Genomic DNA, 57,671 nt, shown 5'->3' on the forward strand with positions numbered 1-57,671 from the left:
CGGCCGGCAGCGATCCGGGATACGTGCAGTACGCCGCCGCGAACATGACCGGCTCCAACCGGCTGCTGCTCGGCCTGGGCTGGCCGGTGGTGGTGCTGGTCGGGCTCTGGGGGCTCAAGCGCGTGCACCAGCGACGTGGGCACGTGCTGCCGCTGGACGCGGGTAACCGGCTGGAGATCGGATTCCTGCTACTGGCCGGGATCTTCGCCTTCGTCATGCCGATCACCGGGCAGATCCACGTCTGGATGGGCGGCGTGCTGTTCTTCTGGTTCGGCTACTACGCCTACCGGCTCAGCCGCGGCGCCGTCGAGGAACCGAAGCTGCGCGGGGCGTCCGCCGCGATCGGCACGCTGCCGCAGACCGCGCGTCGGCGCACCCTGATCGGGCTCTTCGTGTTCGCTGCCGCCGTGGTGCTGATCGCCGCCGAGCCGTTCGCCCACAGCCTGGTCGAGGGCGGGAAAGACCTCGGGGTGGACGAGTTTCTGCTGGTGCAGTGGGTGGCCCCGCTCGCCTCGGAGGCCCCCGAGTTCATCATCGCCATCATGTTCGCGGCCCGTGGCAACGCCACCGCCGCGATCGGCACCCTGATCTCGGCGAAGGTCAATCAGTGGACGCTGCTGGTGGGCTCGCTGCCGATGGCCTACTGGGCGGGCGGCGGCTCCCCGGCGCTGCCGCTGGACGGCCGGCAGGTGGAAGAGGTGCTGCTGACCGCCACGCAGACCATGCTCGGCATCGCGCTGATTCTCGGACTGCACTTCCACCGATGGTCGGCCTGGATCCTGCTCGGGCTCTTCCTGGTGCAGTTCCCGGTGACCGGTACCCACGGGCGGATCGTGCTCAGCATCGTCTACGCGGTGGTCGCGCTCGCGGCCCTGGCGTGGAACTACCGGCACCTGGTGCCCACCCTGCGCGCACCCTTTGCCCGGGAGCTGATCCCCGAGTCGGAGTACGCCGGGCACCAGCCCTGATCATTTCCCGTAACCGGCGGCCTGGAGCCGGAACAGCTCCGCGTAGCGCCCGCCGAGCTCGATCAGCTGGGTGTGCGTGCCGGTCTCGGTCACCACGCCCTCGTGCATCACGTAGATCACGTCCGCGTGCATCACGTTGGCCAGGCGATGGGTGATGAGGATCGTCGTGCGCACCCCCTGCCGCGCGCGCAGGTCCTGGAACAGCGCGTCTTCCGCCCGCGGGTCGAGCGCGGACGACGGCTCGTCCATGATCAGCAGGTCCGCGTCGCGGTAGAAGCCCCGGGCGGCCGTGATGCGCTGCCACTGCCCGCCCGAAAGGTCCTGCCCCTCCTTGAAGGTACGGTCGAGCAGGGTGCGGTAGCCGTGCGGCAGGTCGAGGATCATCTCGTGGGCCAGCGCGCGCCCGGCCGCCAGCTCGATCCGTGCCTGGTCGGTGTCGGCGGAGAGGTTGCCCATCGCGATGTTGGCCGCGGCGGAGTACGGCCACTTGTGATGATCCTGCAGCACCACGCCGACCCGCCCGCGTAGCGAGGCCGGATCCCAGGCGTCGTAAGGTTTTCCGTTCCAGAGGAAGGTGCCCGAGGTGGGGCGGCGCAACCCCGCGACCATGGCCGCCAGGGTGGACTTGCCCGAGCCGTTCTCGCCGACCAGGGCGATCGTCTGCCCGGCCGTGATGGTGAAGGAGACATTGTCCACGGCCGGGGCGGGGCGCTCGGGGTACTGGAGGTGCACGGCCCGGATCTCCAGGTGCTGCAACGGGCCGGCCGGCGGACGCTCGGGCCCGGTCTGCTCCGGCAGGTAGGCGTCGGCGCGTTCCAGGAAGGTGAGGTACTCCTGCACGTACTGCCCGCTGGTGTAGACGTAGTCCAGCTGAAAAGTGAGGTGGGCCAGGCCGAGCTGGGCCGCCTGCACGGCCAGCACACAGGTCACGGCGGCCGACAGCGGAATCCGGTCGGTGGCCAGCAGCCAGCCGAGCAGCACCCAGACCAGGGCCAGACCGACGCCCCCGACGACGGCCCCGACCGCGCTGGTGACGGCGATGCGGCGGGCCAGCCCCAGCTCCACCGCGGACTGGGCCCGCATCACCATGTCGTACTGGTGCAGCAGGAAGCCGCGCAGGTCATAGGTGCGCAGTTCGGGGGCGGACTCCCGGTCGGCCATCTGCCGCTCCAGCACGTACATCCGGCGGCGCCGCACGGAACTGGCCACGTAGGTGGCGTACCGCAGGTGCCCCGCCCGCATGGCGGCGTAGGTCTTGGGGGCCGAGGCCACCAGCAGGGCCACGAGCAGCAGCGGGTTGATGAAGAGCAGGGCCACCGCGACGGCGATCACGTTGACCAGGCTGGCCAGCCCGTCGGCCGTGCCCTCGACCAGCTCGGACATGGACTCACCGGCCTGTTTGGCGCGCTCCATGTCGTCGGCGAAGGTGTCGGCGTCGAAGGCCTCCAGCCGCACCCCGGTGGTCGCCTCGAAGAAGCGGCGCTCCGAGGCCTGTTTCACCAGGGGCTCCAGACCGGTCATCGCATAGCCGACCGTGATGGCCAGGGTGCCCCGGACCACCGCGATACCGCCGAGCACGATCAGGGCGGGCACCGCGGCGCGCACCCGGTCGGGGGTCGGCCCGGCGCCGAACAGCTCCACCAGCACGCGCTGGGTGGAGAGCAGCCCGAACGTCGACATCGTGCCGGCCCCGAGCGTGGCCAGGGCGACCAGCAGGGTGCGGACGCGGTCGGCACGCCAGGCCACCACCACGGCGTGCGCGGCGAGACGGGGCAGCTCGGCGAAGATGCCGGAGACCGCCACCTCGGCCCGGCGCCGGGTACCGGTCTCCCACCAGGCTTCCCGAAGCTCGGGAAGCACTGAGAGATCGGTATTTTCATACATTGCTGGGTCTGCCGGCGTTGCCGTGGTCGTGTCCACCGATCCACTCTCCTGGGGTACCCGGAGGTAGTCGATGGAGGATGCAGCGAGAGGTCCCCGAACCCGGTGTCGGGGTGCGGGAGTCCCCGGCCGGTGTCAGGGTCGGACCATGACCGACCCAGTGAACCAGGCCGCCGGAACTCCCTCGAACCTCGTCGAGGGGCAGGGCGTGAACGCGGGCGAGCAGGACCAGACCGCGTCGGCCCACGGCGACGTCCGGCGCGGCGGCGACCCGCAGAACGCCCCGGACCCGCGTGAGGGTTTCGCCGGATACCCGTCGCAGAAGTCCGACGAGCAACTGACGGGCGGCTCGATCTCGAACGACCCGGAGGCGGAGCGGAAAGACGGAAACTCCGGCCAGGATGAGGGCCTGATGAACTGACAACCCCTCCGTGATCAGGCAGAACCTCCCCGGCTGTCCAGAGCTCTCAATACACAGTTCTAGAACTCCGGGGAGGTTTTGCATGATCACGAACGGTTGGGCGGGGCCAGGCACGGGCCAGGGCGGGGGCCAGGGCAGGGCTGCGGGGCTCAGGGGGTTCGCTCGCCGGGTTTGACCAGGCCGATCTCGTAGGTCAGTACCACCGCGTGCACCCGGTCGCGCAGTTCAAGCTTCATCAGGATGCGGCCGAAGTGGGTCTTCACCGTCGCCTCGGCCACGTGGAGTTCCCGGGCGATCTCGGTGTTCGACAGGCCCAGCCCGACCAGGCGCAGCACCTCGCGCTCGCGGTCGGTGAGCACGTCGAGGCGGCCCTGGGGGTCCACGGCGTCGTGGGTGGGGTCGAGGCGGCCGGCGAAGCGGTCGAGCAGCACCCGGGTCACCCGCGGGGCCACCACCGACTCACCCGCCGAGACCACCCGGATGGCGCTGAGGAGCTCTTCCGGGGGAACGGTTTTGATCAGGAATCCGCTGGCCCCGGCCTGGAGGGCGGCGAACGCGTCCTCATCGGTGTCGAAGGTGGTCAGCACCAGGACCTTCGGCCCGTCGGGGTCGGCGCAGAGCGCGTGGGTGGCCTCGACGCCGTCCATCACGGGCATCCGGATGTCCATGACCACCACGTCGGCCCGCACGCTCTTCAGCAGGCGCAGCGCGGCCGCGCCGTCGGACGCCTCACCGACCACCTCGAGATCGGGCTGCGCCTCCAGCAGCATCACGAAACCCGCGCGGATCAGCGGCTGGTCGTCCACCACCGCCACCCTGATCGTCATGGTCGCGCACCCTTCAACGGAATCCGGGCCTTCACCCTCCAGCCCACCCCGAGATGGGGCCCGGCCTCGAAACTACCGCCGTGCGAGGTGACCCGCTCGCGCATGCCCGCCAGCCCCGCCCCCACCCGGTCCGTACCCACCCGGGGTGCGGGAGTGCGTCCCCCGTTGTCGATCATCTCGACCACCGCGCCGTCGTCGCCGAAGGTCACCGACACCCGCACCCGCGTCCCCGGCCCGGCGTGCCGCAGCACGTTGGTGAGTCCCTCCTGCACGATCCGCACGATCGTGAGCTGCTCGGCGCCGGTCAGTTCGGTCAGGGGGGACGTGGTGGTCAGGTCGACCTCCAGGCCCGCCTGACGGGCCTGGTCGGCGAGCGGTTCGAGCCGTTCCAGGCTCACCCGCCGTCGGTCCTCGGCGTCCTGCTCCGTCCCGGTACCCCGCAGCACGTCGACGATGCGGTGCATGTCCTCGAGCGCCTCCCGGCCGACGGCGGCGATGGTGCGCAGCGAGGCCTGGGCCTTGTCCGGGCTCTTGTGCACCGCGTACCCGGCCCCGTCGGCCTGCACGATCATCACGGCCAGGCTGTGCGCCACCACGTCGTGCAGTTCCCGGGCGATGGCGGCCCGCTCGTCGGCCAGGGCGAGCTGGTTCAGGTGCTCGCTCTCGCGCTCGGCGGTCAGGGCCCGCTCGCGCAGCGACTCCAGCAGCAGGCGGCGGGTACGCAGGACGTAGGCGGTCAGCCAGAGCGCCGCGAACAGGCCGAACACCGCACAGCCGGCCACGAGCGAGGCCGCGTCGGGCCAGGTGGGCGCCCCGGGTCCGGCCGACTTCACCGCCAGGGCCGCCAGACCCAGGAGCCCGACGAGCCCGGCGGCGTAGGCGTGCCACAGACGGGGCGCGTGATAGACCACAGCCACCATGGCCACGGGCACCGCCACGTCGTGGGTCCGCGGCATCTCGGGGGCGAACAGCAGCTCGACGGCCCCGAGCCCGCTGACCACCGCGAACACCTCGACCGGCCGGTACCGTCGCCCGGTCAGGGCCACGGCCAGAGCCAGCCCGATCGGCACGTCGAGCGGCCAGTCGTTGCGATCGTTGACCGCCACCGTCACCACGACCATCGCGATGATCAGGTCGGCCACCGTGCCGGGCCAGTGCCCGAGCTCGGTCCGGTGGCGCCGGATGTTCTCCCTCACGGTGCCGGGCACGCCTCAGCCTCCCGTGCCCAGGGCGGCGACGGGGCTCACCCGGGCCGCCCGGCGCGTCGGCAGCAGACCGGCCAGCGGCGTCACCAGAGCCAGGAGCAGGGCCACGGCGAGCAGCTGCGCCACCGGCAGTTCCAGAGGGGCGTTCAGGTTGAGGGCCAGCACCGACAGCCACGCGTAGGGGATGCCGAGCGCCAGCCCCAGCACGGTGCCGAGTACGCCGTACAGGCACGACTCGGTGCCGATCAGGGCGCGCAGTCCGGGCCGGGTCAGGCCCAGCGCCCGCAGCATCCCGAACTCGCGGGTGCGTTCCATGACGGTCAGCGACATCGTGGTGCCGACCCCGACCAGCGCGATCAGCACGGTCAGCCCGACCAGCCCCAGCGCCGCCGCGAACAGCTTGGCCATCGCCGAGCGGATCGGGTCGCCGACGGTGCCCAGCGACGACAGGCCGGTACTCAGGCCGGGGCCGAGCACGGCCCGGATCCGGGGCTCGGCCGTGTCCGGGGCGTCCAGCAGCACACCGCTCGGCGCGTCCGGGGCTCCCAGGGCCGTCAGCTCCGACGCGGACACCACCAGGTCCGCCTCCAGGGGGCCGTTCCCGCTCAGCACGGCCTGGACGATGAGGGAAGTGCCCTTCCCGAGCCGGATCCGGTCGCCGACCGAGACGCCGAGCTCGTAGGAGACCCGGTCGGAGATCACGGCCCGGCCCCCGAGATCACGCTCGAGGGTGCCGTGCGCGGGGGTCACGGCCCTCATCGACGGGAGGGTGGCCAGGTCGAGATCGGTGGCGGTGTAGTCGTCGACGGGGAACATGCGGTAACGGCTGACCAGGCTCACGGCGGGTTCGGCCGCCAGCTGCCGCAACGTCGCGGCGGGGACCCGGCCGTCGACCACGAAGTCCGCCGGGGAACCCATCGCCAGGCCACTGTTCACCACGGCCCGGGCCGAGGCCGCGGCCACCACCGTGCCGGTGACCAGCGTGACGCCCAGCGCCACCACCATCGTCACCACCGCCGCGCGCCGCGAGGCACTGCGCAGACCCTCGATCGCGAGTTCCCCGGTGGTTCCCAGCAGCCTCAGCGCGGGGGCGAGAGCTCCCAGCAGGGCGCGCACCAGCAGGGGGCCGAGCGCGATCATGGCGAGGAACGCCAGGGTGCCCGAGGCCACGATCTGCAGCAGATTGTCGTCCAGCGCGGTGTACTCCTGCCCGGCCACGGGCAGGGCCGAGACGACCAGACAGATCAGGCCGGCCGCGCCGGCCGCGAACACCAGGCCCAGCACCAGCCGCACGGTCCCGATCCCGGGCCGGGCGGGGGTGGTGTCGGCGCTGCGCAGCGCCTGCAGGGGAGAGACGTCCGAGGCCGAGAGGGCGGGGGCGACCACGGCCGCCACGGTGAGCAGGCCCGCGCCCACCACGGTGACGACAGCGGCCGTCAGCGGGAACCCCGAAGGAGCCAGTGCTCGTCCCGAAGCACCCGCCACCGCCACCGCGATCCGGACCCCGCCGACAGCGGCCGCCACCCCGAGAACCCCGGCCACCAGGCCGGTCAGCGCACCCTCCACGGTCAGCGCCAGGCCGATCTGGCCCTGCTGCCCGCCGATCGTGCGCAGCAGGGCGAGCTGCTTCAGGCGCTGCGCGAACACGATCCGGAACGTCGAGGTGGCCACGAGCATCGCCGCGATCACGGCGATCAGCACGAACGCCGAGATCACCGCGAACACCACGTCGAACTGGCGCACCGCGTCCTGGGCCTCGGCCTTGCGCACCTCGTCACCGGTGCGGATCCGGGCCGGCCCCAGCACGGCCGAGAGGCTGGGCGGGCTGCCCGCGGCCGCTGCTATGTCGATCCGGGTGAACGCCTGCCCGCTGAGCTCCGCCACCACCAGATCCGGCGCGTAGGCCAGACCGGTGACAGCCGAATCGACCAGACCCGTCACCGTGACCCGCACGACCGACTTCTCCGTACCCGTCTCACCACCGAGACGGATCAGTCGCAGGTGCGCGCCCGGCGCGATCGACCAGGCCCGCGCCGTGGCCTCGCTCAGCGCGATCTGCCGCGGTCCCTGCGGATACGCACCCTGCGTGAGCCGGTAGAGGGCCAGCGGGCCGGACCCGGGATCGGCGTCCACCTCCAGGCTTCGCCCGGCCGCCCCGGCCACGTCGAACGAGGCCGACAGCTGGGCGCTCGCGGCGACCACGTCGTCCGTGGCCCGCACCTTCCGCAGGTCCCGGACACTGAAGCCGGTTTCGTTCTCGGCGACCAGGGAGGTGCCGGACGAGGTGGGGCTGAACGAGTCGAGGAAGGTCTGCGTGGTCACCCGGTAGGCCAGCACGGTCGAGAACACGACGAAAGTGGCCAGCAGCACGGACAGTCCGGTCATCAGGCCGCGACCGGGACGGCGTCGCACACCCTCCAGCTGGGTGCCCAGCACGGTGAGGTTCACGCTGCCACCTGCCCGTCGCGCAGTTCCACCACGCGGTCGGCGTGTTCGGCGGCCCGGGGGTCGTGCGTCACCATCACCACGGTCAGCCCCAGATCGGCGGTGATGCCGCGCAGCAGGGTGAGAACCTCGGCACTGGAACGGGAATCCAGGTTCCCGGTCGGCTCGTCGGCGAAAACCACCTGGGGCTGCGAGATCAGGGCCCGGGCGATGGCCACCCGCTGCTGCTGGCCGCCGGACAGTTCGGACGGCAGATGCTGCAGCCTCCCGGAGAGGCCCAGGGTCCCGATCAGGTGATCGAGCAACTGGGGATCGGGTCTGCGGCCGGCCAGCCGCAGCGGCAGCGTGATGTTCTTCGTCGCTGTCAGCTGGGGCAGCAGGTTGAACGACTGGAACACGAAGCCGATGCGGTCACGGCGCAGGCGGGTCAGGGCGCGGTCGGACAACCGGGTGATGTCGGTGTCACCGACCAGCACCCGCCCGTCCGAGACCGAGTCGAGCCCGGCCAGGCAGTGCATCAGCGTTGACTTGCCCGAGCCGGAAGGCCCCATGATCGCGGTGAACTCGCCGGCCCCGAACATCACCGACACCCCGTTCAGCGCCCGCACCGCGGTCTCGCCGTGGCCGTAGGACTTCACCAGGTCCAGGCCCTGCAGGATGGCCCTCACGACGCGGCCGAGAAGTCGATCTGCGGGATGGTCAGTTCACGGTCGTGGCAGTGCGAATTGGCGGTATCGATGAGATCGTCCCAGTCGTCCTGGCCCCACGGGTCGGCCGGATCGTTGTAGATCGCGAGCTGTTCGGTGTCGTTCCCGGCCACCGCGTAGGCGGCGCTCATGTAGCCGGAGATCGGGGCCTGGAGATAGCCGTCGCTGATGGTGTTCCAGGTCTTGCGTTCCTGGGTGTAGCTGGCCTTCAGTGCGGCCTTGCCCTTCGGCAGGTGCTGCATGGTGTCGACCAGTTGCTGCGCGGTGCGGCAGTCGGCCGCGGTGGCCTGGCTCGGCCCGCGGTACTTCTGCCAGACCGCGGTGCCACCGAAGTAGATGCCGGCCAGCAGGGCGAGGGTCAGGACCCCCAGGACGATGTCACGGGGGCGGATGCCGCGGGTCTCGGTGTTCATGGGATCCATCGTGCTGAAGGGGCCGGGGCCGGGGCGTCGGACCTGGATCTGAATCGGGGAGGACGCGTGTACGACCCCAGTCGTACACGGTGCGGCCGGGCTCCTGCATGATCGCGGCATGGAGATGTTCGATGTGGTGGCCGTCGGGGCACTGAACCTGGACTACATCGCGCCGGCGCCGCCGCTGTCCGGCGTGGCCTGGGGCGCCGAGACGGCGGTGGACGCCCGTACCGTCCGCGACGTGCTCGACCTGCTCGATCCCACGACCGTCACCGTCTCCGCGGGTGGGTCGTCGTTCAACGTGGCGTACACCCTGGCCCATCTTCGCGCGGGCCTGTCGATCGGATACCTGGGCGTGGCGGGAACTCCGGTGGGACAAGCGGTTTCCGGTCTCGAGGAGCTGCGGGCCGTGGGGGTGGACGTGAGCGCGGTCGGTCGGTCGTCCCGTTTGCCGGGTGTGTGCCTGGCCCTCACCCACGAAGGTGACCGCACGCTGCTGACGCACATCGGCGCGAATGTCGAGACCGCCGCGTACCTCGACGAGCGGTTCGACGAGCTGGTGGCCTACCTGGCCCGGGCCCGGGTGGTGCACGTGACGTCGTTCCTCGACCGGGTGACGCCCGGGGTGCTGCTGCGTCTGCTGGCGGCCCTGAGGCGGATGCGGCCGGAGGTGGTGATAGCCCTCGATCCGGGCCACGTGTGGTGTGCCGAACCCACGCCCGACATTCTGGGCATCATCGGGCTGACCGATCTACTGTTCGTGAACGAGGCTGAGTTGTGCCTGCTGGCGGGGCATCTCGGAATTGAGGACGAGCCGCTCGCGGCGGGCGTGCGGGGTCACCTTCGCGCGGGGCGGGCGGTCGTGGTGGTGAAGTCGCCGGCCGGGATCGCCCTGCACGGGGCCGACGGCGAGCGGAGGGTGCCGCAAAAGACCTTGGCACCGGGCGAAATCGTCGATTCGACCGGTGCCGGCGATGTCCTCGCGGCGGGACTGCTGGCCATGCTGGTAGCCGGCAGTCCCGCCGCGCGAGACCTGGAATCCGGTGCCGCTCTCGGCCTGATGCTGGTCAGGCACAAGCTGCGGCACCTCGGTGCTGCGGGTCACGGGGAGTTCGCCGCGCTGGCGCGGCCCTTCGTGACCCGGTGAGAACCCCAGGGGAGCCGGCCGCCGGAAGGCGGGGAGACGTCCACCAGGGGGCTTGTGAGATCAGCCCTTACGCGGCGCGCGGTTCTCCGAGGAGATCATCCAGGCCTGCTTCTCCAGGTCGTGGATGATGCTGTGCAGCAGGTCGGCGGTGGTCGGGTCCTCGCGGTCGACGTCGTCGTGCACGGCGCGCACGGTGGCGGCGGCCTCGCGCAGCATCACGGTGATCTTGTCGACGGCCTCGGCGGTGTCGACCTCGTCGGAGCCGAAGTCGGTGAGGCTGGTCTGGGTGCCGACGGCCCTGGGACCGGCGTCCGGGATCACGTCGAGGGCGCGCATGCGCTCGGCGATCGTGTCGCTGTGCTCACGGCCCAGGTCGACGATCTCGTCGAGCTGCAGGTGCAGGTCGCGGAAGTTCTTGCCCACGATGTTCCAGTGGGCCTGCTTGCCGTAGAGGTGCAGGGCCACCAGGTCGACCAGGACTCGCTGCAGGTTCGCGCCGAGGATCGCGGAGGCGTGGAAGCCGTTCGTGCCGGTGTTCTGCGACGTGATGGTCGTCATGGTGGGGCTCCTTCTCTCGGGGTGCGAGTACCACCCTGAACCCTTCTTTTGATTCTGTCAAAAGAAGTAGGTGAGCCTAACCTATGTTCATCGCTGCAGGTCAGAGGCGTTTTTCTGGAATCTTCGGCTTAGGTACTACTAACAGTGCCAGGTCAGGACGGGTCTTCCTCCTCTGGTGCGAGGTGCTCGATCGAGGGCGGCTCCTCCATCTGCGGATCCCACCCGGACAGGCCGTGGCGCCGCGCCGCGCGGTAGACGTCGGGCAGCACCTCATCCATCCAGCCGAACGGGAGGGTCAGGGCGAGGTACTTCGAAGTGTCGGGGGAGCCCTCTTCCGGTTCGCTGACGTCGGCCAGGTCCGGGTGCAGCCCGATGATCTCCTGGCGGAAGGCCGGCACGGCCGGGTGCGGGGCGATGATCCCCGGGTCGTCGGCCACCTCTTCGGGGTCGCCCGGTGCGGTGTGCCAGAAGTAGAGGTCGTAGCTCATGGCAGCAGGTTCCCCGCCGGGGGCGAGTGGTGTCCAGGAGGCCTCTGATCAGGCCTGATGCCACTGCGCCGTCCGGGTGGCGAGCGGGTGTCACGTGCACTGGCGGAACGGGATTTTCCATGGTCGAGTTCTGTTCCGGTGCAATGCCGCGCCTGCGTCGTGATCCGGCCTTGTGAAAGCCGCAGAAAAGAGACTTCCGTTGCCTGAAGCCACACCCGCCTCCCTTCAGATCTGGCCGGGTAAGCCTTACCCGCTGGGCGCGTCGTACGACGGGTACGGCACGAACTTCGCCCTCTTCAGCGAGGTCGCGGAGCGGGTCGAGCTGTGCCTGTTCACCGAGGACGGCACCGAGACCCGTATCGACCTGCCGGAGATCGACGCCTTCGTCTGGCACGCCTTCATCCCGGGGATCGAGCCGGGGCAGCGGTACGGCTACCGCGTGCACGGTCCGTACGACCCGGCGGCCGGGCACCGCTGCAACCCGAACAAGCTGCTGCTCGACCCCTACTCGAAGGCCATCGACGGCCAGTTCGAATGGGGTCAGAGCCTTTTCAGCTACAACTTCGGCGACCCGGACAGCTTCAACGACGAGGACTCGGCCGCGGCCATGCCGCGCTCGGTGGTCATCAACCCGTTCTTCGACTGGGGCACCGACCGGCCGCCGCAGCACGAGTACGCCGACTCCGTCATCTACGAGACACACGTCAAGGGCCTGACCCAGACCCACCCGGACATCCCGGAGCAGATGCGCGGCACCTACTCGGCCATGGCGCACCCGGCGATCATCAACCACCTCAAGGGTCTGGGCATCACCGCCGTCGAGCTGATGCCGGTGCACCACTTCGCGAACGACTCCACCCTGATGGACAAGGGCCTGTCGAACTACTGGGGTTACAACACCATCGGGTTCCTGGCGCCCGACCCGAAGTACAGCTCGCTGCCGTCCGCAGGCAGCCAGGTGCAGGAGTTCAAGGCGATGGTGCGGGCGCTGCACGAGGCGAACATCGAGGTGATCCTCGACGTGGTCTACAACCACACCGCCGAGGGCAACCACATGGGCCCGACCCTCTCGATGCGCGGCATCGACAACGCCGCCTACTACCGCACGGTGGACGACGACCACCGCTACTACATGGACTACACGGGCACCGGGAACTCGCTGAACGTGCGGCACCCCCACGCCCTGCAGCTACTGATGGACTCGCTGCGCTACTGGGTCACCGAGATGCACGTCGACGGTTTCCGTTTCGACCTGGCCTCGACCCTGGCCCGGGAGTTCTACGACGTCGACCGGCTGTCGAGCTTCTTCGAACTCGTGCAGCAGGACCCCACGGTCAATCAGGTGAAATTGATTGCGGAGCCCTGGGACGTCGGTCCCGGCGGATATCAGGTCGGCAACTTCCCGCCTCAGTGGACCGAGTGGAACGGCAAGTACCGGGACACCGTCCGGGACTTCTGGCGTGGGGAGCCGGCCACTCTGGGCGAGTTCGCCGCCCGGATCACCGGTTCCGCCGACCTGTACGAGCACTCGGCTCGCCGCCCGGTGGCGTCCATCAACTTCGTCACCGCGCACGACGGTTTCACGTTGCGGGACCTGGTGTCGTACAACGAGAAGCACAACGAGGCGAACGGTGAGGACAACAACGACGGGGAGAGCCACAACCGGTCGTGGAACTGCGGCGTGGAGGGCCCGACCGACGACGCCACGGTCAATGCCCTGCGCTCACGTCAGCAGCGCAACTTCATCGCCACGCTGATCCTGTCGCAGGGCGTGCCGATGCTCTGCCACGGTGACGAGCTGGGTCGCACGCAGAACGGCAACAACAACGGTTTCTGCCAGGACAGCGAACTGACCTGGGTGGACTGGGAGTACGCCGACGAGGAACTGCAGGAGTTCACCCGCGCGGCCTCGGCCCTGCGGGCGCAGCACCCGATCTTCCGCCGCCGGCGCTTCTTCGACGGCCTGCCCGTGCGCCGCCGCGGCGCCGAGGGCGTGCCGGACATCAGCTGGTTCCGTCCCGACGGCTCCGAGATGACCGACGAAGACTGGGGTTCCGGCTTCGGTAAGTCCGTGGCCATGTTCCTCAACGGCCGTGGCATCACCGGCACCGACGCCCGGGGGCAGCGCATCACCGACGACTCGTTCGTGCTGATCTTCAACGCCCACCACGAAGACCTGCAGTTCACCCTGCCGCCGGTGGAGTACGGCGAGTCGTGGCGGGTCGTGCTCGACAGCCAGCTCGCCGCCACCCCGGAGGAGCAGGTGAACGAGGCCAAGGCCGGTGGTTCGCTGCTGGTGGAGGCCAGGTCGCTGGTCGTGCTGGCCTGCGAGTAGAAAAGCGTTGTTCGTGATCAGGCGAACGTTCCCCGGGGAACGTTCGCCTGATCAGGAAAAGTTTGCGGGGGGCTTCCAGGTGACGTCGAGCCACAGCTGATCGCCACTGATGAGGCGGCTGATCTGAACCGGGCCGTCGGTGCCGGTCGGCTCCGGGGGCGCGTCGAGGGCGCCGTCCACCACCACGCTCAGCGTGACCTGGTTGTCCCGGGCGACCACGGTCAGCCGGGCCCGCGACCGGGCCCCGGCCAGCACCGGGATCACCGGTTCGGTCAGGGCGCGGCGGGCCGGCAGCGGGAGCACCGGCACGGTGCCGCGCACCGAGGCCTGTACCGAGGTGCCCTGCCGCTCGGCCACGTCGATGCAGGCCGAGATCTCGTGGCTGAGCGGGTCGGCGACCTCGTCGCTCTCGGCGAACAGCCGGCGCATGCGGGCGGCCTCGACCGAGCAGTTGCGCCGCACCTGGGGGTCGGCCGGATCCAGCAGGCCGTCGGCGATGCCCTCGAGCAGGGGCGTGGTGGTGGTGGAGAGGTCGATGTACCGGTTCTGCCGGTCGCCGTGCACCTGTTCGGCCACCCGCTCGGACAGCCGGATGCGTTCCTCCTGGGCCGCGGTCTCCCGGGCCACGGCGGCGGACTGCCCCAGCGACACCGCGGCCACCGCCACAGCGCCCTGCCAGCTGGCCACGAGCAGACTGGTGACGCCCAGCTCGACCAGCGTCGACTTGTCGCCCTGACCGGCGGCCAGCACCTGAACCAGGGAGATCGCCTGTTGCAGGGCCAGAACGCCGAAGAACCAGCCGAGGGGCAGGTCCATCAGCAGCAGCACGGCGAACCAGCCGAACACCTTCCACGACCAGTGCGGCGGCAGGATCAGCTGCTCGGGCCGCACCGCCGCCGTGGCCAGGACCGTCGCGACCAGGGCGACAGCCACCATCGGCCAGCGCAGCCGGCCCCACGGCCGCTCGCGCCAGACCATCCCGGCCGCCAGGGCCAGCAGGGCGACGAGCACGGTGAGGCACCCGTACTCCAGCAGCGGTGAGGTGTAGGCGCCGGGCGTGGTCACGGCGATCGGCAGGAACCAGACGCAGAGCACGGCCGTGGTCACACCCAGCGTGGCGATGTGCAGCCCGCGGATGAACTCGTCCGCGATGACCGTACGGGCGGAATCAGACACCGGCCCACTCCAGACGGACGACGGTGCCCGACCCCGGCACCGAGCTGACCGTGCCGACGCCGCCGGCCCGGGTCATCCGGGCGGTGATCGACTCGGAGATGCCGCGGCGCGTGAGCGGGATCCGGTCCGGTGCGAAACCGACGCCCTGGTCGCGAATCTCGACCACCAGACCGGAAGCTTCACGGCTGATCGAGAGCGTGGCCTCGGGCACCCCGGCGTGCCGGGCCACGTTGGTCAGAGCCTCGCGCACGCTGTCGCGGATGGCCAGGGCGGGCAGCGACGGCACCATCAGCTCGCCCAGCGGCGGGTGGTGCACGGTCACCTGCCCGGCGGCCGTGGTCTCGGCGAGCATCGTGGCCAGGTCGAGCACGGGCTCCGGTCTCACCGCCCGCACCTCCGGGTCGAGCAGGGCCAGGTCGCGGCGGGCCTGCTGCTGCAGCCAGTCGCTGCGGCCGGGCACCGTGCCGAGCCCGACCATCAGCAGCGTCGCGGCCGCGGTGTCGTGCAGGGTGGCCAGGTGCTCGCGCTCGTCGGCGCGCCGGGCCCGGCTGAACTCGGCGGCGGCCCGCTTCCGGTCACCGGCGGCCAGGTACTCGTCGGCCCGCCGCCCACCCCGGCGCACCATGACGAACAGGCCGCGCGAGAGCAGGGCGTCGGCGAGCAGCCAGATCGCCGGCGCGGGCCAGGAGCCGCCGTTGTCGCCGATCGCGGTCTGGATGCCCACCCAGTAGGCCGCGACCAGCAGCACCGCCGCCAGCGCCCCGACCCGTGGCGAGGTGTGCCACTGGTAGGTGACGATGGTCATCGCGACCAGGGCGTTCATCCAGCCGGTGCCGTCGGGCACGCTGTCGGGCGGGATCAGCCAGTACTGCCCGGCCAGTACGCCGCAGGTGATGGCCAGGTCAGCGGTCAGCCAGCGGGCGCCGACCCGGTCACCGCCCTGCATCCGCAGCATCCGGATGCAGAAGACCAGGGTCCAGGCGATCAGCCCGGCGGTGACGACCGAGGCGACGGCCAGGCGGCTGCCCGAGAGCAGGAACAGGCCGAAACATCCGCATCCGACGGCCACCACCATGCGGCTGGCGGCGGCCCACCTGAGGCTCGTTCGCAACATGGATCGTTCAACGGGGTGCGGCACGCGGAAAAGTATTACAGAACGGTCACCCGGGGTCACTGGCGCCGACGGCGACACCGGGGCTGGGGGGGAGTGCGAACGGTTCCGGCGGGAGGTACGCGACCGCTGCGTGCGGGCGTCCACCATTTTGCCGGTGCCGACAGATCGTCAATAGGTGAGTGAACGCTGACGAAATTGTCCGTTCATCGACTGTACGCATCGAACCGGCTGTTCGGCGCGGGCGGTCCCCGTAGTTTCCGAAGAACCCACGGCTGACCAGCACCCGTGGGAATTCATGTACGGGAGACCCTGATGAGAAACCTGCCCATGCTCGGGCTGACGCACGGGAATCGCAGCGCGGTCACCTGCCACCTCAAGTGTGACAACGCCTGCTCGCGTCCGGCCCCGAACAGCAGTTGCGAGCCGACGTTCCAGCGGGTCGCGTCCTCGGCGCTGAGCCGCCGCGCCCTGCTGGCCGGGGGCGGTGCGCTGGCCGCGGCCGTGGCGATGCCGGTCGTGCACGCACAGGAGGCCGAGGCGACCACCCGGGGTTCTCTCGGCTTCACGCCGATCACGTCGGTCGAATCGACGAAGGATGCCTTCACGGTGCCGAAGGGGTTCCGCTGGGACCTGATCATCCGGTGGGGCGACCCGCTGTTCGAGAACTCCCCGGCGTTCGACCCGACCAAACCCGATGCCCAGGCGCAGGCGCTGCAGTTCGGTTACAACAACGACTACCTCGACATCATCGAGACGAACAGCCGCGGTACGCGGGCTCTTCTGGTCTGCAACCACGAATACACCAACCGCGCCATCATGTTCCCGCCGACCACGACGGAGACCGAAGAGGCCGAGGTGCTGCGCACGCTGAAGGCCGCCCACGGTTTCGCCGTGGTCGAGCTGGAGCGTGCCCGCCGCGGGGCCCGCTGGTCGTACGTGCGCGGTGGCCACCACAACCGCCGCATCACCGCCGACACCCCGTTCCGGTTCGACGGCCCGGCGGCCGGTTCGGACCTGCTGAAGACCAAGGCCGACCCGCACGGGGTCAGGGCGCTGGGTACCTTCGGCAACTGCTCCGGCGGTACAACCCCCTGGGGCACCGTGCTTTCCGGTGAGGAGAACTTCAACGGCTACTTCGTGGCCGACCCGGCCGCCCGGGGCGGCAAGCGTTACGGCCTGACCAGCGCGGCCAGCACCTACGGCTGGGAGAAGATCGACCCGCGTTTCGACGCGACGAAGGCCGACTACGCGAACGAGCCGCACCGTTTTGGCTACGTCGTCGAGATCGACCCGACCGACCCGACGTCCACCCCGGTCAAACACACCGCGATGGGCCGGATGAAGCACGAGGGCGCGAACATCCGGGTGGACGACGACGGCACCGTCGTCGCGTACATGGGTGACGACGAGAAGTTCGACTACCTCTACAAGTTCGTCGCGAAGAACAAGTTCCGCAAGGGCTCCTCGAGGGCGGCCCGCAAGCACAACCTGCAGCTGCTCAGCGAGGGCGACCTCTACGTGGCCAAGTTCTCCGGCACGCAGGAGGCGGACAACGCGAATCTGGGCTCGGGCGAATGGATCCCGCTGACGAAGAACGGTAGGTCGGCCGTCACCGGCTTCACCCTCGAGGAGGTGCTGGTCTTCACCCGGGAGGCCGCCGACGCGGTCAAGGCCACGCCGATGGACCGCTGCGAGGACGTTCAGCCCGACCTGAAGACCGGCAAGCTCTACGTGGTCTGCACGAACAACGACGCCCGCGGCACCACCGGCAAGCCGGCCACCGACGCCGCCAACCCGCGCCCGGTGAACAAGAACGGCCACATCATCGAGATCACCGAGCGCCGCAACCAGGCCGACGCCACCCGGTTCACCTGGGACCTGTTCCTGGTCTGCGGTGACACCGACCAGGCCGGAACCTATTTCGGTGGCTGGGAGGGCCCGGTGGCGCCGATCTCCTGCCCCGACAACATCGCCTTCGACTCGGTCGGCAACCTCTGGATCGCCACCGACGGCCAGCCCAGCTCGATCAAGAAGAACGACGGGCTGTTCAAGGTGCCGCTGCACGGCAAGGAGCGCGGCCACCTGGTGCAGTTCCTCGCGGTGCCGGTGCAGGCCGAGACCTGCGGCCCGGTCATCCACGACCGGGACGGCTCGGTCTTCGTCGCCGTGCAGCACCCGGGCGAGGAGGGCACCTGGGCGGCGCAGAACTCGTACTTCCCCGACTACGTCGCGGCCGGGGCCACGCCGGCCCGGGGCGCCTGGCGGGGGCCGCGTCCGGCGGTCGTGCAGGTGACCCGGGCCTGAGGCGGTTCCCCGGCTCCCGTCCCGGATCCGGGACGGGAGCCGGGTGCTTCTGGCGGACGCGAACCCGGTACGGCACGGTTCGTGCTGAGATTTTTGGTGTTCCAGGGATTTCACCGGGGTCTTTTCGGGATGTGCGGTCCCGGGGCCGGTGCGAAGCTGCCGGTCATGCCGATGAGTTCGAGCGAGGGCAAGGACTGGATCCGCGAGCGTATTGCCGTGCTCGCCGCCGAGAGACCCGTCACCGTGCTCGACATCGGTCCGGGGGTGGGCACCTACGCCAAGTTGCTGGCCGGGTTGCCGGTGGGGCGGGTCATCGGTATCGAGATCTACGAGCCGTACGTGCACACGTACCGGCTGCGGGAGTACTACGACGAGATCATTCTGGGGGACGCGCGCACGCTCGCCTTCCCGGAGGCCGACGTGGTGATCCTGGGTGACGTGGCCGAGCACATGACCGAGGACGAGGCGCTGGGCCTGTGGGCGAAGTCCCGGGCCGCCGCCGCGCGGGCCGTCTACCTCTCGATCCCGGTCGTGCACTATCCGCAGGACGAGATCGAGGGCAATCCGCACGAGGTGCACGTGGTGGACGACTGGAACCACGAGCGGGTGCTGAAGACCTTCGAAGGGATCGGCGAGTTCTGGACCGGCACCGAGGTCGGCGTGTACGAATGCCGGACTGCATGAGCCGGGTCCTGCAGATCCCGGGCGATCATCCGTACGTGCGCAGTGCCTGCCCGCCCGCCTACCGGGCCGCGGTCTCGCCGTCGGTGGTGCCGAACCCGGCGTTGTCGGCCGCCTGGCTGCGCGAGCACCGGTCCGAGTTCGACATCGTCCACCTGCACTTCGGTTTCGAGCATCTGGACGCCGACGGACTGCGCCGCTGGGTGGGTGAACTGCGGGCGTTGCGGCTGCCTCTCGTCTATACCGTGCACGACCTGCGGAACCCGCACCAGGACGGGCCGGGGCCGCACGACGCGAATCTCGACGTCCTGATCCCCGCGGCCGGTGTGGTACTGACCCTCACGAAGGGCGCGGCCCGGGAGATCCGGCGCCGCTGGGGGCGCCGCGCCGATGTGGTGCCGCACCCGGCCGTCTTCGACCCGGCGCTGCTGACGTCCGGACCCGCCGGCCGGTCCGGTCCGCCGACCGTCGGTATTCACCTGAAAGACCTGCGGCGCAACGTGGTCGAGCCGGACCGGGTGGTCCGGGCCGCACTGGCCGGGGCCCGCGAGGTCGGTGGCCGCCTGCGGATCGACCTGCACCCCGGGGCCCTGCGCCGTCCGGAGCTGCGCCGGACGTGCGAACTGGGCCGCCGGGGCGAGATCGATCTGCGGGTGCACGGCCGCTTCGACGACGCCGAGCTCGCCTCCTACCTATCGCAGCTGGACGCCTACGTCCTGCCGAACCGCTTCGGTACGCACTCCGGGTGGCTGGAGGCGTGCCGGGACGTCGGCACCCGGGTGGTCGCGCCCTCGTGCGGGTACTACACCGAGCAATGGGACGACGTGGTCGGCTATTTCAACGACGAACGGGACGGGTTCGACGAGGAGTCGCTGAGCGACGCCGTGCGGCAGGCCCTGACCCGGGCCCCGGTGGGCCCGGTCGACGCCGGCTTCCGCCGGCGGCAGCTCGCTCTCGTGCGGTCGGTGCACACCGATGCCTACACCCGCGTCCGCCCGGTGGCCCTGCGGGAACGCACCTGGGGAACGGGCCGGGTGGCGGTGTGAGGGAGTCGTGGACGGGCCGGTCCGTCACGCATCTGGTGGTCGGGCCGCCCGATCACGGGGTGACGATCTTCGCGCGATGGCTGGCCCGTCACACGGACGGACGCCTGGTGGAGGTCCCGGATCCGGGTGCCGCCGGCGCAGCGGCGGGCGGAAGCGGGGATGCGGGGGTTCACCTGCACTACACCGAGGCACTCTTCGGCCCGACCACGGGAGAAGCGGCCGAGGCCTTCGTGCGCCTGCGCAGCGGGCTCGGTGAGCGGGTCACGGTCACCCTGCACGATCTGCCGGACCCGGCCGACGAACCGGGCCGCTACCGTCGCCGCGCCCTCGGGTACGGCCGGGTCGCGCTGGCGGCCGACGCGGTCTGCGTCAGTAGCGAACACGAACGGGCTCGGCTGGAGACGCTGCTCGACCGGTTCGCGGACGCCGCGCGCCCGGCCGGGCTGCGGGTGATTCCGCTGCCGGTCCGCGCTCCCGTCCGTCCGGACCGGTGGCCGCCGGTGGTCCCGGAGGTGGGGGTCTTCGGCTTCGTCTACCCCGGCAAGGGACACGACGACGTGCTGGAGGCCATGGCCGGCCTGCCGGAGGCCGTGGGACTGACCGCGATCGGGCGGGTCGCGGACGGGCACGGGGAACTGGCCGGGCGCCTCACCACCCGGGCGGCCGCCCTCGGGCGCCGGCTGGAGATCACTGGTTTCCTGCCGGACGACCAGGTGGACGAGCGTCTCGCCCGGGTCGCCGTGCCGATCGTCCCGGCCCGGACCATCTCCGCCTCGGGATCACTCAACACCTGGCTCTCGGCCGGGAGACGTCCCCTGGTGGCCGACGGGCCCTACACCCGCGAGCTCGACCGGGCCTGCCCCGGGGCCGTGACGCTCTACCGGCCGGGCCGTCTCGCCGGGATGATCCGGGCCGTGCTGGCCGAACCCCGGCTCGGCCGGCTGCTGCGGCCGGTGCCCGGGGAACGTCTCGAGAGCGGTGTCGCGGCGGCCTACGGTGTCTTCTTCCGGGAGGCGGCCGGACCGTCGGCGGCCGTGGCGTGATCGACGAACCCCTGCCCCTGCCGCACGGCGGGTTCGTGGTGCCGGGCAACCGCTGGGACCTGGTGCGCGACCGGAGCGCCCCGATGCCCGACATCACCGTGGTCGTGCCCTGGTACCGCAACCGGGAACAACTCGACCTGGTACTGGAAGGCCTGGCGCAGCAGGATTATCCGCGCACCCGCTTCGAGGTCGTGATCGCCGACGACGGCTCGCCGCAACCCCTGACGGGTGACCTCCGGCCGGAGGCCGACCTGCGGATCAGGGTGGTGCGGCAGGACGACCGGGGGTTTCGGGCGGCCGCCGCCCGCAACCTGGCGGTGCGTCACAGCGAGGGCAGCGTGCTGGTCTTCCTCGACCAGGACACCGTTCCTTCGCCGGGGTACCTGCGGGCCCTCGGCCGGTGGCCTGCGCTCCTGCCCGACGCGCTCGCGGTGGGCCGCCGTGAGCACGTGGACCTGGAGGGCTGGACCCCGCAGCGGCTCCGCGACGGGTGGGACCCACCGGCCCGGTTCCCCTCCCCGGCCTGGCTGACTGACGCGTACCGGGGTTCCGGGAACTTGCTGCGGGCCGACCGGTTGTCCTACCGGTACGTCATCAGTGCTGTGATGTGCTGCGGGCGGGATCTTTTCCGGGAGACCGGCGGCTTCGACGAGTCGTTCACCGAGTACGGCGGCGAGGACTGGGAGTTCGCCCACCGGGCCTGGAACGCCGGGGCCGTGCTGGTGCACGAGCCGGAGGCCGTGGCCTGGCACGACGGGCCGGACTGGGCCGGGCGGGAGAGCGAGGCCGGCCGCCGGGCCGCCAAGTCCGCCGAGAACGAGGCGCTGGCCCGGCGGATCCCGGCACCGGGTCGTCCTGCGCAGGACGCCACGGAGGGTGGCCCGGCGGATGTCGTGGTGCTCGGGCCCGGGGCGTCGCCGGACCTGGTGGCCGGTTGTCATGTCCTCCTCGACGGCCCCTGGCCGGAACCGCTCGACCCGATCGTGGCCCGTCTGCGGCAGCAGGGGGTGGGAGAGATCGCCGGGCCCGGCCTGCGGGTCGTCTCCACCCGGGCGCTGACCCGGACCCGGCGCTGGGAGAAGTACTTCCCCGGGCGTGACCTGATGGCCGACCTGTTCGGGAGTCTTCCGCCGGGCTCGTGACGGTCCCGGCACCCAGACATTCCTGGTACCGCCTGGTTCTATGGGTCGCCTGGAACCAGGTGGTACCCAGCCGCCGCTGGGCCAGTCGCGCCGGGGAGTCCTGGAGTAATGCGTGGCCGCTGTAGAGCGTCGACGTGGTGCGCAGGCCGGCCGGGGGTACGGCATGAAGGTCAGCGAGGGCACGCTCCATCCTGCTGACGCACATGCTGCGGCCGGACGGGCCGGTCGGCGGTCTGGGTGGCCGGCAGGATCAGGGGCTCACCTGGACGGGGGTGGCGACCGGTTTCCGGTCGGGGGACTTCATGCGAATCCGGGTGCGCCGGGCGGGGGAACGCTCGCCCCGGTCTTGACGGCGGTGGTCAGGAGCGGACCGGCCAGGAGGTCGTGGGTCACCTCGCCCCGCACGTGCTCCTCGATCACCGCCAGCGCGGCCTTGGCCCCGGAGAGGCCGGCGGCGTGCCGGGCCGAGATCCGGTCCCAGAACGGGTGGGGCTCGGACCGGGGCCGGGAGTAGGAGAAGCCGGGCCGGAAGAGCTCGTACCGCAGGCCGTCGCGCCAGTGCTGGAAGGTGGTCTCCCCACCGCCGAGGTCGAGCAGGCTCAGGCTGTCGGTGCCCTCGGACAGGACGTCGAGCGACGGCTTCTCCAGGGCCCGGTCCTGATGGCAGAAGGCCCACTGCCCGAGCATTCCCACCCTCAGCACGGTGGTCCCGGGCCCGAACATCTGCTCGTCGACGGCCTGTTGCCAGGTGACCGGGCGGGCCGGGCCGGGATCCACGCCGTACCGGGTGAGGATGTCGGTGGGGGCGAGGCCGCGGGTGAGGGTGATGACGAAGCCGAACTCGCTGAGGCTCCAGGGGGCACGGCGGGCGGCGGCCATGTTCGCAGTGTAATCGCGGGTGGACTGGCGGTGCCGGGCAAGTGCGGGATCCTTGCCGGATGTCTCAGCCCGATCCGGAACCCCAGCCCGATCCGGAGCTCGATCCGGCGGTGTACCCGCCGATCGACCCCCGTGAGCCTGTCCCCGACGACCCGGGCGAGCTCCTGCCCGACACCCCGGAAACCCTGCCCCCGGCCCCGGCGGAACCCGGTCCCGGTGACCCGGGCGACCCCGACCCGGTCCCCGAGCCCACGTAAAGCGACGTAGGGCGATGCGGAGCGGGCTGGCCGGACCGAGACGCGTCCGTGTCCCCTTGCCCTTCTGCGATCAGGCAAACTTCCCCGGAGTTCTAGAACGCCGGGGAAGTTTTGCATGATCACGGAGGAAGTGAGGGGCGGTCCGGCGGTCTCGTTCCGGGGGGTGAGCCGGGCCGCGGCGCATGGGCGCCGATCAACACTTCTGTCCTAGGTGTTAGGGTCCCCTTACTTTCCCCTGACAGGAGTGCTGGTGACGCCCGCCATCGACGCGCCGCCGGGCGAGCAGCCCGCCACTCGTCGGCAACCTCCTGCCCGCGTGCGTACGTCCACGGGTCTGGCGGGTGTGCTGGGGCTTCTCGTGCTCCTGGTCGTGTCGATCACGCTCAGCCTGGTCGTCGGGTCCGGCCACGTCCCACTGAGCGACGTCTGGAACGGCGTGTTCAGCCCCGACCGCTCGGTCGAGGGGCAGCTGATCATGCGGGAGCTGCGGATCCCGCGCACCGTGGCCGGGCTGCTGGCCGGGGTCGCGCTGGGACTGGCCGGGGCCGTGATCCAGGGCGTCACCCGCAACCCGCTGGCCGACCCGGGCCTGCTCGGCATCAACGCCGGGGCCTCGGCCGCGGTGGTGTTCGCCATCGGCTGGCTCGGCATCACGGCCGCCAACGGCTACATCTGGTTCGGCTTCCTCGGGGCCGCGGTGGCCGCCACCCTGGTCTACGGGGTCGGGTCGCTCGGCCGGGAGGGCGCCACCCCGGTCAAGCTGGCGCTGGCCGGGCAGGCGACGAGCGCCGCGCTGATCGCCCTGACCACGGCGATGCTGCTGAAAGACACCGAGACCTACGACCGCTACCGGTTCTGGCAGGTCGGGTCGCTGACCGGCCGCGACGCCGAGGTGATCGCGCAGGCCGCGCCCTTCGTCGGGATCGGTGTGCTGCTCGCGCTGGCGCTCGGCCCGCAGCTCAACGCCCTGGCCCTGGGTGACGACGTGGCGCGCGGCCTGGGCCAGAAGGTCGGCCTGATCCGGGTGATCAGCGCGGTCGCCGTGGTGCTGCTCACCGGCGCGGCCACCGTGATCGCCGGGCCGATCGCGTTCGTCGGCCTGGTCGTCCCGCACGCCGCCCGGATGCTGGCCGGGGCCGACTACCGCTGGCTGCTCGTGCACTGCCTGTTGCTGGCGCCCTCGCTGTTGCTGGTCTCCGACGTCATCGGCCGGCTGATCGCCCGGCCGGGCGAGCTCCAGGTCGGCATCGTCACGGCCGCGGTCGGGGCCGTCCCGTTCGTCATCCTGGTCCGGCGGCGGAAGATGGCTGAGCTGTGAGCCTCACGACCGCCACGACCGCGGAGCAGATCCGCGCCGTGCACCAGGCCCGGCACACCGGCCGCGGCCGCGAGGTCGTCGTCACCACGATCCTGCTCGTGGCCATCCTGGCGGCCTTCGCGCTGAGCCTGTCGATCGGCGACTTCGCGGTGCCGATCCCCGACGTCCTGGGGGCCCTGGTCGGCCGGGGCGACACCGGTACGCACTTCATCATCATCGAGCTGCGGCTGCCCCGCGCCCTGACCGCCGTCTGCGTCGGGCTCGCGCTCGGCCTGGCGGGTGCCGTCTTCCAGGCCCTGCTGCGGAATCCGCTGGCCAGCCCGGACATGATCGGCGTGACCCAGGGGGCCAGCGTCGGCGCGGTCCTGGCCTCGATCACCTTCGGGATCAGCGGGATCGCGCTCTCCTTCGCGGCCCTGGCCGGTGCCGTGGTCACCTCGACCCTGATCTATGCCCTGGCCTGGCAGCGCGGGGTCGCCGGGTACCGGCTCATCCTGGTCGGCATCGGGGTGGCCGGTGCCCTCTCCTCGATCGTCTCCTACCTGCTGACGAGTTCCGACGTGACGGTGTCTCAAGACGCCCTGGTCTGGCTCACCGGATCGCTGAACGGGTCGTCGCTGGAACAGTTCTGGCCGCTGCTGGGGGCCCTGGTGGTGCTCCTGCCGCTGACCGCGCTGGCGTCGCTGACGCTGCCCGTGCTGCAACTGGGTGACGACACCGCGGCCGGTCTCGGCGTGCCGGTCGAGCGCAGCCGCCGGGCGCTGCTCGGCTGCGCGGTCGGCCTGACCGGCGTCGCCGTCGCGGCCGCCGGGCCGGTGGCGTTCGTGGCGTTCGTGGCCGGGCCGGTGGCCCGTCGCCTGCTGCCCACCAAGGGCGCGGCGCTGGTGCAGGCGGCCCTGATCGGTGCGCTCCTGATGCTGGTGGCGGACTTCGCCGCGCAGCACCTGCTCTGGTCCTCGCAGTTCCCGGTGGGGGTGGTCACCAGCCTGATCGGTGCCCCGTACCTGCTCTGGCTGCTGTCCCGGGCCAACCGGATCGGCAAGGGTGGATGAACAAGTGACGGACGGACACACGCTCACCGCGCGGGACCTGCACCTGGGGTACGAGGGCCACGAGGTGGTGACCGGGCTCAACCTCGAGGTCCCGCCCGGCCGGGTGACGATGATCGTCGGCCCGAACGCCTGCGGAAAGTCCACCACCCTGCGCTCGATGGCCCGTCTGCTCGCCCCCACCTCGGGTGCGATCCTGCTGGACGGAAAGGACATTCAGCAGACTCCGACCAAAGAGGTGGCCAGTCTGCTCGGCATCCTGCCGCAGACCCCGGTGGCTCCCGACGGCATCGTCGTCAGCGATCTGGTCGGCCGTGGCCGCTACCCGCACCAGGGCTGGCTGCGCCGGTGGACGACGGAGGACGACGAGGCGGTCGCCGAGGCGATGCGCGCGACCAGCGTGCTGGAACTGGCTGCCCGGCCGGTCGATTCCCTCTCCGGCGGGCAGCGCCAGCGGGTCTGGATCGCCATGGCGCTGGCCCAGCGCACCGACCTGCTGCTGCTCGACGAGCCCACCACCTACCTCGACGTGGCGCACCAGCTCGAGGTTCTCGACCTGCTGATCGACCTGAACGCCACCCGGGGCACGACCGTCGTGGTGGTGCTGCACGACCTGAATCTGGCCTGCCGGTACGCGGACCATCTGGTCGCGATGCGGGACGGGAAGGTGATGGCGGAGGGGAACCCGACCGAGGTGGTCAGCGCCGAGCTGATCGGCGAGATCTTCGGGATGCGGTGTTCCATTGTGCCGGACCCGATCTCGGGAACCCCGATGATCGTGCCGATCGGGCGGCACCGGGCCGGGGTCACCGTTACCGAAGCGTGAAGACGGTGCTTACTTAGGCAATGCTAAGCTAACTAACATGAGTTCCCTACTGCCCCGGCGGCGCTCAGTACGCACCGCCGTCATCGCCCTTGCCGCCGCGGCAATGGCGACTGCCCTGACCGCCTGTGGTGACTCCGATTCCGGCGCCTCCTCGGAAGCCTCGGGAACCTCGGCCACGAGCGCCTTCCCGGCCACCGTCGCGACCAAGTTCGGCGACGTGAAGATCGACGCCAAGCCCGCGCGGGTCGTCGCGCTCGGCTGGTCCGACGCCGAGACTGCGCTCGCCCTGGGCGTTCAGCCCGTCGGCGCCAGCGACTGGCTGGGCTTCGGCGGCGAGGGCGTCGGCCCGTGGGCCCAGGGGCAGTACACCAAGGCTCCCGAGCTCATCGGCACGATGGAGCCCGAGTTCGAGAAGATCGCGGCCCTCAAACCCGACCTGATCCTCGACGTCCGCTCCAGTGGTGACCAGAAGCGGTACGACACGCTCAGCAAGATCGCGCCGACCGTGGGCGTTCCCGAGGGTGGCGACAACTACCTCACCACGTGGGAGCAGCAGACCACGATGATCTCCGAGGCGCTCGGCGTGCCGGACGAGGGCAAGAAGCTCATCTCCGACACCGACGCCGAGTTCACGAAGTACGCCGATGAGAACCCCGACTTCAAGGGCAGGACGATCACGGTCGGCTCGAAGACCAGCGAGGGCTACGGTGCCTACCTGACCGGTGACGCCCGGGTCGACTTCGTCGAGAAGCTCGGCTTCGAGAACAACCCGACCGTGCAGAAGCAGGCCGGTGACAGCTTCTTCATCAGTGTCTCGGGCGAGAACCTGAAGCAGCTCGACGCCGACGCGGTGCTGATGATGCCGATCTTCATCGACGCCAAGGAGATCACCGACGACGCGCTGTTCAAGGCGGTCCCGGCGGTGAAGGCGGGCCACGACGTCGTCATCGACGACACGAACATCAGTAACGCGTTCTCGGCCGGTACCCCGGCCGCGACGACTTACGCCCTGGAAAAGGTTGTGCCGCTGCTGAAGACGGCCCTCGGGTCCTGACCTACAACGAAAGCCCCTGTCCACCGCCCGGTCCCGGGGTGGGAGGCAGGGGCTTTCGTGTGCCCACCCGTAATCAACGACTTAGGCAATGCTAAGCTAACTTTCATGCGTTTCAACCTGTTTCGACGGCGTTCTGCTCGTATCGCCGCCGTTGCCCTGGCCGGCCTGGCGCTGACCACTCTCTCGGCCTGCGGTGACTCCTCGTCCACCGCCGACACCGCGAAATCCTCTGCCAGCGGCGCGTTCCCGGCCACCGTCGCGACCAAGTTCGGCGACGTGACGATCGAGTCCAAGCCCGAGCGGGTCGTCGCCCTCGGCTGGTCCGATGCCGAGACCGCGCTCGCCCTGGGCGTTCAGCCTGTCGGCGCCAGCGACTGGCTGGCCTTCGGCGGCGAGGGCGTCGGCCCGTGGGCCCAGGGGCGCTACACCCAGGCGCCCGAGATCATCGGCACCCTCGAGCCGGAGTACGAGAAGATCGCGGCCCTCAAGCCCGACCTGATCCTCGACGTGAAGTCCAGCGGCGACCAGGAGCGGTACGACACGCTCAGCAAGATCGCCCCGACCGTGGGCGTCCCCGAGGGCGCGGAGGCCTACCTGACCTCGTGGGAAGACCAGACCACGATGATCGCAACGGCTCTCGGTGAGAAGGAGAAGGGCGAGAAGCTCATCTCCGACATCACCGCGGAGTACCAGAAGTACGCCGACGCGAACCCGGAGTTCGCCGGCAAGACCATCACGGTCGGCTCGCGGACCAGCGAGGGCTGGGGCGCCTACGTCAAGGGCAACGGCCGCGTCACCTTCGCCGAGATGCTCGGGTTCACCATCAACCCGAAGGTCCAGGAGAAGGCCGAGCCGGGCACGTTCTCGGTCAAGGTCTCCGAGGAGAACCTCACGATGCTCGACGCCGACCTGGTGGTGATGCTGCCGATCTACATCGACGCGAAGGAGATCAGCGACAACGCCTTGTTCACGGCGGTTCCCGCGGTGAAGGCCGGTCACAGCGTCGTCATCGACGACGCGGACATCCGGCTGGCCTTCTCCGCCGAGTCACCGCTGTCGATCGGCTACGCGCTCGAGCACGTGGTGCCGCTGTTCAAGGCTGCCCTCGCGCAGTAGACGGCACGCGAAAAGCCCCGGCCCACGCACGGGCCGGGGCTTTCTGCGGCGTTCTACAGACCGTCGGCGATCGCGGCGGTGACCTTCAGCCAGGCCGTACGGCTGGCGGGGGAGAGCGCGTCGTACGTGATCGGGCCACCGGAGACCAGGGCCGGGTCGTGGGGCACGTCCAGCACGGTCCGGGTCAGGTTGTTGAAGTGGTCGTGCAGCCGGTCGTGCAGGGCCGGTTCCGGCTTCTTGCCGGGGGCGCTCAGCACCGTGACCGCGTTGTGCACGAGCTCTTCCTTGCCCGCGGCGCGCAGGCCGTCGGCGAGCCAGGCGGCGGAGGCGGCGGTGTCCTCGCGGATGGTCGAGACGATCACCAGCTGGTCGGCCGAGTTCACGGCGGCCTGCCAGTTCGAGGCGCGCATGTTGTTGCCGGTGTCGACCACGAGCACCCGGTAGAACCGCGAAAGGGCCTTGTGTAGCTGGTCGAACGCGGCGTCGTCGATGCTCGCGGCCGAGGCGGCGTCCTCGTCACTGGCCAGCACGTCGAACTGGGCGCTGCCCTGCGACCGCACGTAGTTGTCGAGATCGCCGACGCGGGAAGACCTCACGTCGGTGAACCGGTCCAGGTCGCGGAGCAGGTCGACGGCCGTGTTGGTGTGCCGGGCCGGGTTCGCGCGCCAGCCGAGCGTGCCCCGGGTCTCGTTGTTGTCCCAGGCCAGGGTGTAACCGCCGCGGTGCATGCCGAACGTCGAGGCGATCAGCAGCGAGGCGGTGGTCTTGTGGGCCCCGCCCTTGGGGTTCACCACGACGACCGTCTTCGGGCCGCGCAGGCTGCGCTGCACCGAGTTCACGGCCTCGCGGTACTCCAGCTCCCGGCTGTTCGGGGTGGGGGAGATCAGGCCGCCGCTGACGCGCCGCACCAGGGCCTGCCAGCCGTACGTGGCCGGGCCGTTGGGAGCGGGGGGACGCGTGGCGAGCAGGTCGGGGAGGGTCGGCTTCGGCTGCGGCACACCAAGTTCCTTGGCTGTCTGGTTGGTGGCGGACGGGATCGGCACGGCACCGGTGGGCGGGGTGTTCGGGGTCACGGGGGTGGGAGGCACCGCCATGGTGGTGGCCTCGGGGTCCACGGGGCGTACGGACGAGGTGGCCGGTGCCGGTGTCGGCGCAACGGCCGGCGCGGGAGTGGGCGCGGCCGTGATCTTCGGGGGAGCCATGACCGTCGGGGAGGTCGCGGCCTGCGTCACCGTGACGGTGTCGGTCTCGGCCGGATCGGCGGAGCCACCGAGCGCCTCACTGCCGGCGGTGCGGGCGCCGAGGGCGTCACGCAGCGGGCCGTGCTTGGAGCGACCGAGTTTCGGGCGCCGGGCGGAGCCGGGCAGGGGGCCGGGGGCGACCTGTTCCCAGGAGCGGGCGGTGCTGTTGGCCGGCTGCTCGTCGAGCGGCAGCACGCGGCCGTCGGGGTGCACGACCAGCTGCGAGCGGCCTTCGGGGTCAATGGTCTCGACCCGCAGCGGCCGGCCGAGGCCCGCCGTCTGCACACTGAGGTGCTCGAGCACGGCGGCCCGGGCGCGGGCGACGTCGCCTCCGCCGCTGAGCACGGTGCGCGGGGAACCGTTGATCGTGACTTCGGCCGTGCCGTCCTCGGAGATGTTGGCGCTGACCTTGGGCCAGTCCGGCACGGCGCCGTACGGGTCGGTGTTGCTCACGCGGCTGCCTTTCTAGGTGCGGGGTGAAGGCGCGCTCAAGGGCGCCGGCCGATCTTCTGATGATCAACCAGACTGAAACGATCGGGCATCACGGAAGATACGGCACAAGTCAACTGATAGTCACGAAAGCGCTAAAACGTGACACAAATGTATGGCATTCGAAGAGGTCAACAAGTCAATGAATGGCCGAAGTGTGCAGGATCGCGAGCGGTTTGTCAGCCGTGATCATGCGCACTTCTGATCGACGGGGTTTTTCCGGGCGTGCCTACTCTTTGCCGGTGAGCAATGTGGAGGACCGGTCCGACGCGGTGGTCTGTGAGAACACGCCGGCTCCCGGCATCGAGGTGCTCGGGCCCCGCGACGTGCCCCTGGGCGGCCCGCGGGCCCTGTCGGTGCGCCGCACGCTGCCGCAGCGCCGGCGTTCGCTGATCGGGCCCTGGTGCTTCCTCGACCACTACGGCCCCGACGACGTCGAGGCGACCGGTGGGATGCGGGTGGCGCGGCACCCGCACACCGGGCTGGCCACGGTGAGCTGGCTGTTCACCGGTGAGATCGACCACGTCGACTCGGCCGGGTTCGCGGCCCGGGTCCGGCCCGGCGAGGTGAATCTGATGGTCGCCGGGCACGGCATCTCGCACCAGGAGATCTCCACCCCGGCCACGCGCACGCTGCACGGTGCCCAGCTCTGGTACGCGCTGCCCGACGCCACCCGCGACATGGCCCCGACGTTCCACCACTACGCGCCCGAGCCGATCGTCGACAACGAGACCGAGATCCGGGTGTTCCTGGGATCGCTCGCGGGCAGTGTCTCGCCGGTGCCGGCCTACACCGGGCCCGTGCTCGGGGCCGAGATCCAGCTGCCCGCCGGGGTCCATCTGGATCTTGACCTGCAGCCCGGTCTCGAGCACGGGGTGCTGGCCGACGGGGGATCGGTGACCGTCGACGGAACGGACATGGCACCCGACCATCTGGCCTACCTCCCACCCGGCCGGGAGCGGGTCCGGTTGCTGGCGGGTGCAGTGCCGGTGCGCCTGCTGCTCATCGGCGGCGAACCCCTGGGGGAGCAGATCGTGATGTGGTGGAACTTCGTCGGCCGCGACCACGACGAGATCGCGGCCTACCGGGCCGCCTGGCAGGCCGAGATCGAAGCCGGGCCGGGGCTTTCCGGCAACGCCGGGGAGAAGCGCTTCGGCGACTTCCCGGCCGGGCAGCCCGCGCCCCTGCCCGCACCCGTCCTGCCTCCCCTGAGGCTCCGACCGCGTGGTTGAACACTGCGTGACCGGGGCGGGTACGCGTCCTCAATCAGGGATGTCCGGAACCGGATTCCGGTGACCGGCCGTGAATGACAGGCAACGGTCAGTCAACCTCAAAGGTCTTTCCGCACTACGGGAATCGGGTGGAGCAGCGAGGCATCGGAGTGAGACCCCGGGCGACTGTGGTTTGCGTGTGCAAGACTCCGTTGCTCAAGGAAAAGAAAAATCCTTTTCGTGACGAAGCAGGACAGGACACCGACTCACGTGGCAGAGCTTCAACTCGAGGTCCAGGGCGAGAACCACGACATCCAGATCTCCCCGGAGGCGCGCCTGGCCGGCTCCAAGATCAAGGTGCGGGACAACGGTGGTCCCTGCTCCGTGCACATCGGCGCGGGCGTGACCGGCAAGTGGAGCCTCTCGGTCTCCGGCGGGTCGAAGATCGTCATCGGCGAGAAGTCGACCTGTGAGAGCGCCATGATCGTCGCCCACGGTGCCGACATCGTGATCGGCGAGGACTGCATGTTCTCGTTCTCGGTGGAGATCCGCGCGACCGACACCCACGCGATCTACGACATCGACTCCGGCGACCGCATCAACCCGGACAAGCCGATCAGCATCGGTGACCACGTGTGGCTGGGCAAGCAGGTGATGATCCTCAAGGGCGCGAACGTCGGCGCCGGCAGCATCATCGGCGCCCGCGCGGTGGTCTCCGGAACGGTGCCGCCGTTGTCGGTGGCCGCCGGCGTCCCGGCCCGGATCGTGCGCCAGAACGTGGTCTGGACCCGCCGCATCGGCAAGGGCCGGCTCGACCTCGACCCGGCCGCGATGGCGATCGTGGAGAGCGTGCGCGAGTCAGCCTGAGACGTCGATACCCTCGCGGGGGCGGTCGAGCAGCGTCAGCAACCTCAGGTTGTCGGCCGAACTGCTACCGGGATCGGTGCTGTAGACGAACATCGTCTGGCCGGCATCGCCCGGCAGCGTCAGGGCCTCGAAATGCAGAGTGATGGGCCCCACCTCGGGATGCGTCAGGCGCTTGATGCCGAACGTGCGCTCGTGCACCCGGTGATCGCCCCAGGCCGCCCGGAACGGCGCGCTCTTGTTGGTCAGTTCGCCGACCAGATCGTTCAGCGCCCGATCGTCGGGATGCCGCCCGGCATCGAGCCGTAACGTGCCGACCGCGTCGGCCGCCACCGTGTCCCACTCCGTGAACCGTTCCCGCGCCACCGGATCGAGCAGCACCCAGCGGGTGTAGTTGCGCTCGCGGGCCGGTAGCCGTCGCCAGTCCGTGAACAGCGCGGTGGCGAGGGTGTTCGCCGCCAGCACGTCGGTGCGCCGGCCCAGGATCAGCACCGGGTGGTCCACCATCGACGCCATCATCTGCAGCAGCGCGGGGCGCACCCGCTGCGCCGGTCCGGCGGAGGAACCGCGGGCGGGCCGGGCCAGGTCGATCAGATGGGCCCGGGACGCGTCGTCCAGCTGCAGGGCCCGGGCCAGGGCCTCGACCACCGCCTCGGACGGGCTGTTGTGCCGCCCCTGTTCCAGGCGCGTGTAGTAGTCCACGCTCACCCCGGCCAGCTGCGCGACCTCCTCGCGGCGCAGCCCCCGCACCCGCCGGGGCGAGAGACTCGCGCCCAGCCCGGCCTCTTCGGGCGAGAGCCCGGAGCGGCACGTGCGCAGGAACTCGCCGAGGTCGGTGCGTGCAGCCATGCCTCCATGGTCGCCGTCGAAGGGCCGCAAGCCAAACCCCTGAGGGGGGTATGGCGTTCCCCGGCAGCGCAGGGCCGGGTACCTGCTGGTGGGGCGGCCGCGCGGTGGCGAGTCTGGATGACGTACCGAACACCGCCCCTCGCAAGGAGAAACACCATGTCCACCTGGTTCGTCACCGGCACTTCCCGCGGACTCGGCCTCGATCTGGTCCGCCAGCTGCTGGAGCGCGGCGAGAACGTGGCCGCGACCACCCGTTCGGCCCAGCGGCTCGGTGAGGCCCTGGGCGGTTCCGGCGAATGGCCGCGCCTGCTGGTGCTGGAGGTCGACCTCGCCGACGAGCAGCAGGTCACCCGGGCCGTGGGCGCCACCCACGACCGGTTCGGCGGCCTCGACGTCGTCGTCAACAACGCCGGCTACGGATTCCTCGGCGCGGTCGAGGAGGTCAGCGACGCCGAGGTCCGGAAGATGTTCGACGTCCAGATCTTCGGGGTCTGGAACGTGCTGCGCGCCGTGCTGCCCGCGATGCGTGAGGCGGGGCGGGGACACATCGTCAACGTCTCCTCGATCCTCGGTCTCACCGCCTTCCCCGGCTGGGGGCTGTACGTCGCCGGGAAGTACGCGCTGGAGGGCCTGACCGAGTCGCTGGCCGCCGAGGTGGCCGGGTTCGGCATCACGGTCAACCTGGTCGAGCCCGGCTACATGCGCACCGACTTCCTGCGTCCGGTCTCGCTCGGCCTGCCCTCGCAGGAGAGCACCGGCTACCCGGCGATCCGCGAGATGACGCAGCAGCACCTGGCCATGCCCGGCACCCAGCTCGGCGACCCGGCCAAGGCCGCCACCGCGATCATCGAGGTCGCCACCCGGGACGACGCGCCCCTGCACCAGCTGCTCGGCTCCGACTCCCTCGGCCTGGCCGACGCCCGGATCGAGGCCCTGCGGGCCGATGTGGAGGCGAGCCGGGCGCTCGGGGTCACCACCGACATCCAGGATTGAGGACGAGGCACCGGCCGGGTCGCTCGGGTGCCCCGTCCCCGGTGGGATGGAGGACGAGGCACCTGGCCGATCGGTCAGGTGCCCCTCCCGCGGTGGGTCTGGAGACGCGGCCCGTCCCGGGCCTGATTAGCGTGACGGCATGGCCGACACTGCGATTTTCGACGTCGACGGAACCCTGGTCGACACCAACTACCAGCACACCCTGGCCTGGTACCGGGCTTTTCGCCGTCATGACCTGACCCTGCCGCTGTGGCGGCTGCACCGGGCGATCGGGATGGGCGGAGACAAATTGGTCGCCGCCGTGGCCGGTGACGACGTGGAGAAGTCGATCGGCGACGACCTGCGCACCGCCTGGGAGCGCGAGTTCGAGGCCATGATCGACGAGATCCGGCCCTTCGACGGGGTGCGGGAGCTGCTGACCGAGGTGAAGGACCGGGGATTCACCCTGGTGCTGGCCAGTTCGGGGAAGGGCAAGCACGTCGAGCACTTCCTCGACCTGTTCGGCGGCCGGTCGCTGGCCGACGGCTGGACCACCTCCGAAGACGCTGAGCAGAGCAAGCCCGCGCCCGACCTGGTGCAGGTCGCCCTGGAGAAGGCCGGGGGCACGCGCGGGGTGATGGTGGGTGACTCGACCTGGGACGTGATCGCGGCCGGGAAGGCCGGGATCGAGACCGTGGCGGTCCGCACGGGCGGCTTCTCCGAACAGGAACTGCGGGAGGCCGGGGCCGTCTCCACGCACGACTCACTGGTCGATCTGCGCCGGAACCTGGACGAAACGCCGCTGGGCCGCGCGGACTGAAACGCCGCTCGGAATAAGGTCTTCGACCGGCGGCAGTACCTCTACCACTCTGCGTGGCGGCGACATCGGCGAGTACGTGAAGGAGGTGGTGTCGCACGACGTCCCGGCCAAGGACTTCCGCACCCGGCACGCCACGGTGCTCGCGGTCGTCGCCTTCGCCGGCCGGGACGCGCCGTCCGCGCCGTCCGCGCCGTCCGCGCCGACCGCGCTGAAGAAGTCGGTGGCCGCGGTGATGCGGGAGGTGTCGGGGGAGCTCGGGAAGACCCCGGCCGGGCACCGCGCGTCGGACGTCGATCCGCGCGTGATCAAGGGCTTTGAAGAGGGTGTGACGATCCGGGCGGCCCGGCGCCGGCTCCGCCGCTCTTCCTCTCCGTGACGAGGCGAAACCTCCCCCGTCGTCCTGTTGTCGAGGTGCGCCCGGTAGCCGGGGCGAGCAGGGTGGAGACATCACCGATGTGCCCGGCGATGAAGGAGTACGCATGTCCGAGCTGCTGACCGGCGACCTGTACCAGTTCGAGTCGATCCTGGACGAGGACGACCGGAAGATCCTGGACAGAGTGCGGGCCTTCCTGGACGCCGAGGTGCGGCCCATCGCCAACGACTACTGGGGGCGCGCGGAGTTCCCGTTCCAGCTGATCAAGGGTTTCGCCGATCTGGACATCGCCCGGCTGGCGAACCCGGTGGCGTCCGGCGGACCCCAGCGAAGTCTCCTCAACGGATTCCTGGCGATGGAGCTGGCCCGGGCCGACGCGTCCGTTGCCACGTTCTTCGGCGTCCACGTCGGGCTGGCGATGGGCAGTATCAGCGCCTGCGCCTCGGACGATCAGAAAGAGCGCTGGCTACCGCCGATGTCCCGGATGGAGAAGATCGGCGCGTTCGCCCTGACCGAGCCGGAGAGCGGTTCGGACATCGCCGGCGGGATGCGCACCACCGCCCGCCGCGACGGTGACGAGTGGGTGCTCGACGGCGCCAAGCGCTGGATCGGCAACGCCACCTTCGCCGACCTGATCGTGCTCTGGGCCCGCGACGTGGAGGACGGCAAGGTCAAGGGTTTCGTGGTGGAGAAGGGCACACCCGGCTTCACGGCCACGAAGATCGAGGGCAAGATCGCCCTGCGCATGGTCGAGAACGCGAACATCACGCTGGAGAACTGCCGGGTGCCGGAGGCGAACCGGCTGGCCGGGGCCCACTCGTTCCGCGACACGGCCGGGGTGCTGCGCCGCACCCGCAGCGGCGTGGCCTGGCAGGCGGTCGGCGTGATGATGGCGGCCTACGAGATCGCCCTGGCCTACGCCCAGGAACGTGAGCAGTTCGGTCGCCCGATCGCGGGTTTCCAGCTGGTGCAGGACCTGCTGGTGCGGATGCTCGGCAACACCACGGCCTGTCTGGGCATGGTGGTGCGCCTGGCGCAGTTGCAGGAAGAGGGCACGTTCCGCGACGAGCACTCGGCCCTGGCCAAGGCCTACTGCACCACCCGCATGCGGGAGACCGTCGGCTGGGCCCGGGAACTGCTGGCGGGCAACGGGATTCTGCTGGAACACCACATCGGCCGGTTCGTCGCCGACGCCGAGGCCCTGTACTCGTACGAGGGTACTCGCGAGATCAACAGCCTGATCGTGGGCCGCGCGGTGACAGGAATCAGCGCCCTGACCTGATCTCAACCCCCGTCGTGATCGCGTGGGTCACAACCCCCGCCGTGATCATGCAAAACCTCCCCAGAGTTCTAGAACTCCGAAGCGAAGAGTTCTAGAACTCCGGGGAGGTTTTGCATGATCACGAACGATTTTGAAGGGGGTCAGGCTTGCGTGGTGGGGGTCTTCTTCGGGGCGAGAGGGTCGCTGGTGCCGCCCAGCAGCTGGCCCAGGTCGAGGCCTCCGGCCTTGGCGGTCTCGAGCACCTGCAGGAGCAGGGCCGGGACCGAGCCGGCGACGCGGTTGAGGGCGTCGTTGCCGTCCTGGCCACCGTTGCTCAGCACCGTGAGGTTGCTGATGTTGCCCATCGGCGCGGCGACCTCCTTGGCGATCAGGGGCAGCACCGCGATCAGGTCGGGCAGCACGCGCAGGCGGGCGGCCTCGTCGTTGAAGGCGGACAGGGCCTCGGCCAGTTCCTTCTGGCCCTCGGCCTCGGCGAGCAGCGTGGCGCGCTGACCCTCGGCGGCCGCGAGCAGCTTGGCCTTCTCGACCTCGGCCTGGGCGGTACCTTCCCGCTGGAAGGCGGCGGCACCGGCGGTACGGGCCTTCAGGTCCGCCTCACCGGCGAGCTCGCGGCGACGGGCCTCGGCCTCGGCGTTGGCGATGGTGACGGCCTTCTGGCCCTCGGCGCGCCGGGTGGCGGCCTGACGCTCGGCCTCGGCCGGCGCGATCACGTCGGCCTCCAGGGCCTGCTTGCGCTGGGCCGCACGCTGCTCCTCGACGGCGATCTGCCGCTCGGTGCGCTGACGTTCGGTGTCCACGGCGGCCAGGAGCACGGCGCGCTCGGCCTCGCGCTCGGCCAGCGGACCGGCCTGGGCGGCGCGGGCCTGGGCGGCCTTGACCTCGGTGTCGATCTCGGCCTGCTTCATCGAGAGGGCGCGCTGCGCCTCGGCGATGGCCTCGGCCGACTTGGCCTCGGCGGTACGGCCCTGCTGGTCGGCCTCGGCGGCGGCGATACGGGCGTCCCGGCGGGCCTGGGCCTCGCCGACCTCGGCGTCGCGGCGCACCTCGGCGATGCGCTTGCGGCCCAGCGACTCGATGTAGCCGTTCTTGTCGCGCACGTCCTGCACGGTCAGCACGTCGAGTTCCATACCGATCGAGGCCAGGGCGGCGCCGGCCTCCTCCGCGACCGAGCGGGTGAGCTGGTCGCGGTTGCTGTTCAGGTCTTCCACGGTCATCTTGGCGCAGATCGCGCGCATGTTACCCGCGATGATCTCGGTGAGCTGGTGACGCAGTTCCTCGCGGTTGGCGGTGAGGAAGCGCTGCGTACCGGTCTCGATCGCCTCGTCGGTGGAGCCGAAACGCACCAGCGACACCACGTCCACGGCGATACCGACGCCGTTGCTGGAGATCGCCGAGCCCACGGAGACCTGGATGTTGAACGGCTCCAGGCTCATGAAGTCGACGCGCTCGAGCACGGGCACCCGGAACCGGGCGCCGCCGCGCACGATCTTCGGCCGGCCCCGGCCGGTGAAGACGGCCACCATGTTGGGTGGCACCTTCACGTAGTTCTTCGCGTAGAGCATCGTCAGCAGGAGGAGGGCGACGACCACCGCGGCCACGGCGATCAGGACAGGGGTGAAACCGGTCATCGGTCGGATCCTTGGGTCGGGGGAACGGGTTCTAGGGGGAGGGTCAGTCCGAGAAGGCGCTGCGGTGCACCAGTACCCCACCGTCGACGAGGTCGACGACGGTGACGGCGGTGCCTTTCGGCACACCTTCGTGGTGGTCGGACGACGCGGTCTGGGTGATGCGCGCGCCGGCCCGGTCGTGGAACGTCACCTGTCCGGTGCCGTGCGGGAGGATGTCGAGCGTCACCACACCGGTACGCCCGATGTAGCCGTAGCGGCTCGTCAGCGAGTTGTACTGCTGCCGCGCCAGCGGTTTCAGGATGAAGCGGTGAGTTGCCGCGCCCACGGCCAGGAATCCCGCGGCCGCCACCGGCCAGGCGATCAGCGCCGGGCCGCCCGCGGCCACCGCGATGAACCCGGCCGCCCCGAAACCCACCAGCGAGACGGCCAGTACGCGGATGCTGAACCAGGTGGGGGCGTCCAGGGCGGCCGAGCCGTCCGGGATGTGGCCCACCGCGTCCACCGGCGGCCCGCCCGGAGATCCGGCCTCGTGACCAAGGTCGCCGGGCCCGCCCGCATCACCGTGCCCGCCCAGCTCACCGTCGTGCCCGCCCAGCTCGCCGAGCACGAGACTCAGTAGCAGGATGAGGAAACCGGTCGCACCGACCGCGATGAAGAGGGTCTGCGAGTCTGGCATGGCGCTGGCGGCCCTTTCGTAGGCGGTCGGCGTCGATGATCGGGTGGCCCGGCGAAGCGCGGTGGTGCGCCCCTCCACCCATCCTGACGTCGACACCGCAGTATGTGTTGCATGCGTGCTCACTGTGATGTGAACGACATGTTCCGTGACAGTCCAGTGCCGTTGAAATCGGCCGAAGGTCATTCTTTGACTGGACCAAGGTCGCTGCGGTAGACCCTGCCGAGCGCGGTTCTCCTTCACCGCTCGTCCTGCTCATCGTGGAGCTGTGGAGAGGAACCGGTGCCCGACGCCATCGTCGTGTGTGACAGCCTGGTCCGCATCTACCAGACCGGATCGATCGAGGTCCAGGCGTTGCAGGGGCTTGACCTGCTGGTCGAGGCGGGCGAGATGATCGCCGTGGTCGGGGCCTCCGGCTCCGGCAAGTCCACCCTGCTCTCGCTGCTCGCCGGGATCGACGCCCCCACGGCGGGCCGGGCCCGGGTGGCGGACTGGGACCTGCTGGACATGTCGGCCCGCGACCGGGTGAGGTACCGGCGGCACACGGTCGGTTACGTGCGGCAGCAGACCGCGCAGAACCTGGTGCCCTACCTGACCGCGGCCCAGGTGGTCGACCTGCCCATGACTCTCGCCCGGGTGCCCCGCAAAGAGCGCGCCACGCGGGTGAACACGCTGCTCGAGGCGGTCGGGGTGGCGCACTGCGCGGACCGGCGCCCGGGGCAGATGTCCGGCGGCGAGCAGATGCGGGTCGCGATCGCCGTCTCCCTGGCCAACCGGCCGCGGGTGCTGCTGGCCGACGAGCCCACCGGTGAGCTCGACACCGAGACCTCCGCCCAGGTGTTCGGCGTGCTGCGCGACGTCAACCGGGATCTCGGTGTGACGATCGTGGTGGTGACGCACGACCCGGACGTCAGCGGGCAGGTCGAGCGCACCGTGGCCATCCGCGACGGCCGCACCTCCAGCGAGGTGCTGCGGCGCACGTCGACCGGGGCGAACGGCGACGACGAGGTGGTGCACGAGGAGTACGCCGTGATGGACCGCGCAGGACGGGTGCAGGTGCCCAAGGACTACATCGAGGCGCTGAACCTGACCCGGCGGGTGCGACTCGCGCTCGAGGACGACCACGTCAGCCTGCGTCCCGACGAGGAAACCCGGGGAAAATCGGCATGATCATGAGAAGTTCGGCCCCGGCCACCGGGAGAGGGCGCGGATCGTGCTGAGTATTCGTGGGGTGAGCCGCAGCTACGGGTCCAGCCAGGTGCTGCACGACGTCTCGTTCGATGTCGCGGCGGGCACCCTGGTCGCGTTGGTAGGGCGGTCGGGGTCGGGGAAGACGACGCTGCTGAACATGGTGGGTGGCCTGGACCGGCCCGACGCCGGAACGGTTCTCGTCGACGGTGCCGACGTCACGGCCCTGGACGAGGCGGGACGCAGCCGGTTACGGCGCGACAAGGTCTCGTACGTGTTCCAGACCTTCGGTCTGGTGCCGGTTCTCTCGGCCGCCGAGAACGTCGGCATTCCGCTGCGCATGCGGCACACGCCGCGGGAGGAACGCGAGAAGCGGGTGGCCCGCCTGCTCGACCTGGTCGGGCTGGCCGGCCACGCACGGCAGCGTCCCGACGAACTCTCCGGTGGGCAGCAGCAACGGGTGGCCATCGCCCGCGCGCTCGCCTCGTCCCCGCGCCTTCTGGTCGCCGACGAGCCGACGGGACAACTGGACGCCGAGACCGGCCTCTCGGTCATGGCTCTCCTGCGGGGGGTGGTGGAGTCGGAGGGGGTGACCGCTCTCGTCTCCACCCACGACCCGGTGATGATGCGCCTGGCCGACCGGATCGTGCGGATCTCCGACGGCCGTGTCACCCACGACGAAGAGACTGCCGGGTGAGACACCAGTGCTGAAGCTTCTGGTCCGCCGGGCCAGGGCCTCCTGGCCGCTGCTGGCCGCCGTGGTCGCGGTGGTCACGATCGGCGGAACCCTGCTCGGGGTGTCGGCGCGACTGCTCACCGTCTCGGCCGGCACCGCGCTCACCGCGGGGATGTCCCGGACCGAACCGGCTGAGGTCGAGACCATCGCGTACCTCAGCGACATTCAGAACGAGAACGCCGCCCGGGTGATCGCCGACACCAGAGAACTGCTGAAGGACGCGGTGAGCCCTCTGGGTACGCCGGTGACCCAGACCCGGGCCTCCAGCACGATGCGCACCCTCGAGGTCCGGGGGAACGATTCTGCGGTGGGCTACCTCACCGGGATGGACGACCTGTCGCGGGCGGTGCGGCTGACCGCGGGTGAATGGCCTGCCGCCGGTCCGGTGAACGGCGTCCTGCCGGTCGTCGTCCTGGAGTCCACGGCCCGGGCGATGCGCCTGGAACCCGGCAGCCGAGTGCGCCTGGGGTCCCAGTCCAGCGCCCGCTTCGGCGAGGACGACGGCGTGGAGCGCACCGATCTGCTCGTCACCGGGGTCGCAGCGCCCCGACAGAACGCCGGCTGGGACCGGGATGTGCTGGGGGCCGAGGGATTCGACCAGGCCGTGGCGGTCGGCTACGCGGGTACGGCCCCGGGGGCGGGACCCTTCCTGGTCGGGACGCCCGCTCTGATCGGGACCGGTCTGGCGCTCGACCGGATCCAGGTCGATGTGCAACCGGCTCTGGACGCCGCGGACGCCGGGAAACTCGACGCGGTCGCCACCCGGCTGGCGACCGCGGACCGACGGCTGGGAGACCGGCTCGGTGACCGCGTCCACCAGCAGCGGGTCGCCTCGACCCTGTTGGGGACCGTCACCCGGGTGTACACGCAACAGGCCGTGACCCGTTCCACCGTGCTGGTCGTGATGTTGCTGGGCACCCTGCTGACCGCATCGGCCCTGCTGCTCGCCGGGCGCCTGGTCACCCGGTCGCGGGCGGCCCAGACCGCGCTGTTCTCGGCAATGGGCGCCGGACGCGGCCAGCAGCTGGGACTGGCCGCGGGGGAGGTGGCCGGTCTGGCCCTGATCGCGACGGCGTTGTCCGTGCCGGCCTCGTCGTTCGGCCACGCCGCGCTCACCCGGCTCCCGGCTCTGCGCCACGCCGGGCTGACCACCGGTCCGGGTGTCAGCGGCGGGCAGGTTCTGGTGATCCTCATCGGTGTACTGGCGCTGTCGGCCGTGCTCCTGCTGCCGGCGTTGCGGTCCGACCCGGCCGCCCAGGACGCGGCCGAGCAGCGGGGAGGAAAAGAACTGCTCGTGCGCTCGGGCGCCGACCTGGCCCTGGTCGCCCTGGCGGCGGTGGGCTGGTGGCAGCTGCAGGTGCAGCCGACGGCGCAGTCGGGCACCGACGTCGTGCGCATCCTGGCGCCCGGCCTGATCCTTCTCGCCGGGGCCGCCCTGATGGTGCGCCTGACCGGTCTGCCGCTGGGGCTGGCCGACCGGGCGGCCCGGCGTTCGAGGCGATTGGTTCTGCCCCTGGCCGCGTTCGAGGCATCCCGGCGCCCGCAGGCGATCGCCGCCGCGCTGCTGCTCGTGCTGGCAGTGGCGTCCGGGACCTTCGGACTGGCGCTGGCCGCGACCTGGCAGCAGTCGCAGGTCGACCAGGCCGACCTGGCGGTGGGCACCGATCTGAGGGTGGAACTGGCGGGGCCGGCCCAGGCCGGGCAGGCCGGGGTACTGCGCGAGGCCGTCGGGGGAACCATCTCGCCGGTACTGGAGCAGGACGTTGCGGTGGGGCAGTGGCTCGGTGGTACCGGCAACGCCCCGCACCTGGTGGCGCTGAATTCCGCAGACGCCGGGGACCTGTTGCGGGGGAGGCTGCCGGAGGGGACGTCGTGGGCCCAGATCGGCGCGGCGATCGCTCCCGGGCAGCCCGCGCCCTCGGTGGCCCTGAACGGTCCCCCCGAGATCACCGGGAGTACCGACAGCGAGAGCGTCCTGCAGATCACCCCTCAGCTAGTGCTGCAGGACGCGGCTGGACTACGCAGCACCTGCGGGCTCCGGCCGATCGTGCTCGACGGTGAGCCGCACCGGGCGACCGACTGCGACACGCTGCCGGAGAACTCCCGGGTCGTGGCGGTCGTCGTCGACCTCGCACCAGGTCCGGCCGCCGATGCGGAGAACCTGATCGGAACCGGTTCGGTGAAACTGTCCTTCCGGTTCCCCCGGGCTGACGGTGATCCGGGCCGGTGGCAAGCCTCCAGCTACGGCCGGCAGGACGGCACCCGGGTGCTCAGTGTCGCCGGTGACGGCGCGCGCGAAGGCGCCGACATCGTCTTCCATCTTGACGCCGTCGTGCAGCTGTCCGACCTGTACTACGCGAACGGCCAGTTCGTGATGGCCGGTTTCGTGGCTCCGCAGGAAGTTCCGGTGGTCGTCTCACAAGACTTCGCCGACGTGCTGGGATCCGGGCCCGGCGACCGGTACAGCATCCTGATCAATACCGTGTCGGTGCCGGTCAAGGTCGCGGCCGTGGTGCCCGACGTACCCTCCGCACCCGGCCGGAGCGCGATGCTCGCCGACGCCGACCTGCTCGGCCGGGTCCTGACGGCGCAGGGCGCCCGGCCGACCGTGGGGAATGCCTGGTGGGTGGGTCATCCGAAGAACGTCTCCGGGGCGGGAAAACTTGGCCTCGGCGAGGTGACAACGAGAGATGCCGAACACCAGGAACTTTCGCAAGGTCCTCTCCGTGTCGGGGTGCCCGCAGCCCTGGCGATGCTGCTCCCCGCCGTGCTGCTGCTCGCCGTGGGTGGTCTCACCCTGCACGTCGTATCCGACCTGCGGTCCCGGGCGGGGGAGGTGGCCCGGCTGCGGTCGCTCGGGCTCACTCGGCGCACCGTGACCGGAATGCTGCTGGCCCAGCACGGTGGCCTGCTCGTCCTGCTGACCGCCGCCGGCACTGCTCTCGGAGCGATCACGGCTGCCGTGGTCGGCCCGCTCCTGATTCGTTCCGACCTGGGAGCGGCCCCGGTGCCCGATGCCCTGTTCCGCTGGCCCTGGACCCACGAGATCCTGCTGCTGGCCGTGCTTCTCCTGACCGGCCAGGCGGTGATCCGCGTCGTCAGCGGGATCCAGGTGCGGGCCGGCGACCGGAGGGCCCGCGGATGAGCCTCCACCGGCCCAGCATGCGCGGCCGCGCCCGTGCCGATCGAGGGCCACTGCTGCTGACCGCCCTCGTGGTGTTCGTCGCGGTCCTGATCACGGCCGCCGTTCCGCCGCTCATCGACCGACGGGCCGACCGGGCCGTGGCCGAGGCCGTGAGCGCTGCCGGTGACGCCGCCGGCATGACCGCGCAGGTGCCCTTCGACGCCGAGACACCCGGCTATCCCCGGGTCCGGCGGCCGAACTCGGCCACCGTCGCCGACGGGTACGCCGGATCTGCGCAACAGTTGCTGAATCCCACCCTCAGATCGGTGTTCGGGCCGCCGGTCGTCAGTGTCTCCAGCAGTGACCTGGAGCTCAGGACGGGTGGCCTGCCCGGCCGGACCCTGCGGCTGGTGTACGTGGGCGAACCGGCTTCCCTCACCTGGACCGACGGCAGCCCACCCGCCCAGGATCCTTCCCGGGGCGAGGAGCGGGCCGGACCCGCTCCCTGGCCGGTCTCGGTGGGGCTGTCCGAAGCCGCCTCCGAAGTGCTCGGTCTCAGCACCGGCGACCGGGTCCGCACCGAGGACCGCGAGGGCGGCCGGGTCGAACTGCGGATCAGCGGGATCTACCGGGCGCAGAACCCCTCCGACCAGGTCTGGAAGGTTCAGCCGCAACTGCTGGAGCCCGCCGTGTTCACCGATACCCGGGGCATCACCACCAGCTTCACGTCGGTGCTGCTGTCGGCGGACTCGCTGCCGGACGGCCGCCTGGCCACCGCGCCCACCGACATGGACGTGACGATCGAGTTCAGGCCGACGGCGGGTTCGATCAGCCGCGACAACGCTCCGGTCGTGATCGACTCGCTGGTCGAACTGGGGGCCGGATCCGGCGTCGCGCAGGACGAGGGCCCGGCGATCGATTTCAATACCCGCCTGAGCGGTGTGCTGGAGAGGATTCTCGACCAGATCGCGGTGGCGACCGCCCTGGCCATCGTGTTGCTGGGGGCCGTGCTGGTCGCGGTCGGCCTGGCGCTTGCGCTCACCGCCGACCTGCTCACCCGGCGCCGGGGCGGGGTGCTGACCGGGCTGCGCCGGCGCGGGGCCTCGCTGCCCGGCCTGTGGGCCGAACTGGCCGTGGAGTCGGTGCTTGTGACACTGCTCGCGGGGGGCGCCGCTGCGCTGGTCGTCCGGCTGCTGATCGATGAGCTGTCTCTGGCCTGGTCCCTGCCCGTGCTGTTCGTCGCGGTCGTCGGGCCTCCCACCGTCGCGGTGCTGGCGGCCGCCCGGGCCACCAACCACCGGGCCGCGCCCGCCAACCGGTCTGCGCGCAGGACCCTGGCGGTCACCCGTCAACTGCGCCGCATCACGACCGAGGTCGCGGTGCTGCTCGCCGCCGTCGGTGCGTACACCGCCCTGAGTCAGCGGGGCATCGCCACCAACAACGGGGCCGCCGCCTCGCTGCTGCCCGCGCTGGCCCCGTCCCTGGTCGCGGTCAGCGGGGGAATCCTTCTGCTGCGGATACTTCCGCCGGCCCTGACCGGCTTCCTGCGGCCGGCCGGCCGGCTCCGGGGGAGCCTCCCGCTGCTGGCGGCGAGCCGTGCCGGTGCAACCGCGGGCCGGGTCCTGCCGCTGGTCCTGATCGTGACGTCCTGTGCCCTGGCCGTCTTTGCGCTGTCGGTGCGGGCCACCGCCTCCGGGAGTGGGCCCGTCGCGCCGGACGCGCGGCCGCTGGCCGGTGCCCTGGCCGACGGGCTGCGCGACCTCGCCCTGGTGGCGGGCCTTCTCCTCATGGCGCTCGCGGTCCTGGCCCTGGTGATCGGTGCCCTGGGCAGCGCCCCGGAACGCGGCGAGACCGCGGCCCGGCTGCGGACTCTCGGTCTGACGGTCGCCGACACCCGGTGGATCTGCCTGGGCGAGCTGCTGCCGGTCGCGCTGGCCGGCGGCCTGGTGGGCTGGATGCTCGGCCGGGTGCTGGCCTCGCGGGCGGTCGGCCTGCTCTCGCTGCGGGTGCTGAACGACCTGCCGGCCGACCCGGCGCTGGTCGTTCCGGTGATCACCTACGTTCCGGTGGTGCTGCTGATCGTCACGGTGGTGCTGGTGGCGGCGGTCGAGTCGTCGCTGCGGCGCCGGGAGCGGCTGGGCCAGGTCCTGCGCGCCTGACCTGCCCGTCGGATGCCCACCGGACGGGCCTCAGGACCATGGCGATCAGATGTATCACTCTTGGTACCGGCGGCTTCACTCAGAGGTATCTTCTGGGGAATGGGAGGGTTGCCGGTCTGTCTACGCGGTGATCCGTCGAATCGGGGGGATTCGTGGGCAACCATCGGTCAGCTGCGTCCGGAGCGGGCGACGACAAGATGCCGGTGTTCAAGGGGGCCAGACAGCTTCTGGAGTGCCTGGAACGCCTGGCCCGCCGGCCACGCCGGCGGGAGGCACCGGCCTCGGCCGGGAAGACCCGCGGGGTCCAGGGCATCCCGCTCGTCTGCCTGAAACGGGTGGACGACGGGGGTGCCCTGGTCGAGGGACTGGCCAGATATCTGAAGGAGGCCGAGCCGCGCCGTATCCCGCACGTCGTGCATCGCTGTGTGCCCCCGCCGCCCGGCGCGGACGACCTCGACGACATGGCGGGCGGCCTGCTGCGAATCGCCCGTGAGCTGGCGAGTGGTCCCAACACCGCGGGTGGCCGGATCCGGTTCGGCCGGTTCGGTCTCGTGCACTGGCTGATCCATCAGGATCTCGGGGCCGACCACATCGATTCGGACGGTCTGCTGCGCCGGCGGCTACGTGACCGGGAGCTGTCCTCGTCCCGGTACGCGTCGCTGTTCTCCGACGAGCTGCCCGAGTTCCTCGATGCCCCGGTCGCCCGGTGGGCCAAACTCGCGCGGATCGTGCCTCCACTGTGGTTCATGGTGCGTCTCAGCGGCCGGGTTCCGGGCATCGGGCGGGAGTACCGGTGGCTCCTGCGCCAGCCCTACCTCGAACCGCAAGACCCAGGAACGGTTCTCGGGTTCGGGGTGCGGCTGACCGAGGGCCGCCGGGATGCCGAGGAGCCCGAAGAGGTGCTGCTCCTGCTGGTGAAGGCCTTCCTGTCCGACCTCGCCCACGCCTACCGCCGTTCGTTCTGGCACCCGCGGGGAGCCCGCCGTACGTCCTACCCCGTGGTGCTCCTGGACGATGCCGAGGAGGGCGGCTTCCTACTCCAGCACCTCGTCCAGGAGATCCGCAGCCACCCGCGCCGTACCTTCGACCCCCTGGTCCTGGTCGCCGCGGCCCGGACGTTCCCGCCCGACGCGCTGAGCGGTGGCGGCACCGGTTCCGGCGTCGTGCGGTGGACCGCGTCCGAGGCGGTCGACGGCTACGAGGCGTGGTGCCGCCGGGGCGCCGGGCGTTCCCGGGCCGAGGATGTCTGGCACCTGCTGATCAGGGTGCCGCCGGTCGAGGTGAAGCCCGCGGCGGACGCGGACGACGAGCAGTACGCGGCGCTCTGGCACGCCGCCAACAATGCCCGGCGGTTCGAGGTGGCGACGCCGGCGCTCTGGGCCCGCGCGTGGGTGGTACCGGTCGCCCTGGTGCTGCTGATGGTCGGAGGCGCGGGCGGCTGGTTCGCGACGGGACGACCGGCCGCGCCTGATATTCACCTGTCCCTGCCCCGGCTCTCCGCCTCGGACCGGGAGGAGCCGGCCGATGGCCCTCCTGTCCCGGCGAACACGGATGACGTGCAGCTCGAGGAAGCCGGTCTACCGTACTGTTCGAAAGACGCTGCGGCCCATCGCAACGTCCGGTTGGTGCTGCAGTCTGCGGAGCGCTACGAATGTGTCGGGGTCGCCGGGCAGATGGCAGCCTTCGCCCCTCGGGATCGCTCGGCGGCTCAGTTCGACGCAACGCTGTCCGCGCAGAACGACCGCGCCGGGGAGTTGAAGCGGGCCTCACCGGATCGGCCGGTTCTGTGTCTGGTCTATGCGACAGCGTTCGAGAGCCGGGGCAAGGGCGGCAAGACGCCGGACAACACAGAACAGAAGCTCGAGTTCATGGGTTACCTCCGGGCTCAGCAGAGACAGAACACGATGCGCGATGGCCCTAACCAGCCGATCGTGCGGCTCCTGCTGGGAAATGCCGGGCCGGGTATGGGTAACTATCCGGCGATGCTGGCCCAGTTCGGTCCGGCCGGGGATGGCTGCGATGCTCTCGGCGTGATCGGTCTCGACGAAAGCACTTCCACCACGAGACAATTGATTCTCAAACTCAATGACCTCCAGTACCCGGTCGTGTCCGCGACGCTCACGGCCGACAACCTGGCCGACGGGGCCAGGAACTATTTCTCCGTGGCCGCGCCCAATTCCGCGCAGGCGGCCGAGATCGCCCGCTGGGCGGCGGACCGGACCGACGGCCGACAGGTTCCCCGTGACGTGGCGGTGATCTGTCCGCGCGACGCCGGCAACCTATGGAGCGAGACCCTGACGCATTTCCTGCGCCGGCAGTTTGCCGGGCGACGGTGGAACCTTACGGTGTACGCGTACACTCCGGATTTGCTGGAGGCCGAGGAAGACACCGGTGGGGGCGCCTGCGGTAGTAGCGCGGTTCCGGTGGACGAACTCGAGGATCTTCCCGCGCAGTTGCGGGAGCAGGGTGACCCGGTGGTGGTCTTCGCCGGGCGGGGCCAGGATTTCGGGGTCTTCCTGACCCATTTCGACAGCGATCTGGATGTGATCGCCGCCGACGACGTTTCCAGCGATGTGGCCCGTCGGCAGGACAACGGATCCCTGGACGGCCGCGAGTACTCCTACATTTCATTGGCTTTTGCGGGAGAAGGAGAATCGCCGGCGAAGCAGGAGTACGCCGGGTATCTGAGGTTCAAGGGTATGAATGACATCAGGGCGGATGTCGACGGGCATGCGGCCCTGGCTGAGGCGGCCGCCCTCGCCTACATTCGCGCTGCCCGGGCCGTTCGCGCGGACGGACTCGCCCTGGGGCGCGAGCGACTGATCGAGAAACTTCGCCTCCAGGCCGGAGACCGGGCCGGGTCGCCGGATACCGGTCAGCTGGAGCCGAAAGTCTGGTCGGGAGTGGACTGCCGGGTCTGTGTTCTGCGGGTCACCAAGAACATGCGCATCCGGCCGGACCAGTGACGTCCGGCCGATGGGGGCCGCTTCTCAGATCAGGTCCTCGAACCGGCAGTTACGCACGTCCGGCTCGGGCAGTACCCCGAACCGTACGGCGGGAATCGTGGTGCGCTCCTGGAGGATCGCGAGGCACAGGCGGTGCATGCCGTCCATCAGCCGGCCGTCCGGGCGCAGGATGATCGGGTGGGTGGGGTCCACTGCCAGGATCAGGCGGGCGTGGTTCAGCACGCGGCGCACGGTGGGGGACGAGGTGGCGTCGGTCCAGTAGTCCGTGTCGATCTCGGGGAACGAGGCCACGGGCACGTCGTGCCGGGGCAGGTCGCGGCTCAGGTCGATCAGGCGGGCCACGTTCCAGGCGTCGTGGCCGGGGCCGGACCCGGCCGGCCAGAAGTGGTACTGCGGGCGCATCGCGTCAATCTAGCCCCCTTGCCAATCGGAACGTCGTTCCGTATCGTCGGCGGAACGCAGTTTCGGTTAGTTGCCTCGGCGCTGGTCCGGACTGGAACACCCTGAGAGGAAAGCTCACTCATGTCCGAAACGCTTGATGTCGGCGCTCCCACGCCGACGATCTCGGTGAAGCCCGTCGTGCTGCCCGCCCCCGAGCGGGGCACCGACCTGCAGGTGCGGGTGTCCGCGCCCACGACCGGCGAGAACCTGCCGGTCATCGTGTTCTCCCACGGTTTCGGCAAGTCCCTGGACGCCTACGCGCCGCTGGCCGACTTCTGGGCCTCGCACGGGTTCGTCGTGATCCAGCCGACCCACCTCGACTCCCACACGCTCGGCCTGACCCCGGAAGACCCGCGGTACGCCGACATCTGGCGCTTCCGTAACCGGGACCTCACCCGGGTGCTCGACGAGATCGAGGTGCTCACCTCGTCCGTACCCGGTCTGGCGAGCCGGATCGACCGCGACCGCATCGCGGTGGCGGGGCACTCGTGGGGCGCGACGACGGCGAGCATGCTGATCGGCGCCCGCGTGGTGGGCGATGCCGAGGACGTCGCCGACGACCGGGTCAAGGCCACCGTGCTGCTGGCGCTCGCGGGTACCGGGGGCGAGGACCTGACCCCGTTCGCGGCGCAGAACTTCGCGTTCATGAGCCCGGACTTCTCCGGCATGACGCCGCCGGCCCTGCTGGTGGCGGGCGACGCCGACCAGTCCCCGCTGAGTGTCCGTGGCCCGGAATGGTTCACGGACGGCTTCCACCTGGCCCCGGGGGAGAAGCACCTGCTCACGCTGTTCGGCGCGGAGCACTCGCTGGGCGGGATCACCGGCTCCGGGGTCACCGAGACCACGGACGAGAACCCGGAGCGGGTGGCCCTGATCCAGCAGGTCACGGTGGCCTACCTGCGCAGCGCCCTGGGGATCGACCCCACCGCCTGGGACGCCGCCCGGGACACCCTGAAGGACGGGGCGAGCCAGGTCGGGAGCCTGGTGACCAAGGGCTGAACGCTCCCGCGGCACGGCGTGCGGGACCGTGCGGGACACTGGGCGGATGCTGTCGCTCCCGGGGGAAGCCCGTGCCTAGGGCCGGACTCGATCCCGCCGCCGTCGTCGCGGCCGGTGCCGCCCTGGCCGACGAGGTCGGATTCGCCCGGCTCACCATGGGCATGCTGGCCGAGCGGGTCGGGGTGCGCACCCCGTCGCTCTACAAGCACATCGCGAGCCAGGACGACCTCAACCGCCGGATCGCCGCGCTGGCCGTCACCGAGGCGTCCGAGGCGGTCGGCTCGGCCATCCAGGGGTACGCGGGCAAGGACGCCCTGGCCGCCGCCTCACGGGCCTTCCGGGGGTACGTGGTCGCCCACCCGGGCCGGTACGCGGCCACCGTGGGGATGGAGCCGACCGGCCCGGACGACCCGATGGCGGCGGCCAGCGTGCGCCTCATGGCGGCGCTCAAGGCGGTGCTGCGGGCGTACGACGTGCCGCCCGGCGAGATGACGCACGCCCTGCGGGCCCTGCGCAGCTTTCTGCACGGGTTCGCGACCATCGAGGCCGGGAACGGTTTTCAGTGGGCCGCCGACGTCGACGAGAGTTTCGAGTGGCTCATCACGCTGATGGACCGGGGTCTGCGCAAGAGCGACTGAGCGAGCGCCGGACCGGGGTCGGCGAGGGTTTCAGGAGACGCGCGACGTGCGCATCACCGATCGGGCCACGGCGGCGGCCATCACACCCGGCATCTCACGGAGCGTGGTCCGGTGGGGCACCGCGGGCGGGGTCTGGATGTACCCGGCGGTGGTGGTGTCGAGGGCCAGTTCGGTGAGCTCACCGGCGAAGCCGCCCGAGGCGCCGATCTCCAGGCGCCAGTCCTGGCGTTCCATCTGACGGGTGAGCCACACGACGTCCAGGTCGAGGGCCAGCGCAAGGTCGTGAACGGTGGCGGTACCGCCCATCTCGAGAAGGGCGTTGTGCACATCGGCAGGTGTGCAGTCTTGGCCCGCCATGGACTTCCGGGTGTTCGGGGCGCGGTCGTGGGCGGCGGCCTCGGCCGGCGTCAGATACTCCACGACGCAGAGGGTGTCACCGTCCTCGTGCTTCCAGCCGATGTGGGAGATCAGGGTCTGGGGGCCGAGCTGGCGTTTGGCCCGTTCGCGGGCCTGGTCGTTGTTCTTGACCGAGCGTTTACCCGCGTACGGATAGGTCACCGTTTCCATGACGGCTCCTCCACTCTCCGGTGAGGGGGAAAGATCGGGGGCTCCGTCGGCACGGTCGCCGTGGGTGTTAACTGCTTCAAGTAGCGGTACGGGAAACAGGCGGGCGTGACCACCCGTCCGGCCCCGTCACCGGGCTTCCTCCGGGGAACTCTCCACCAGCGTGCCCAGACGGTACGACAGGACGGCCAGCTCCTCGGCCGTGGAGCGGGTGTCGCCGGCCGCCACCTGATGGTTGCGTGTGGCCGCAGCCATCGCGGAGATCGCCAGGTCGGTCTGTTCCACGGCGATCGTCTGCTGGCTGGTGGAACGCTGGATCTGGCGGGCCGACTCCATCGTGCTGGCGACCAGCGCCACGATCTCCTCGAAGCTCTCCACCGCCTCGATCACGTGGGACGCACCGGCCTCGACCACGTCCGAGGCCTCCCGGCTGACCCGGCGGGTGTCGTCGACGGCGCCGGCCACCGACTGCACCAGCTCGCCGATCTCCCGGGTGGATCCTCCCACCCGGTCGGCCAGGCCGCGGATCTCGTCGGCCAGGGCGGCGAACCGGGCAGCGTCGCCCCCCGCGCCGGCCGCCTCGATGCTGGCGTTGATCGCCACGATGTTGGTGAGCTCGGCCAGCTCGGAGACGATCTCGACCACCCCGGAGATCTGCCGGGCCTTGGTCGTCAGGTCGTCCATGTGCTGGTCGACCGAGCCGGAGTGGGCCCGGATGCGGTTCATGGACGACTGGGTGGCCAGCACGACGTCCCGGCCCTGTCGTCCCGCGTCGGCCGTCTGTCCCGCCGCCGCGACCACGTCCTGGGCCCCCTCGGCGATCCGGCGGGACTCGGTCAGCATCTCCTTGACGGTCGTGGAGATCTCCGCGGCCGAGCTGGCCTGCTCACTGGCCCCCTCGGCCTGCTTCTTGGCGCTGCTGCGCAGGCCGGCCGACGACACCTGCACCGAGCGGACCGCGGTCATCACCCGCCGGCGCACCAGCCGCACGGTCATCCCGGCCGACGTGGTGGCTCCGATCAGGATGACGAGGAAGGAGATGACGATCTGCACGATGCCGACGTGCGCCACCCGGGTGGCGGCCTGTTCCCGTTCCTCCACCAGACCCTGAAGGTAGGTGAAGAGCTCGTTCATCGACTCCGTGGTCTGTATCCGCGCGCCGTCGATGCTCTCCCACGCGCGCACCACGTCGGTGTTACCGGCGCCCGACTGCTTCAGGTTGACCGGGCCGGCGTCCAGATCGACGAAGTCGGCCTGCAGTCGCTGAATCTCGGCGATCAGGTCGCGGCCGTGCGCGGTGTCCACAGTCTGCCGCAGCAGGGTCAGTTGCTGGGCGAAGAGCTCGTCCTGGCGGTACTGCTCGCCCAGGTACTTGCCCTGGCCGGAGAGCAGGTATCCGCGGTTGGCGGCGGCCCGGGCGTCGCGGATGTCCATCAGCGTGCGGGCCTCGAGCACGAGCGCGGTGTCGTGCTCGATCACCCGGTCCTTGCGGTCGACCACCCGTTGCAGGGTGGCCAGGGACAGCACCGCCATGGCGAGCGTGAGCACCAGCACGAAGGCCAGGGAACCGAACACCGCGGCGCGTACCGTCGGGGCACCCCGCCCCCCTCTGCGTCTTTCCGTCACCGCTGACCCCCGTCGCGTCGTCCTGCCGGATGTCGGCAGAAGTCGTCGCGACCTTGAAAGCTCAGTCGAGAAGACGGGCGTGCAGGTGCATGTCGTGGTAGCCGTCGGCGTGCCGCAGGGCCCGCACGGCGGTGCCCTCCAGAGCGAATCCGCAGCGCTGCGCGACGCCGCAGGAGGGCTCGTTGAAGGTGGAGTGCTGCAACGTCAGACGGTGCAGGCCGGCCTTGCCGGCCCAGTCGGCGAGAACGGTGACCGCGCGGGAGGCGACCCCGGACCGGCGGGCCTGCGGCGCCACCCAGTAGGCCACCTCGGCGTCCCCGTACTCCAGGTCGAGGGTGCGGAAAGCAATGCGGGCGAGCTGGTTCTCGCCGTCCGTCACGGCCCAGTCGGCACCCCGCTCGGTGAGCCACTTCCGGTTGGCCCGCTCGATCCAGCCGGCGGCGTCCTGCTCGTCGTCCAGCGAGAAGGTGTGCCAGCGCTGGATCGCCGGGTCGGCGTAGGCTCCCACCAGGAACGCCTCGTCCCCCGCCCGCCACGGGCGCAGCCGCAGACCGTCGCCCTCGATCTGCGGCTGGGGCCCGGACGACCAGGAACCGGCCGGGACGACGGGTTCGTTGAGGGCAGGCATACCCGCCAGTTTAAGCGCCGCTCCCGGGCTTTTCGCGGGGTTGTCGGGCGGTTCACAGCGAGATGGAGGACGACGTACCCGGCCGGGTACGTCGTCCTCCATCTCGCTGTCCGGGAGGATCAGATCTCGATCGTGCGCTCGAGGTTGGCCAGCTTGTGGCGGGCCAGGGCGAGGTTGGCGCGGCGCTTGTCGAGGGCCATGTACAGGAACAGGCCGTGGCCAGCCTGCCCGCGGATCAGCCGGATCAGGTGGTACTGGGTGTCGAGGGTGATGAGGATGTCCTCGATCTCTTCCCGCAGCCGCAGCGACTCCATGGTGCGCATCTTGGCGCGGACGATCTCGGTGTTGCCCGCGGCCGCGACCTCGAGGTCCAGGGCACCGTTGCCGCCGGCCTGGCCGAGGGTCATGCCGCTGGTGAAGTCCACGAGCGCGGCGCCGATGGCCCCGTCGATCTGCATGGCTTCCTTGAGGATGATCTCGATGTTGGACACGCTGCATTTCCTTCCGCATGGAACTGGGGGCCTGCCCCCCACCTCCGACACCTGACGTCCGGCCACTGCTCACGGTGACCGTCCGAACGCGGCCTGCGTAGGGACTTAAGTCCCGTCAAAGCCGGTGCGGCGCTGCACCGACACTCATTCGGTGCAGCGCGCGTTCAGTAGGAAAACCCTGATCGCCGGGCGGTTCCGCCGGGCAAAACAGAAACGGCGCCGACTCGAAGAGCCGGGCGCCGTTCGTGGGGTGGTGCCTCAGATCTGGATGTTGCGCTCCAGCAGGGCCAGCTTGTGGCGGGCCATGGCGAGGTTGGAGCGGCCCTTGTCCAGGGCCAGGTACAGGAAGAGGCCCGCGCCGGCCTGACCGTTGATGAGACGGATCAGGTGGTACTGCGTGGTCAGGGTGATGAGGATGTCCTGGATGCCCTCACGCATGCCCAGGGCCTCCATGGTGCGCATCTCCGAGCGCACGACCTCGGTGTTACCCGCAGCCGCCACCTCGAGGTCCAGGACGGCACCCCCGGCCTGGCCGAGCGTCATGCCGCTCGTGTAGTCGACCAGAGCGACGCCGATGGCGCCGTCGATCATCATGGCTTCCTTGAGGACGGTGTCCAGATTGCTCACGGTTGCGTTTCCTTCCGGCCACGAGGGCTGTTCTGTCGAGCGAGCAAGCGTGCTGCGCGGCGCCGGCGGGCCTTCGGTGGCTGGGCTGAGCGGAGCCGTAGGTCTCACTTGGTTGTCGGTCTCGATGGCGCCCAACTGATGCGGTCATCAGGACTCTCAGTGGTCCTATCTGGCGGCGACTACGCTCCGCAAGCTGTAAGGGTCTGCTGTGAGCGACAGCACGTGAAAATCCGGGCGTTCCTGCACTACGCGGTGGCAACGTCACGCTCCGCCAGTTCCTGGTCGTGACGGACGGTGGTGGGTGGGGACGCATTGGATCACCCGTTCGCCCGGCGGCCCTTTCGTTCGTGATCATGCAAAACCTCCCCGGGGAGGTTTTGCATGATCACGAACAGGGAGGTGGCTAACGGCCGCGCACGTACTGCGGCGGCCAGGGCAGGTCGTCGCCGAGTTCGGCGGCGGCACGCTGGGGCCAGCTGGGCTCCCGCAGCAGCACCCGGGCCAGCAGGACAGCGTCGGCGGACCCCTCGGCCAGCACCTGCTCGGCCTGCTTCGGCTCGGTGATCAGGCCGACGGCCGCGGTGGGCAGCCCACTGGCCTGCTTCACCTTCGCGGCGAAGGGCACCTGGTAACCCGGGCCGACGGTGATCTTCTGGTCGGGGTGGTTGCCGCCGCTGGAGACGTCGACGAGGTCGACGCCGTGGTCCTTGAGAGTGGTCGCGACCTGGGCGACCTCGTCCACGTCGAGCCCTTCCGGCACCCAGTCGGTCGCGCTCACCCGCACCAGCAGGGGAGTGCTGTCGGGGATCGTGGCCCGCACGGCGTCGACGATCTCGATCAGCAGCCGGGAGCGCCCGGCCAGGTCGCCGCCGTAGGAGTCGGTGCGCAGGTTGCTGAGCGGGGAGAGGAACTGGTGCAGCAGGTAGCCGTGGGCGGCGTGCACCTCGAGCACCTCGAACCCGGCCGACACCGCGCGCCGGGCCGCGTCGGCCCAGGCCTGCACCAGGGCCGGGATGTCGTCGACCGCCAGCTCGGCGGGCACGTCGAAGCCGTTGTAGGCGTTCTCGGACGGCGCGACGGTCTTCCAGCCGCCCTCGGCCGCCGGCACCGAGCCCCGCCCGCGCCACGGCGCGTAGGTCGAGGCCTTGCGGCCCGCGTGCGCCAGCTGGATCGCGGGCACCGAGCCCTGCTCCTTCACGAACCGGGTGATGCGCTCGTAGTCGACGGCCTGGGAGTCGTTCCAGATCCCGGCGTCCTGCGGCGAGATCCGGCCCTCGGACACGACCGCGGTGGCTTCCTGCATGACCAGCCCGGCCCCACCGCGGGCCAGGGAGCCGAGATGGACCAGGTGCCAGTCGGTCGGGTGCCCCTTCTCGCTGGAGTACTGGCACATCGGGGAGACCCAGGCACGGTTCGGCACGGTGACGCCGCGCAGGGTGAGTGGCGAGAACAGAAGACTCATGATGCAGCCAACCAACGGACGGCCGGAGTGCTTCCCCGTCGTCCGCAAACGACGACGGCGGTGGGCTCCCCGGGAGCCCACCGCCGTGCGTTCTCAGATCTTGAAGCGCCCGACCAGTTCGTTGAGGTTGCCGGCTACGTGGGCCAGGTCGCCGGCGGCGCGCTGGGCCTCGGCGATGCCGGTGGTGGAGGACTGCGAGGCGTGCGAGACGGCGTCGACGTCGGAGGCGATGCGGCCTGCGGCGCGGGCGGTCTCGTCGATGCTGCGGGCGATCTCGGAGGTCACCGCGGTCTGTTCCTCGACGGCCGAGGCGATGGTCGTCTGGTACGAGTTGACGTCTTCGATGGTCCGCGAGATGTGGTCGATCGCATTGACGGCGGCGCGGGTGTCGGCCTGGATGGCCTCGACCCGGTGGCTGATGTCCTCCGTCGCCCGGGCGGTCTCCTGGGCGAGCTGCTTGACCTCCTCGGCGACCACGGCGAAGCCCTTGCCGGCCTCGCCGGCCCGGGCGGCCTCGATGGTGGCGTTCAGGGCCAGGAGGTTGGTCTGCTCGGCGATCGAGGTGATGGCCTTGACCACGTTGCCGATCTCCTCGCTGGACTCGCCCAGCTTGCCGACGATCTGGGTGGCCGAGGCGGCTTCGGTGGCGGCGCCCGCGGCGACCCGGACGGCCTCGGCGGAGGAGTTGGCGATTTCGCGGATGCTGGCGGACATTTCCTCGGTGCCGGCGGCGACGGTCTGGACGTTGCCGGAGACCTGGGCGGAGGTGGCGGACAGGCTCATGGCCTGGGTGGAGGTCGCTTCGGAGTTGGAGGCGACCTGGGCGGAGACGACGCTGAGTTCCTCGGCGCTGCCGGCCAGGGTGGTGGAGCTGGTGCGGATGTCCTCCATGGCCGAGCGCAGCGACGCGGTGCTCTGGTTCAGCGCGCCGGCCATCTCGCCGACCTCGTCCCGGCTCCTCACCGGCACGGTGACGGTCAGATCGCCCTCGGCGAGGGACTTCAGTCCGTCCCGCACCCGCAGCACGTTGGTGACGATCATGCGCGCCAGCCACCAGCCGAACGCGATCATCAGCAGCACGCCGATGGCGATGATGATCCAGGCCTGGACGACCGAGGAGTGGGCCGAGTTGTCGGCGCTCTTGGCGTCGGCGCTCATGTCGGCGACGGCGTTGTCGGCCAGGAGGTTCAGGTCGTCGCGCACCTTGTCGGCCTGGGTCG

At 70.6% G+C, this 57,671-nt stretch carries 51 protein-coding genes (2 of these 51 running past the window's edge); 28 read left to right on the forward strand and 23 right to left on the reverse strand.

The annotated features are described in order from the left end of the window. On the forward strand, positions 1-968 hold the 3' portion of the coding sequence (locus LR393_RS13355; RefSeq protein ID WP_231484193.1) for a hypothetical protein. Its footprint begins 298 nt before the window's first position; the window shows 968 of its 1,266 coding nt (coding positions 299-1,266); its start codon lies beyond the left edge, outside the window; the stop codon is at positions 966-968. Here the strand turns inward: LR393_RS13355 and LR393_RS36380 are convergent, their stop codons facing one another. Beyond that, complete coding sequence (locus LR393_RS36380) at positions 969-2,852, reverse strand: ABC transporter ATP-binding protein (protein WP_345718555.1); 1,884 nt, start codon at positions 2,850-2,852, stop codon at positions 969-971. A gap of 145 nt (positions 2,853-2,997) precedes the next feature. Between LR393_RS36380 and LR393_RS13365 the strand changes: the two genes are divergently transcribed. Then, on the forward strand, positions 2,998-3,270 hold the full coding sequence (locus tag LR393_RS13365; protein ID WP_231484195.1) for a hypothetical protein: 273 nt from the start codon (positions 2,998-3,000) through the stop codon (positions 3,268-3,270). 149 nt (positions 3,271-3,419) lie between these two features. On the opposite strand, the gene LR393_RS13370 is transcribed toward LR393_RS13365, so the two are convergent. The 5 genes from LR393_RS13370 to LR393_RS13390 are packed head-to-tail and all read right to left on the reverse strand — an operon-like array spanning position 3,420 to position 8,867. After that, on the reverse strand, positions 3,420-4,097 hold the full coding sequence (locus LR393_RS13370) for a response regulator (RefSeq protein WP_231484196.1): 678 nt from the start codon (positions 4,095-4,097) through the stop codon (positions 3,420-3,422). Next, positions 4,094-5,305 (reverse strand): sensor histidine kinase, encoded by a 1,212-nt coding sequence (locus tag LR393_RS13375; RefSeq protein WP_231484197.1) that lies wholly within the window; start codon positions 5,303-5,305, stop codon positions 4,094-4,096. Before LR393_RS13375 ends, LR393_RS13370 begins: the two co-directional genes overlap by 4 nt. 3 nt (positions 5,306-5,308) lie before the next feature. Continuing rightward, a complete protein-coding gene (locus LR393_RS36385) occupies positions 5,309-7,750 on the reverse strand; it encodes an FtsX-like permease family protein (protein WP_231484198.1) in 2,442 nt (813 codons plus the stop codon). Further along, the gene (locus LR393_RS13385) at positions 7,747-8,415 is read right to left on the reverse strand and encodes an ABC transporter ATP-binding protein (RefSeq protein ID WP_231484199.1); all 669 of its coding nucleotides are present in this window, start codon (positions 8,413-8,415) and stop codon (positions 7,747-7,749) included. The genes LR393_RS36385 and LR393_RS13385 overlap by 4 nt, the downstream gene beginning before the upstream one ends. After that, on the reverse strand, positions 8,412-8,867 hold the full coding sequence (locus LR393_RS13390; protein ID WP_231484200.1) for a hypothetical protein: 456 nt from the start codon (positions 8,865-8,867) through the stop codon (positions 8,412-8,414). The genes LR393_RS13385 and LR393_RS13390 overlap by 4 nt, the downstream gene beginning before the upstream one ends. Before the next feature lie 118 nt (positions 8,868-8,985). On the opposite strand from LR393_RS13390, the gene LR393_RS13395 reads away from it, so the two are divergent. Continuing rightward, the gene (locus LR393_RS13395; protein WP_231484201.1) at positions 8,986-10,014 is read left to right on the forward strand and encodes a carbohydrate kinase family protein; all 1,029 of its coding nucleotides are present in this window, start codon (positions 8,986-8,988) and stop codon (positions 10,012-10,014) included. A gap of 60 nt (positions 10,015-10,074) precedes the next feature. Here the strand turns inward: LR393_RS13395 and LR393_RS13400 are convergent, their stop codons facing one another. Together LR393_RS13400 and LR393_RS13405 are read right to left on the reverse strand one after the other, a co-directional pair. Further along, positions 10,075-10,572: a Dps family protein gene (locus LR393_RS13400; RefSeq protein ID WP_231484202.1), complete on the reverse strand. Its 498-nt coding sequence runs from the start codon at positions 10,570-10,572 to the stop codon at positions 10,075-10,077. A 152-nt stretch (positions 10,573-10,724) separates the two neighbouring features. Then, the gene (locus LR393_RS13405) at positions 10,725-11,060 is read right to left on the reverse strand and encodes a hypothetical protein (RefSeq protein ID WP_231484203.1); all 336 of its coding nucleotides are present in this window, start codon (positions 11,058-11,060) and stop codon (positions 10,725-10,727) included. Between the two features lie 199 nt (positions 11,061-11,259). Here LR393_RS13405 and glgX point away from each other — a divergent pair, with 199 nt between their 5' ends. Continuing rightward, on the forward strand, positions 11,260-13,395 hold the full coding sequence (gene glgX / locus LR393_RS13410) for a glycogen debranching protein GlgX (RefSeq protein ID WP_231484204.1): 2,136 nt from the start codon (positions 11,260-11,262) through the stop codon (positions 13,393-13,395). 51 nt (positions 13,396-13,446) lie between these two features. Here glgX and LR393_RS13415 read toward each other — a convergent pair whose 3' ends face one another. Next, positions 13,447-14,571: a hypothetical protein gene (locus LR393_RS13415; RefSeq protein WP_231484205.1), complete on the reverse strand. Its 1,125-nt coding sequence runs from the start codon at positions 14,569-14,571 to the stop codon at positions 13,447-13,449. After that, positions 14,564-15,685 (reverse strand): sensor histidine kinase, encoded by a 1,122-nt coding sequence (locus LR393_RS13420; RefSeq protein ID WP_231484206.1) that lies wholly within the window; start codon positions 15,683-15,685, stop codon positions 14,564-14,566. The genes LR393_RS13415 and LR393_RS13420 overlap by 8 nt, the downstream gene beginning before the upstream one ends. A 312-nt stretch (positions 15,686-15,997) precedes the next feature. Between LR393_RS13420 and LR393_RS13425 the strand changes: the two genes are divergently transcribed. From LR393_RS13425 to LR393_RS13445, 5 genes are all read left to right on the forward strand, one after another. Further along, positions 15,998-17,989, forward strand: coding sequence for a PhoX family protein (locus tag LR393_RS13425; RefSeq protein ID WP_231484207.1), 1,992 nt, complete (start codon positions 15,998-16,000; stop codon positions 17,987-17,989). A 165-nt stretch (positions 17,990-18,154) separates the two neighbouring features. Further along, positions 18,155-18,673, forward strand: a complete 519-nt coding sequence (locus LR393_RS13430) for a class I SAM-dependent methyltransferase (protein ID WP_231484208.1) — start codon at positions 18,155-18,157, stop codon at positions 18,671-18,673. Then, positions 18,670-19,716 carry a glycosyltransferase family protein gene (locus tag LR393_RS13435; protein WP_231484209.1) on the forward strand — a complete coding sequence of 349 codons (1,047 nt, stop codon included), beginning with the start codon at positions 18,670-18,672 and terminating at the stop codon, positions 19,714-19,716. The genes LR393_RS13430 and LR393_RS13435 overlap by 4 nt, the downstream gene beginning before the upstream one ends. Continuing rightward, entirely contained in the window at positions 19,713-20,759 is a 1,047-nt protein-coding gene (locus LR393_RS13440; protein ID WP_231484210.1) for a glycosyltransferase family protein, read from the forward strand. The genes LR393_RS13435 and LR393_RS13440 overlap by 4 nt, the downstream gene beginning before the upstream one ends. After that, positions 20,756-21,901 (forward strand): glycosyltransferase family 2 protein, encoded by a 1,146-nt coding sequence (locus LR393_RS13445; RefSeq protein WP_231484211.1) that lies wholly within the window; start codon positions 20,756-20,758, stop codon positions 21,899-21,901. The genes LR393_RS13440 and LR393_RS13445 overlap by 4 nt, the downstream gene beginning before the upstream one ends. 300 nt (positions 21,902-22,201) lie before the next feature. Here LR393_RS13445 and LR393_RS13450 read toward each other — a convergent pair whose 3' ends face one another. Continuing rightward, a complete protein-coding gene (locus LR393_RS13450; RefSeq protein ID WP_231484212.1) occupies positions 22,202-22,780 on the reverse strand; it encodes a hypothetical protein in 579 nt (192 codons plus the stop codon). A gap of 59 nt (positions 22,781-22,839) precedes the next feature. Here LR393_RS13450 and LR393_RS13455 point away from each other — a divergent pair, with 59 nt between their 5' ends. The 6 genes from LR393_RS13455 to LR393_RS13480 all read left to right on the forward strand — a co-directional run bounded on the left by LR393_RS13455 (position 22,840) and on the right by LR393_RS13480 (position 28,400). Then, a complete protein-coding gene (locus LR393_RS13455; protein ID WP_231484213.1) occupies positions 22,840-23,037 on the forward strand; it encodes a hypothetical protein in 198 nt (65 codons plus the stop codon). 235 nt (positions 23,038-23,272) lie between these two features. Next, on the forward strand, positions 23,273-24,355 hold the full coding sequence (locus LR393_RS13460) for a FecCD family ABC transporter permease (protein WP_407937316.1): 1,083 nt from the start codon (positions 23,273-23,275) through the stop codon (positions 24,353-24,355). Further along, positions 24,352-25,407, forward strand: a complete 1,056-nt coding sequence (locus LR393_RS13465; protein ID WP_231484215.1) for a FecCD family ABC transporter permease — start codon at positions 24,352-24,354, stop codon at positions 25,405-25,407. The genes LR393_RS13460 and LR393_RS13465 overlap by 4 nt, the downstream gene beginning before the upstream one ends. Positions 25,408-25,411: 4 nt before the next feature. Next, the gene (locus LR393_RS13470) at positions 25,412-26,230 is read left to right on the forward strand and encodes an ABC transporter ATP-binding protein (RefSeq protein ID WP_331282943.1); all 819 of its coding nucleotides are present in this window, start codon (positions 25,412-25,414) and stop codon (positions 26,228-26,230) included. Positions 26,231-26,267: 37 nt separating this feature from the next. After that, a complete protein-coding gene (locus LR393_RS13475) occupies positions 26,268-27,284 on the forward strand; it encodes an iron-siderophore ABC transporter substrate-binding protein (protein ID WP_231484216.1) in 1,017 nt (338 codons plus the stop codon). A gap of 105 nt (positions 27,285-27,389) precedes the next feature. Next, entirely contained in the window at positions 27,390-28,400 is a 1,011-nt protein-coding gene (locus LR393_RS13480) for an iron-siderophore ABC transporter substrate-binding protein (RefSeq protein ID WP_231484217.1), read from the forward strand. Positions 28,401-28,453: 53 nt separating this feature from the next. Here the strand turns inward: LR393_RS13480 and LR393_RS13485 are convergent, their stop codons facing one another. Then, positions 28,454-30,094, reverse strand: a complete 1,641-nt coding sequence (locus LR393_RS13485; protein WP_231484218.1) for a MinD/ParA family ATP-binding protein — start codon at positions 30,092-30,094, stop codon at positions 28,454-28,456. Positions 30,095-30,372: 278 nt separating this feature from the next. Between LR393_RS13485 and LR393_RS13490 the strand changes: the two genes are divergently transcribed. Next, on the forward strand, positions 30,373-31,362 hold the full coding sequence (locus LR393_RS13490) for a pirin family protein (RefSeq protein WP_231484219.1): 990 nt from the start codon (positions 30,373-30,375) through the stop codon (positions 31,360-31,362). A gap of 249 nt (positions 31,363-31,611) precedes the next feature. Continuing rightward, complete coding sequence (locus LR393_RS36390; protein WP_231484220.1) at positions 31,612-32,208, forward strand: acyltransferase; 597 nt, start codon at positions 31,612-31,614, stop codon at positions 32,206-32,208. Here the strand turns inward: LR393_RS36390 and LR393_RS13500 are convergent. Next, entirely contained in the window at positions 32,200-33,054 is an 855-nt protein-coding gene (locus LR393_RS13500; RefSeq protein WP_231484221.1) for a helix-turn-helix transcriptional regulator, read from the reverse strand. The two genes, LR393_RS36390 and LR393_RS13500, sit on opposite strands and share 9 nt — an antisense overlap. A 156-nt stretch (positions 33,055-33,210) precedes the next feature. On the opposite strand from LR393_RS13500, the gene LR393_RS13505 reads away from it, so the two are divergent. The 4 genes from LR393_RS13505 (at position 33,211) to LR393_RS13520 (ending at position 36,501) form a co-directional block, all read left to right on the forward strand. Next, the gene (locus LR393_RS13505) at positions 33,211-34,047 is read left to right on the forward strand and encodes an SDR family NAD(P)-dependent oxidoreductase (protein WP_231484222.1); all 837 of its coding nucleotides are present in this window, start codon (positions 33,211-33,213) and stop codon (positions 34,045-34,047) included. A 139-nt stretch (positions 34,048-34,186) separates the two neighbouring features. Further along, positions 34,187-34,846 carry an HAD family hydrolase gene (locus LR393_RS13510; RefSeq protein WP_231484223.1) on the forward strand — a complete coding sequence of 220 codons (660 nt, stop codon included), beginning with the start codon at positions 34,187-34,189 and terminating at the stop codon, positions 34,844-34,846. A gap of 88 nt (positions 34,847-34,934) precedes the next feature. Then, positions 34,935-35,222: a site-specific integrase gene (locus LR393_RS13515; protein ID WP_231484224.1), complete on the forward strand. Its 288-nt coding sequence runs from the start codon at positions 34,935-34,937 to the stop codon at positions 35,220-35,222. 103 nt (positions 35,223-35,325) lie between these two features. Next, on the forward strand, positions 35,326-36,501 hold the full coding sequence (locus tag LR393_RS13520) for an acyl-CoA dehydrogenase family protein (RefSeq protein WP_231484225.1): 1,176 nt from the start codon (positions 35,326-35,328) through the stop codon (positions 36,499-36,501). A 140-nt stretch (positions 36,502-36,641) separates the two neighbouring features. Here the strand turns inward: LR393_RS13520 and LR393_RS13525 are convergent, their stop codons facing one another. Beyond that, positions 36,642-38,129 (reverse strand): flotillin family protein, encoded by a 1,488-nt coding sequence (locus tag LR393_RS13525; RefSeq protein ID WP_231484226.1) that lies wholly within the window; start codon positions 38,127-38,129, stop codon positions 36,642-36,644. A 43-nt stretch (positions 38,130-38,172) separates the two neighbouring features. Next, entirely contained in the window at positions 38,173-38,901 is a 729-nt protein-coding gene (locus tag LR393_RS13530; RefSeq protein ID WP_231484227.1) for an NfeD family protein, read from the reverse strand. A 183-nt stretch (positions 38,902-39,084) separates the two neighbouring features. On the opposite strand from LR393_RS13530, the gene LR393_RS13535 reads away from it, so the two are divergent. The 5 genes from LR393_RS13535 (at position 39,085) to LR393_RS13555 (ending at position 48,975) form a co-directional block, all read left to right on the forward strand. Further along, positions 39,085-39,972, forward strand: a complete 888-nt coding sequence (locus tag LR393_RS13535) for an ABC transporter ATP-binding protein (RefSeq protein WP_231484228.1) — start codon at positions 39,085-39,087, stop codon at positions 39,970-39,972. 61 nt (positions 39,973-40,033) lie between these two features. Then, positions 40,034-40,687: an ABC transporter ATP-binding protein gene (locus LR393_RS13540; RefSeq protein WP_231484229.1), complete on the forward strand. Its 654-nt coding sequence runs from the start codon at positions 40,034-40,036 to the stop codon at positions 40,685-40,687. 7 nt (positions 40,688-40,694) lie between these two features. Continuing rightward, entirely contained in the window at positions 40,695-43,871 is a 3,177-nt protein-coding gene (locus tag LR393_RS13545; RefSeq protein WP_231484230.1) for an FtsX-like permease family protein, read from the forward strand. Beyond that, a complete protein-coding gene (locus LR393_RS13550) occupies positions 43,868-46,009 on the forward strand; it encodes an FtsX-like permease family protein (protein ID WP_231484231.1) in 2,142 nt (713 codons plus the stop codon). The genes LR393_RS13545 and LR393_RS13550 overlap by 4 nt, the downstream gene beginning before the upstream one ends. 152 nt (positions 46,010-46,161) lie before the next feature. Then, complete coding sequence (locus LR393_RS13555) at positions 46,162-48,975, forward strand: hypothetical protein (RefSeq protein ID WP_231484232.1); 2,814 nt, start codon at positions 46,162-46,164, stop codon at positions 48,973-48,975. A gap of 24 nt (positions 48,976-48,999) precedes the next feature. Here LR393_RS13555 and LR393_RS13560 read toward each other — a convergent pair whose 3' ends face one another. Then, positions 49,000-49,377 (reverse strand): hypothetical protein, encoded by a 378-nt coding sequence (locus tag LR393_RS13560; RefSeq protein ID WP_231484233.1) that lies wholly within the window; start codon positions 49,375-49,377, stop codon positions 49,000-49,002. 120 nt (positions 49,378-49,497) lie between these two features. Here LR393_RS13560 and LR393_RS13565 point away from each other — a divergent pair, with 120 nt between their 5' ends. After that, positions 49,498-50,415 (forward strand): alpha/beta hydrolase family protein, encoded by a 918-nt coding sequence (locus LR393_RS13565; RefSeq protein WP_231484234.1) that lies wholly within the window; start codon positions 49,498-49,500, stop codon positions 50,413-50,415. Positions 50,416-50,486: 71 nt separating this feature from the next. Next, positions 50,487-51,053 carry a TetR-like C-terminal domain-containing protein gene (locus LR393_RS13570; RefSeq protein ID WP_231484235.1) on the forward strand — a complete coding sequence of 189 codons (567 nt, stop codon included), beginning with the start codon at positions 50,487-50,489 and terminating at the stop codon, positions 51,051-51,053. A gap of 30 nt (positions 51,054-51,083) precedes the next feature. On the opposite strand, the gene LR393_RS13575 is transcribed toward LR393_RS13570, so the two are convergent. The 7 genes from LR393_RS13575 to LR393_RS13605 all read right to left on the reverse strand — a co-directional run. Beyond that, positions 51,084-51,620 (reverse strand): hypothetical protein, encoded by a 537-nt coding sequence (locus LR393_RS13575; RefSeq protein ID WP_231484237.1) that lies wholly within the window; start codon positions 51,618-51,620, stop codon positions 51,084-51,086. Between the two features lie 126 nt (positions 51,621-51,746). Next, positions 51,747-53,192, reverse strand: a complete 1,446-nt coding sequence (locus LR393_RS36395; protein WP_231484238.1) for a methyl-accepting chemotaxis protein — start codon at positions 53,190-53,192, stop codon at positions 51,747-51,749. A gap of 112 nt (positions 53,193-53,304) precedes the next feature. Further along, positions 53,305-53,871, reverse strand: a complete 567-nt coding sequence (locus LR393_RS13585) for a GNAT family N-acetyltransferase (RefSeq protein ID WP_231484239.1) — start codon at positions 53,869-53,871, stop codon at positions 53,305-53,307. 119 nt (positions 53,872-53,990) lie between these two features. Further along, positions 53,991-54,362, reverse strand: coding sequence for a hypothetical protein (locus LR393_RS13590; RefSeq protein WP_231484240.1), 372 nt, complete (start codon positions 54,360-54,362; stop codon positions 53,991-53,993). Positions 54,363-54,620: 258 nt separating this feature from the next. Next, positions 54,621-54,989, reverse strand: a complete 369-nt coding sequence (locus LR393_RS13595) for a hypothetical protein (RefSeq protein ID WP_231484242.1) — start codon at positions 54,987-54,989, stop codon at positions 54,621-54,623. Positions 54,990-55,392: 403 nt separating this feature from the next. After that, positions 55,393-56,451 (reverse strand): NADH:flavin oxidoreductase/NADH oxidase, encoded by a 1,059-nt coding sequence (locus LR393_RS13600; RefSeq protein ID WP_231484243.1) that lies wholly within the window; start codon positions 56,449-56,451, stop codon positions 55,393-55,395. Between the two features lie 93 nt (positions 56,452-56,544). Beyond that, a protein-coding gene (locus LR393_RS13605; protein ID WP_231484244.1) for a methyl-accepting chemotaxis protein crosses the window boundary here: on the reverse strand, positions 56,545-57,671 show its 3' portion. 484 nt of this gene lie beyond the right edge of the window; only the last 1,127 of its 1,611 coding nucleotides appear in the window; its start codon lies beyond the right edge, outside the window; the stop codon is at positions 56,545-56,547.

Origin of the sequence: Kineosporia mesophila, assembly GCF_021129235.1 — a bacterium.
GTDB lineage: Bacteria > Actinomycetota > Actinomycetes > Actinomycetales > Kineosporiaceae > Kineosporia > Kineosporia mesophila.

Coding starts and splice junctions, on each gene's coding strand:
- LR393_RS36380 (WP_345718555.1), bottom strand. CDS start 2,852: ATGTATGAAAATACCGATCTCTCAGTGCTTCCCGAGCTTCGGGAAGCC.
- LR393_RS13365 (WP_231484195.1), top strand. CDS start 2,998: ATGACCGACCCAGTGAACCAGGCCGCCGGAACTCCCTCGAACCTCGTC.
- LR393_RS13370 (WP_231484196.1), bottom strand. CDS start 4,097: ATGACGATCAGGGTGGCGGTGGTGGACGACCAGCCGCTGATCCGCGCG.
- LR393_RS13390 (WP_231484200.1), bottom strand. CDS start 8,867: ATGAACACCGAGACCCGCGGCATCCGCCCCCGTGACATCGTCCTGGGG.
- LR393_RS13395 (WP_231484201.1), top strand. CDS start 8,986: ATGGAGATGTTCGATGTGGTGGCCGTCGGGGCACTGAACCTGGACTAC.
- LR393_RS13400 (WP_231484202.1), bottom strand. CDS start 10,572: ATGACGACCATCACGTCGCAGAACACCGGCACGAACGGCTTCCACGCC.
- LR393_RS13405 (WP_231484203.1), bottom strand. CDS start 11,060: ATGAGCTACGACCTCTACTTCTGGCACACCGCACCGGGCGACCCCGAA.
- LR393_RS13420 (WP_231484206.1), bottom strand. CDS start 15,685: ATGTTGCGAACGAGCCTCAGGTGGGCCGCCGCCAGCCGCATGGTGGTG.
- LR393_RS13425 (WP_231484207.1), top strand. CDS start 15,998: ATGAGAAACCTGCCCATGCTCGGGCTGACGCACGGGAATCGCAGCGCG.
- LR393_RS13430 (WP_231484208.1), top strand. CDS start 18,155: ATGCCGATGAGTTCGAGCGAGGGCAAGGACTGGATCCGCGAGCGTATT.
- LR393_RS13435 (WP_231484209.1), top strand. CDS start 18,670: ATGAGCCGGGTCCTGCAGATCCCGGGCGATCATCCGTACGTGCGCAGT.
- LR393_RS13450 (WP_231484212.1), bottom strand. CDS start 22,780: ATGGCCGCCGCCCGCCGTGCCCCCTGGAGCCTCAGCGAGTTCGGCTTC.
- LR393_RS13455 (WP_231484213.1), top strand. CDS start 22,840: ATGTCTCAGCCCGATCCGGAACCCCAGCCCGATCCGGAGCTCGATCCG.
- LR393_RS13475 (WP_231484216.1), top strand. CDS start 26,268: ATGAGTTCCCTACTGCCCCGGCGGCGCTCAGTACGCACCGCCGTCATC.
- LR393_RS13480 (WP_231484217.1), top strand. CDS start 27,390: ATGCGTTTCAACCTGTTTCGACGGCGTTCTGCTCGTATCGCCGCCGTT.
- LR393_RS13500 (WP_231484221.1), bottom strand. CDS start 33,054: ATGGCTGCACGCACCGACCTCGGCGAGTTCCTGCGCACGTGCCGCTCC.
- LR393_RS13505 (WP_231484222.1), top strand. CDS start 33,211: ATGTCCACCTGGTTCGTCACCGGCACTTCCCGCGGACTCGGCCTCGAT.
- LR393_RS13510 (WP_231484223.1), top strand. CDS start 34,187: ATGGCCGACACTGCGATTTTCGACGTCGACGGAACCCTGGTCGACACC.
- LR393_RS13520 (WP_231484225.1), top strand. CDS start 35,326: ATGTCCGAGCTGCTGACCGGCGACCTGTACCAGTTCGAGTCGATCCTG.
- LR393_RS13525 (WP_231484226.1), bottom strand. CDS start 38,129: ATGACCGGTTTCACCCCTGTCCTGATCGCCGTGGCCGCGGTGGTCGTC.
- LR393_RS13550 (WP_231484231.1), top strand. CDS start 43,868: ATGAGCCTCCACCGGCCCAGCATGCGCGGCCGCGCCCGTGCCGATCGA.
- LR393_RS13560 (WP_231484233.1), bottom strand. CDS start 49,377: ATGCGCCCGCAGTACCACTTCTGGCCGGCCGGGTCCGGCCCCGGCCAC.
- LR393_RS13565 (WP_231484234.1), top strand. CDS start 49,498: ATGTCCGAAACGCTTGATGTCGGCGCTCCCACGCCGACGATCTCGGTG.
- LR393_RS13575 (WP_231484237.1), bottom strand. CDS start 51,620: ATGGAAACGGTGACCTATCCGTACGCGGGTAAACGCTCGGTCAAGAAC.
- LR393_RS13585 (WP_231484239.1), bottom strand. CDS start 53,871: ATGCCTGCCCTCAACGAACCCGTCGTCCCGGCCGGTTCCTGGTCGTCC.
- LR393_RS13600 (WP_231484243.1), bottom strand. CDS start 56,451: ATGAGTCTTCTGTTCTCGCCACTCACCCTGCGCGGCGTCACCGTGCCG.